Genomic DNA, 57057 nt, shown 5'->3' on the forward strand with positions numbered 1-57057 from the left:
GATTCAGCGAGGTCGACGGAAACGCTTCCTTCTTGGGGTGGGTTCCAATAAGTTGGCGTACCAATGTCGTTTTACCCGCCCCAGGTACGCCAAGCAGTAGCACCTTTGCATAACCATCGTTCGGGGCGGGCATTGGGAGCAGCTTGTCTCTGAGCGGTCGCGCGTCGAGTGCCCTTGGCTCAATCTCGCCGTAGAAGATTTCTATGACTTCCGGCTCATACCGTTTTTCTGCTTCACCGCGCGCTCCAAGTGACCACAGGGCACTATTGGCCAGCAAGTCATTTAGTTGGCTAACGAGCAGGTCAGCTCGATCGCTGTCTTTGGTCCCGAGGCCCTTTCGTGTCTTCTTCCCCGGCTTGTCACCGGCATCTAAGCGCAATGGATGTCTAAATTCGACTAGCCATGCTTGGCGGCCAGGGTTCTGCTTCGCGGTGGCGGTGTAGGAATGTGCCATGTCACCCTCAATGATGTTCCAGAATGTTCCAATTCTAGCGTGTGGCTTTCTTTTGTCAACAACTTTGGAACACCGCGGAACATCTTCAGTCGGCAAGCTTTTGGTGGAGGAAAATTCAACTCTTGATGTCGAATTTCGGGTGGTTTAGGTCGTCAGTTCACATTAGCCAAATCGAAAGGTCCCTTTTCGGATGAAGCCCAGCCATGCGGCAGCTAACTGAGGCATGGCTGGCCGAAGCGCTCTGCAGGTCGAAGTGCGACAAAGGTCGACCACTGCCAGTGGTCTGACGGCTCGGGAGGGTCGCCACATCCCATATCTGCTCTCTACCGGGCCCCGACGCCCCCTGAAAAACCCACTTTTCCCACTTCGCTGGCATCTCGCCATACGGACGGGCGACGGCCCCATAGATTTCGCAGCAAGTGGAAAAATCGGGAAATACGAGGGGAGCGTGCGCGTCGGTCAGACAGACGTTACCGTATGACGAGCACGTGGGAGCAGCCCGCCGCCGACCGCCCCCGACCGCCGCCGCGCCGGACCCCGCGGCCAAAAACTCGGGCCCAGGGGACGCGCCCGGGCCGCCGGATGGGGGTGGTCATCCCGGCCCCGCGATCGCCCCGCCTCGGACCCGCGCGGCCCCCAGTCGGGCCCGACACGCGCCCCGGGGCCCCGCCCTCGCCCGCCCCCGCCGCGCCCCGCCCGCCCACGTCAGTCGATCGCCGCCAGAATCCCCGCGGCCTCGGGATGCCCCAGGGCGAACTCCCTCAGCCGGTGATAGTGCTCGGCGCATGACTCGGCGAAGTCATCCTCCCGGAACGACAGGTGGCTGTAGGCGTAGAGGCAGGCCGTGACCCCCAGGGCATTACCCGAGAGTTCGCCCTCGTAGCCATTCTCGGCACTGACGGCGAAGAACTTCTCCCGGGAAGGGGCCATGTAGAAACCGCCGTTACTCAGGGTGTAGAAATGCCAGTAGCCGCCACGATAGTCGCCGGAAAGGAATTCGGCGAACTGATAGATGGTCGGCTCCAGCTGCAGCGGAAAGCGCACGTCGAACAGCGTCGCGGCGATGCGCAGGCGGCGCGCTTCAGGTACGAGGTCGGCGGTAATGATGGTCGTGGTCATGCTGTACTCCTGTGAAGGTTGTGAAAGGTCAGGTAGGAAAACGTCAGCCCCGCCCTCCCCGTTCCCGATGGCATTTCTCCGGACGAACGCCGCCCTCCGCGTGAAGCGGATACGTGGCACTGCCGGGGCTATCGGGAAGGGGTCGAGACGGGACGGGGACGGACTAACGGTGATGCGGCGAACAGAAACGATCGACGGTGAAGCGATGAAGCGATGAATCGTCAGATCGAAGAGAATGGCTCCTTTGGTGATGCAAGATGGATGACTACGACGGAATGATCAAGGCCGCGGCCCAGAGAATTCGCGCCGCAGTGGCCCCATAGCCGGTCAGGCTGGCAAGCAGGACAGTAATAACGAGTTCAAACATCGGGACTCCTTTGGTTTGGAAAGTGGAAAAATCAGAACGGTGAAACTCAGGGCTGCCAAGCACCGGTACCCAGTGCGGCCAAGCAGTGAAACTTCGTGCAGGGTCGGTATAGGGTCGGTATTGCGCGGTGCCTCGGTGACGCCTCGGAGAAAGCCTTACGTTTCTTCGAGTTACGGACGCACCTTCGAGGCACCGCCGGACTACAACTCGAACGAACGGAAAGCTGGGGCTGCGGTAGGTCAGGCGCTGGTATCGACGTCGGCGGGTGCTTCAGTCGTGGCTTCTACTTCGCCTGCCTGCTTCTTGGGCTTGGATTTCGCCGCCGCTTTGGCTTCGAGCTTGGCCTCCGTATCAGCATCAAGATCGACGCCGGACGCCATCAGCCGCTCGATCTCGGCCAGAAACCCGGCGTCCTTCGTCAGCTCATAGCAGCGCCCTTTCACCGTCGAAGCCTTCACGACGCCTTCCGCCTTCAGCACCGCCATCAGAAAGCCGGGACTGTTCAGGGACTTCCCGCTGAACAGCGCGTGCAGCACCTGCGAGGTGAAAGGGCTGTGCAGCTCAAGCTTCTCCTGAATCGCCGTCCAGGCTATCCAGTCCTGATTCAGGAAGCCGTTCCCGGTGTTGCCATACAGGCGAATCTTGATCACCGATTCCGGGGTGCAGCCAAGGTGATACGTCAGGGTGGATTTCCCCGAGACCGTCGGGCAGCGGGCGATCTTCAGGATGCGCAGGGGTAGCTCGGTGGTGGCCTTGGTGGTGATCGCTTCCCGGTGGCCTTGGTGGTCGCCGTGCTGCTGGCTCCGGTGCCGCTGCTTTCTGTACTGCTTTCTTCATTTCGTGACTCCTTCAAGTAATGGATCGGTGGTGGATTTCTTCATCCATATAAGATGGTCGGATTGGCGCGACTCAGCGGAGCGTGCCCAGGACTGCGACGCCGCCGTACTGCTCGTGGATGACATCAGCGGGATCAAGAACGGCGACTTCCCTGCCCCCGATGTCCGCCAGGTGTGCGCGGGCGAAGGCAAGGTCGGTGGTCAGCAGCCATTCGGTGCCGCCGTCGATTTCTATCTGCATGACGACTAAACGACGCACGGCCGACGCATCACGGCGAAGTACCTCCAGCAGCGCGAGGCATTCGGCGTGGGCACGCGGCAGCTGGCCGTCGTACTCGATGATGGCGGCGCGTTCCTCGAAGGCTTCGCGATCGTCGGCACCGAGGCGTTCCGCCATCTCGATAACGATGGCGTCCTTGGATGTGGGATGGTTCTGCATAACGGGCTCCAGAAATGAAAAAAGCCACCGAGACCGTGAAGGCCAGGGTGGCTGGGGGTGGATGAAAAGATGGCGGCTGCTTGGTACGCTTCAGGGCGCCGGGACTGCATACTCGGCACACACGGCGAGAAGGTCGGGATCGATACCGGCCAGCTTGGGGATGAAGATCACGATGCCGAAATCGCCGTCGCCGGGGACGAAGACCATTTCGTAGCAGGTGTCCAGTTCCTCCAGGACTTCGAAGTATGCGAAAGGGCAACCGCTCTCCTCTTCCAGGTCCTGAACGCTGTCGCCGGCTTCGACGACGATCATGTAGCCGTGCAGGTCGGGCTCGTAGGGCTCCCCGTCGCAGATATCGAGGAATCGCTGCTCGACCAGTCGGCGTATCTCCGGGGCGGCGATGCTGCGGGTGGCCTCGGGATCACGAAGGACGAGCATGGGTCGCCTCCTGGGTGGGCAGGGAATGCGGTTGGTGGGTATTGCGGTGGTGTGCGGTGCGATGATCAGTTGGGAAGCTGATCGGTGATGGTGAATGACATTTGGAACTCCTTTCGTGGACGAAAAAAATGCCCGACCACTGTGAAATGGCGAGCTGGCGGGGTGATAACTAACGGGTGAGTGCTGCGGAGGGCTTGGTGCTGCTCGGTGCTGCTCGGTGCTGCTCGGTGCTCGGTGCGGTGCTGCTCGGATGACTCAGCGATACGCGAACGTGATCATCGGGACGGCGCGGACATTCGGCTGCTTCGCCAGGAAGTCGCGCAGGAATTCCCCGAGCTTCCGCTCGCACAGGGCGATCACTGCTTCTTCCATACTGATGGCGTTGCCCTGCTTCTCGGCGGCGATGGTCAGCTGCTGCTGCAGGGCGATCACTTGCTCTTTCTCATCGATCAGCAGCCCCTTGCCGGGGATCTCATGGGAGATCGCCCCGATGGCCGGCGACGCTACGAGTTCCGGTTTCTTCAGCGTCACGGTGATGCCGGTGGCGTCGCCCGAAACGCTGAAACTCTCGGGGCTCAGGTCGTAGCCGACGGAATACTCCACCGCGTAGTTCAGGATGATGGTGGCGTCCGACTTGATGCCCAGGGCTGACCTGTTGATGTGCTCGACATGGACGTAGTTTCGGTCGATTCTGGCGGCCAGGAATTTCGTCCGGCCTGAGATGGCTTTCTTGGTGACCTCCAGGTATTGGGTGAAAGTGGTATAGCCGAGGAGGTCGTGCTGGGTCTCGGACAGGGTGCGCTCGACGACGTGTAGCTTGGATTGGAGGGCGGATTGGTGAGGGTCGGTGGAGGCGTGGAGGTATTGGTAGGTTGCGGCGGCGGCGAGTGCGGCGGTGATGGCTATGGCGGTGGCGAGTTTCTTCATGGGCGGCTCCTGGGTGGGGTGGGGGTTGGGGATTGGTACGCTGCTGGTTGGGATTTTTGGCGCTGTTCGACCTAGCGGGGTCAGACGGCGCACGGGATAGGCGGATGTCAGGTTTCCGCGCTGTAGACGTGAAAAACCCCGCGAGCCTTTCGGCGGGCGGGGTCGTGCTGATCTCTATTCTTAAACGCTGTGTCCGTGACATCCTCTCTTCCTCTTTCAAGGGCGCGGCCGAAACGAATTGATTGAGAGGCTGCCAAAAATACCACCTGCACTTCTCTGTCCGGCGAAAACAATCGCTTCAACTCTTGAATTTCCTGCGCGGATCTAAAACCGGAAACCACGACCTTTAGATATCGATCGCTCCTAACCTGATTCGCTATAGCCGTTGGCACGACAGCAGGATCTTGCGCCAGAGCCGACTCTGCAAAGTCCCCAATTCTTATTGACGTCAGCGGACCGTGCCGCCGCCAGAACGCTTGGTACATGAAATCACTGGCTTCCAGATGCATATATTCGTGGGCATCGCGCAACCACTGAGCCAGTCGAGTTTTTCCCGCACAGCTATAGCCGCAAAGAACAATAATCGGCGGCGGTTTCGGAATGCGTGACAACGGCAGTTGTACCGAATTCTTCTTACTCTCCAACTTAATAATACCAGCGCCGCGGAGGAAATCAACAGCCTTTCTAAAAGCTAGAAAGCGGAAGTCAACCGTATTAGCAGCAGAAATAGACAGGCAGCTTATTGGCACCTCAAAGCCATTAGGTACAAACCAGCGATTAAAAGTCCTATTATCTAACCAAGGATAAAGAAGGTTTGGCTTGATCGCCACTTCTCCATTTACGACATGCCCCTGCGTTTCGTCGTGAAACCAAAGGAATGGCTCTTCAATTCTCAACGCGGCGCGAAATCGCTCCGGAATATGTAAGACGATATCTGACCTTACTGAAGCAGACCGATTACCCCCGGAATCAATGATAAGCCTGTCGAGCTTCTCAAAATCCATGTCGCGCATCCAGTACTTGACGTGGACACCGGGCACATCTACTTCGGCGCTTAGCCCATCAATTCTTACAGAAGTGTCTTCTAAGAAGAACAAACCACTATCGTCTTCGCCGTACTTCCTCTTCCACTGACTCAGGGCGCTTTCATAGCTTTCTCGCAAAAGCGCCTCACGGTCGTCCAACTGCGGCTCATGGTAACTTGCATAGAAAACCTTTTCTCGAAATCCAGAAATCGGAACTCCTAACTGCGTCCCAATATACTTGAAGTGAGCGAGCTTTCCCCGGTTGGATGTAAAGAACACTAGATCAGACAATCACGGTCTCCCGCCCCTGATTTCTCGGCTGAGTTCTTATCAACCGTGAATTTGGAAATTTCATTCGTATTTTTCCGAAAACCTGCTCAAAATCGCTGGAGAAAAAATATACCGCGGGGCCGAGACTAGAAAGCCCAACCGCATCGCAGCCCAGCCGACGCAGTTGATTGATGAGGCTCACTATTTTCTGCCCGTACGCGTTTATCTCAGCACGTTTCCATACACAGCCTTGGATAGCATTTATCGACGCGCAAAACGACTCGAAGTCCTCTGTCAGAACCGACGCAACCAACCCGAACGTTGCGTGGTAAATAACCTCATAAACGTCTTGCCGTGACAAAGGACAGGTGATGTCGAACAAGCGTTGCTCAACTGCAGCAGAAGGTGATCCAACATCGCCAAGAATTAGAAGCCCAATATCCCAAGACGGCATGGGCGCTGCGGTCAAAACAATGGGCAAGGGGCACCGTTCGTAAGCAGCCCCAGATGGCAAAAAGCGCGTGCCGTCTTCTGCTCTGCCAGCATCAAATGAAAGACCGCCCTCAAAATATGTATTAATTCCCACACCCGACGCCCCGCCACGACCGGAGAGCCGCTGCAGTTCGACCTTCTCTATTGGATGTTCGTTTGCTGTCAACAACGCTTCAATACACGCAAGGGTAGTTGCGGTGCCAGAACCAAATCCAACATGCCGCAATAGTCCATTGCACTCCAAAATCTTGATGCCAAGATCGAAATGCAGTGTGGTCATGATTGTGTCGAGGCGAACGCTTAGTTTCGAAATCTCGGACTCAGAAAACCCAACGCTTGCAAGCACGGAGACATCGGTCTTCTCGCTGGTGATGAACTCCATCCGCGTTCTGGGTGCGCCTACCGAAAAACCAACTCCGCCATTACGCCGATATCCGTCACCACAAAGATCCAATAGAGTAACATGTAGGCGAGGATAGGCACAAATTCCAAATTGCACACGACTACTAGCCACAGGCCGCTTCCCACTCATTTTCCAGATACTGGATATACGGTTTCGCAAATGCTCCGTCGCAAACGGTATGAACGGCCGGGGTATCTTTACTGCGAATATTTGGGAACTGAGGGCCGACCAGGCAGTCGTCGTCGACACGCAATACAATGTGGGTGGGTGCGTGTTTATAGTATCGATATTCGAAATTGTTCGGGTGCTCGTTGCTTAACTCCGCAAGGCGCCTCGCTGCAATCGCAAACTTCTCTTTCTGCTCCGGTTTATCGAGATGCTTTTCGTGCGCAACAATAATGCGTACGACAACACCGCTTCTCAAGGCTGCGAGCAAAACGCGTTTTTCTTCACGTGGGCTACTGGAGGAAGCAAAATCTTCCAAGAAACGCGATGCGGTGCCGCCCATAAGGTCAATTGTTTTTCTGGCATTGCTTATCAGTGCGCCGTAGTACTCAGAATCATCTCTCGTTAGTAATATTTCTTTTACTTTGAGCGCGCGAAGTCGTGAAATCTCTCGGAACTCAAACCACTGTAGAAGGTATTGGAAAGTCGCCACAACGAGTCCCGGAACCAATCCAGCAGCCAATACGTAAAGATACCCTTCTGGGGATGCCCAACCTTTGCCCAGCGGAGAAAAGAACCAGAACATGACCAGGAATGTCGCCAAGAGGAGGACGAGCATCAAAAGAATAGCGACGTGCAATGGTATGGTAAGACGTTTTTCAAATATCGACATCATGGCTCCCCAATAAAAAGAAGCTCAGTTCTAATGCGCCGCGATAATGTCCTCCGGCAATCCATCCTGATTACACGGCATTTCTTGAACCGACTTTCAAAATGCTCTGCTATTTGGTTTTCGTTCGGATGCGCATCGGCAACATAAGAAAGAACAACCGTCGAGCTTCTAAACCGATCAATTAAAGAAAATAGCGCGGGCGTGAAGTCATGTTTTGAGCGCCACTCCGCGGGAACAGCATTATCGGACAACTTTTTTATTTTGCTGCCGTGTTCAATCAGGCTTTCCCATTCGTCGAATCGGGCCAAGCCTTCGAGAAAGTGGTAGCGAAGCAAATATGACTCAGTATAGCGGTGTGAGTTGAAATATGGTGGGTCCATGTAGACTATATCGAACCCGATATCGAGGTCTTCCACGGAACCGCATGGCATGACATTGATTGGATGCTTGAGCAGTTTTCTCCCGCGGATCAATTCGCGATACGCCGACATCATGTGCTCACCAAAGCTCTTTTCCCAGGTGGTGCGATTTCCGAAACTGACGTGCTCTTTTGACTGCCGAATATTCAAGTTCGCGCGGTGAAACAAGTTGTACGGACGCTTGCTGAGGCATGCCTGGAATAGACAGTAGAGAAGAACGCTTTTCTCTGGTATGCTCGCGACACAAGAAATACGTTCCATGACGCCGTCGAGCCAACCATTTTCGGCTTGCGTAAAATAGAGCCCCTGAAAGCATTGTGTTACTAAGCCATTTCGGGGTGTCACGGTAGCCAAGAAACTCGCTAATCGTTCCGGAGCTAAGACGAGACCACCGAGATCGCCGAGCAGTGCTTTCGCCGAGATTTCTTGGAATCGAAAGACGTCGTTATAGGTTACGAGTTTCCCTAGTTGGGAGAAGAGAAGTGAAACGGAACCGGTGCCACCAAACGCATCTAGAACCGTAGTACCGCTTAATCGGCGTAGGTGGGGGAAGAGCCAATTTAGCTGTCTTCTTTTGCTACCATAGAACCTCGTCTTCGGGTAGCTCGACAGCTTTAAGTCACAGCCTTCGTCGGCATGCACTCTTGTTGATATTTTTCTACATGCGTCATCATCGAGGAAATGAGAATTCTCATCAATGACTAGATTAAATGAGTCCACACCGACCCACCCCCAGCTCGGTATAGGCCCGGACGCGCACCCCAAACGCAAAAAGCCCAACCGCGAGGGCTGGGCTAAGCGCTTGTACTACTAGGAATTTTCTGTGGCTCCCCGACCTGGGCTCGAACCAGGGACCTACGGATTAACAGTCCGACGCTCTACCAACTGAGCTATCGAGGAACACGAGAGGGCGCATTCTAGCCATTGGAATGCGGCTCGTCAACTCTCGCGAGCGGCAAAGTGGTGATTGGCCGTGACGCTGCCGAATGCAGCGCGGATCTCGCCTGGGCGGCCTAGCTGCTGTATTTCGCGTGGCCGCCGGTCGGCCGCCGCCCGCTACGGCCAGCGTGGGCGATGAAGGCTCGATTGCGGCAGGGGAAGCAGCATAGAGGCATGTCCGGCTTTCCGCGCGCGGCAACTAAGTGCACAATGCCGATTGTGCGAAAAAACCGAAAAACCGTTGCTCATTGCCGGGCAAGATGACAGTGCGAAAATGGACCCCGACCAGACCGACTCCGAGCTGATTTACGCCAAGACAACCTCCGGCGAAGAGGCCATGTTGCAGCGGACGAGGGTCGTCCAGAGAAATCTTCGCATGGTGCTGATTCTGGTCGACGGCAATGCGACCGTCGCCGAACTGTGCGACAAGACCGGCAACCAACAACTCACCCTGAGCGCGCTCCTTGAGCTCGAGAACGATGGCTTCATCGAGCGGCGGGTCGAGGAGGACTCGGTATGGACGCGTGGCCGCCGGCTGGCACAACAGATCAAGGCCAGGGCTGCCCAGCCCTTGTCCGAATTTTCCACCTTCGGCAAGAGAACGGAACCGCCCCCCCCTCGTCACTCTTTACCGGATGCGGAAGTAACCCGGCTGATTCCTGCGCCGGAAGAAAGCCCCAAGCGGTTTTCACTCGCGGCAACGTCATCGCCGCCGCTCGCATCCAGCTTACCGCCGAGAAATTCCGTACCCGGTCCCGAGTCGCGCACTGTTTTCTTCAACAAGGAAGAGGAAGTCTCGGCGGCGCCAACAGCGCCGCCGGAGAACGCTGCGGAGCAGGCGGCGCCGTCTTTTGTCGCGCGCGTAAAGGCGCTGCTGGGCGGCGGGACGGACGATGCCAGGGAGGGTGAAGGACCCGATCTGAAGTCGCTCCAAGGCCGTCGCTTACCCATGACCTGGCCGATGGCAGCAATGCTCGGCAGCGCTTTGTTGAGCGCTTTGCTGGTCTTGACGGCCTTCTTTTTTCCCTATTCGCGATATCTCCCGACGGTGGAAAGCGCGCTCGCGGAGACGACCGGCCAGAAAATTAGTATCGAAGAAATGCGGGTCACGATCTATCCACGGCCTGGCTTGCTGCTCGCCAACGTGCGCGTCGGAAACGCCGCTGGCGAGGAGCTGATGCAAATCGCCGAACTGCGCCTCCGGCCAGAGCTCGGCACGCTATTTTCACCAAGAATCGTTTTCGCGGAAATGGAATTGCGCGACCTCGACCTGTCGGCGACAGCACTGACCGGCCTGTCGCGAATGTTCGCGGCCACTGCTCGCGAGTCTGCCAAATTTGGCGTGCAGCGCGTGACGATCAGCAATGCCAACATCAGCTTCGCCGGGCTTGGCTTTGACGACTTGAGCGGTGAGCTGGCCTTGTCTGCCGATGGGCTGCTGGAGTCAGTGTCGCTGAAGTCTGCTGACCGCAGCCTGCAGAGTCGAGGCCAAGCCAGCCGCCGGCCAGCTGACGCTTTCCGCGGAGGGGCACGCCTGGCGGCCATCGCCGAATTCGCCGTATCGCTTCGACTCCTTCAGCTTCAAGGGAGATGTTGACGGTCCACGGTTCGTCATCAAGGACATGGATTTACGCATATTCTCCGGCCGCATCAGCGGTACAGTCACCCTGCACGGGGACGGGCCGCCTGCAATTACTGGCGAAATTGCCTTCGAACGGATCAGCGCCAAGCGTTTTGGCGCGGCTTTGGGAGTCGGCGAACAGTTCGACGGTGACCTTGCCGGCGTTCTGCGCTTCTCGGCAATGTCCGAAACCTGGTCCACCATCGCGCGCTCGATTTACGGCCAGGGGAGCTTCACGGTAAACAGGGGAAGCCTGGGAGGTATCGACCTTCCCGAGGCGGTGCGCCGCTTTTCCGACAACCCGGCGACGCTTGGCGGCGCCACCCGCTTCGAACAACTCACCGGCGCGATCAGCCTGACCCCCGAGCGCTATCGATTCTCGCGTCTGCTCCTGCACGCCGGAACGATGCAGTCTACCGGTCAGATCGAAGTGAACGACGATCTGCAATTGCGCGGCCGCATGGCCGTGCAGATGCGGGGACGTGCCGATCCAACCATTCCGATCTTGATCAGCGGTTCGCTGAAGACGCCGCTGGAAAGCAACTAGCGTGGTGTTGCCTTGATGAGCATGCATTGCGAGGAGGGAAGCCGACGCGGCAGGTTTGGCTTTTCGCGTTGTCAGGATGTCAATGCGGCGGGAAAAATAGTGAGAGGATGGAAGATTGCCGCGTCGGCTGCGCCTTCCCCGTCGTGTGCTGCCGCATTTCTTGAGCACGGAGTGATGCGCGCGCCGCTGAAAAAAAACGCCGGCATCGCCGGCGTTTCACGTGCAGCAAAGCAAGCGTCAGAGAACCGCGGCGATGGCGTCGGCGACGTAGTCGATGTTGCGGGTGTTCAGCGCGGCCAGACAGATGCGACCGGTGCCTACCGCGTAGATACCGAACTCGTCGCGCATGCGGTCGACCTGCGCGACGTCAAGCCCGGTGTAGGAGAACATGCCGCGCTGGCGGGTGACGAAGGAAAAGTCGGTGCTCACTCCCCTGCCCTGCAGCTTGTCGACCAGGCTGACGCGCATGGCCAGGATGCGCTGACGCATCTCGGCCAGTTCGGCCTCCCACATCTGGCGCAGCTCGGCGCTGGCCAGCACCGCCGCGACAATGGCGCCGCCGTGCGTCGGCGGATTCGAGTAGTTGGCCCGCACCACCCGCTTGACCTGCGACATGACGCGTGCCGTTTCATCGCGGTTGGCGGTGACCACCGACAAGGCGCCGACCCGTTCGCCGTAGAGCGAGAAGGACTTGGAAAACGAGCTGGCGACGAGGAATTGCAGTCCCGATGCGGCAAACAATTGCAGCACCTGCGCGTCTTCCCGGATGCCGTCGGCGAAGCCCTGGTAGGCCATGTCGAGGAAGGCGACCAGGCCGCGAGCGCTGAGCGTGTCGATCACTTCGCGCCACTGCGCCTGATTGAGGTCGGCGCCGGTCGGGTTATGGCAGCAGGCGTGCAGGACGACAATCGAACCCGCCGGCAAGCTGTTCAGTCCGCTCGTCATGGCGGCGAAATCGACGCCACGGCTCACCGCGTCGTAGTAGGGATACGAATCGACTTCGAAACCGGCGTACTCGAAAATCGCGCGGTGGTTCTCCCAACTCGGATCGCTGATGTAAACTTTGGCCGCCGGCAGCAGTCGGCGCAGGTAATCGGCACCGACCTTCAGGGCGCCGGTGCCGCCGAGCGCTTCGATGGTCGCTACCTGGCCCGCTTCGAGCAGGGCCGAATCGGCGCCGAAGAGCAGTTTCTGGACAATCTGGTTATAAGCTGGAAGACCGTCGATCGGCTGGTAGCCGCGCGGCGGCATGGCTTCCAGGCGTGCTTTCTCGGCCGCTTTGACGGCCGCCAGCAGCGGGATTTTGCCGTTGTCGTCGAAATACACACCAACGCCAAGGTTGACCTTGGTCGACCGGGGGTCGGCGTTGAATGATTCGGTGAGGCCGAGAATCGGGTCGCGGGGAGCCATTTCAACGGCGGCGAAAAGCGAGGCGGTCATGGATGTTTCCTAAGTTGGCCGGTTGCTGAGCTGCACCTCTCTCGGTCGGGCCCGCGCAGCAGGCTTCAAGAGACGTCAGAGCTCGGGGAGAAACGAAACGTCGTAAAAGAAACTTGTTTCCGGACAACTCGGCCAGGCAGCGCGCACGACGCCGACCGGTCCCGAAACAACGTAAAATTCTAGCATGTCAGCTGCCCTCCATTCGCCCGAAAAGAAGCACCCCGTGGTCAGCTTCGCGGGCAGTCCCTTCCTCCTCCATCAGCCTTTCCTGCCGGCCGGCGACCAGCCGGCGGCGATCGAGCAATTGCTCGCCGGACTGGCAGACGGACTCTCTTTCCAGACCCTGCTCGGCGTCACCGGTTCGGGCAAGACCTACACCATGGCCAACGTCATTGCCCGCAGCGGCCGCCCGGCGCTGGTTCTGGCGCCGAACAAGACGCTCGCCGCGCAGCTCTATGCCGAGTTTCGCGAGTTTTTTCCCGAAAACGCCGTCGAATATTTCGTTTCCTACTACGACTACTACCAGCCGGAGGCCTACGTTCCGGCGCGCGATCTGTTCATCGAGAAGGACTCGTCGATCAACGAGCACATCGAGCAGATGCGCCTCTCGGCGACCAAGAGCCTGCTCGAACGCCGCGACTGCGTGATCGTCGCCACCGTCTCGTGCATCTACGGCATCGGCGACCGCGACGAGTATCACAAGATGATTCTCACCATGCGCGTCGGCGACCGCATCGATCAGCGCGAAGTGATCAAGCGCCTGGTCGAGATGCAGTACGAGCGCAACGAGACCGACTTCCACCGTGGCATTTTTCGTGTTCGCGGCGACGTCATCGACGTTTTTCCCGCCGAACACGCCGAGCAGGCGATCCGCATTTCGCTCTTCGACGACGAAATCGACGGCCTGCAGCTCTTCGACCCGCTGACCGGCCATCTGCAGGGCAAGCTGAAGCGCTTCACCGTCTTCCCTTCGTCGCACTACGTGACGCCGCGCGCCACGGTGCTGCGTGCCATCGAGGCAATCAAGCGCGAGCTCACCGAGCGCACCGCTTCCTTCAATGCCGAAGGCCGCCTGGTAGAAGCGCAGCGCATCGAGCAGCGCACGCGATTCGACCTCGAGATGCTCGACCAGCTCGGTTTCTGCAAAGGCATCGAGAACTACTCGCGGCATCTCTCCGGGCGCCAGCCGGGCGAGCCGCCGCCGACGCTGATCGACTACCTGGCGGCCGACGCGCTGATGTTCATCGACGAATCGCACGTCGCCATCCCCCAGGTCGGCGGCATGTTCAAGGGCGACCGCTCGCGCAAGGAAAACCTGGTCAACTACGGTTTCCGCCTGCCCTCCGCGCTCGACAACAGGCCGCTCAAGTTCGCCGAGTACGAAGCCCTGCTGCGACAGACGATTTTCGTTTCGGCAACCCCGGCCGACTACGAACAGACGCATCAGGGTCAGGTCGTCGAGCAGGTCGTGCGCCCGACCGGGCTTATCGACCCGGTGCTCATCGTTCGCCCGGCGTCCAGCCAGATCGACGACCTGCTCTCCGAAATCCGCCTGCGCGTCGGGCGCGGCGAGCGGGTGCTGGTGACCACGCTGACCAAGCGCATGTCCGAGGATCTCACCGAGTATCTGAGCGAACACGAAGTGCGCGTCCGCTATCTGCATTCGGACATCGACACCGTCGAACGCGTCGAGATCATTCGCGACCTGCGTCTCGGCAAGTTCGATGTGCTGGTCGGCATCAACCTGCTGCGCGAAGGTCTCGACATTCCGGAAGTTTCGCTGGTGGCCATTCTCGACGCCGACAAGGAAGGCTTCCTGCGCTCCGAACGCTCACTGATCCAGACCATCGGTCGCGCTGCCCGCCACCTCAACGGCACCGCCATTCTCTACGCCGACCGGGTCACCGGCTCGATGAGCCGCGCCATCGCCGAAACCGAACGACGGCGGCTCAAGCAGATCGCCTTCAACGCAGCGCACGGCATCGTCCCGAAAGGCATCAGCAAGCGCATCACCGACATCATCGACGGCGTCTACGACCTCGACGACGCACGCCGCGAACTCAAGGCGGCGCAGCAACAGGCCAACTACGAAGCAATGAGCGAGAAGCAACTGGCGCGCGAACTCAAGCGACTCGAGAAAGATATGCTCGAATACGCCAGGAACCTCGAATTCGAGAAAGCCGCCGCTGCCCGCGACGAGCTGTTCCGCATTCGTCAACAGGTCTTCGGCATCAGCGGCGAGCAGGCCAATATTGAAGGGTGACAATCACACAAGACCGCTGCGGAAAAGCTCGGCGCTGGCAAGGCCGTGGCGATGTTCGAGAAGGCCTGCCGGCAAGTGATCGACCTCCCGAGCCCCTCACGATATTGCATATCACTTACTATTCGCTGTCAGCTACTGGAGGCATCTTGATGAACATCTACCGCATACGCTCTATTTTTCTCGCGACAGCGCTGGTTTTTGGCGCAGTGTCCACGCAAGCCGGCGCCGAAAGCAGCGCTGCTTTCGGCGTTGCCAGTCGGGTGGACCCGCAGGGCGCGAAGCGAGAATCCGTCGGCAAGGGATGGCAGGAGGTCACGATCATGGATAACCAGGGATTCAATCAACCGATGGAGGTTGGTACCGTGCGCATCCCGGACGACTGGGTAACGCGTGGCGGCGTTACGTGGGACCGCAACAGCCAGTGTGTGGGCAACATGATGCGCATGAGTTGGCAGGCAACCTCGCGCGATGGTCTGCAGGGATTCGAAATCCGGCCTGGATATAACTGGCAGGTGCAGGGCACAGAAATCCAGTTCAACCCCTGTGCACCCATGCCTATCAACTCGGTGCGCGCCTATCTCGCTATGGTGGTCAATCAGCGCTATGCTGGCCGCGCCAGGATTCTCCAGTACCGCGATCGTCCCGACCTTGTGGAGGCGATGCCGAAGAACGCGCCAGGCCGGGGCGGTGCCCGGGTGCACTATGAGGCCGGGCAAATGCTGATTGGCTATTCTCAGGATGGGCGGGAATTTCGCGAATCCTTGATCACCACCATCAGTTTCTCCGAAATGCAGGGCAACATCGTCGCCGGTACCACCAATATCTACGCCCAGCACGCACCTGACGGGCAGTTGGATTTCGCTCTCGGCGAACGTCTGCGCAACTCGATGCGAGCGAAAAAACAATGGGTTGATAGGTGGGGGCAAACGACTCGGGAGGCTTCAGATCGCATCGCCAGGGAGCAATCCATGGGCATCACCAAATGGCATAACGATCGAATGGCACAAATCAATCTCAAGGGTGCGAATGATCGCTCGCAGATTCGACAACAGACACTGAGTGAGGTCTCGCAGATCTACTCCAACACCTGGAAAAGCACGCAGGAAACAGATGATCGTATTCAGCGGCGCACCTTGGAAGGTATTGGCGAATACAACACGTACAAGGACCCGGCCAGCAACACGCCGGTGCGTGCCACCATCCATAACGATTACGTTTGGCGTGTCGGTGACGGCCGCTATATTTCCACCGACAACCCGAATTACGCCCCCACGAACGGTGTTCAACTGGAGCGCCTGCCATGAAACCGAGCACAACGTACTCTGCCTTGCGGATCTTGCTGTTCACTCTTACGACGCTGCATGCGGCTGTCTCGTCTGCCCAGAACACTTTCGATAGTCCACCCATACCACCGCGCGAGCAAGCGCCGGCGCCAGTCGCGCCCACTCGTTCAGAAACCGGCCGTGGACCTGGCGACGCCACGGCCTCCTCCGGCAATTTGCCGCGCTCGGGGATCGATGAGACTCAGGACTTCGGAATCCCTCCAACAAAAGAGCTCAAGCCCAGTCATCAGTTGCACGGTCCGACGCCCAGGGAAATCCCCGGCGGGTCGGTCATTAGCACGCAGGCGTTGCGGAAACTGCTGCAAGACAAACAGTCCGGTGTACTGCTGCTCGATGTCTATGGTGCTCCGTCCGCGCTGCCGGATGCGATTTCCGTGGTGCCCGCAGCACAAGGCGGCACGTTCAATGACAATACGCAGCGCGAGTTTGGTGAGTATCTGCAGACGATTGCCAATGGCGACAAGTCGCGTCCACTGGTGCTCTACTGCGAAGGCGTGAACTGCTGGATGTCTTACAACGCGGCTTTGCGCGCGATCAACCTGGGCTACCGGAATGTGTTGTGGTACCGCGGCGGTATGGAAGCCTGGACACAAGCTGGCCTGCCGACACGGTCCAATTCAGGCCAGGCTCGGTAACGGCACACGCCTTTCAAGCTGGCGGCGGCGAGCCGGAAAATTCTCGAAGGAGCCCTGTGAATGAACAAGCCAGTTGCCCGGGACGGCGCCCGCAATCGGCGCATCGTCCTCGCGTCGCGCCCCGTCGGCGCGCCGCGCAGCGACAATTTCCGCCTCGACGAAGCGCCAGTCCCACAGCCTGCCGACGGCCAGTTGCTGCTGCGCACGCTCTACCTGTCACTCGATCCCTACATGCGCGGCCGCATGAGCGACGCACCCTCCTACGCCGCGCCGGTCGGTATCGGTGAAGCCATGCCGGGGGGCACCGTGGCACAGGTCGAAGCGTCGCAGCATCCCGACTATCGCGCGGGCGACCTGGTTCTCGCCTACTCCGGCTGGCAGGACTACGCGCTTTCCGATGGCCGCGGCCTGGTCAAGCTCGATCCAGCCATGCCACGACCGTCGCTGGCCCTCGGCGTACTTGGCATGCCCGGCTTCACCGCCTACATGGGCCTGCTCGACATCGGCCGTCCGCAACCGGGCGAGACCGTCGTCGTCGCTGCGGCGAGCGGTGCCGTCGGCGCCGTGGTCGGTCAGATTGCCAAACTCAAGGGCTGCCGCGTCGTCGGCATCGCTGGCGGCAGCGAAAAATGTCGTTACGTGATCGACGAACTCGGCTTCGACGCCTGTATCGATCACCACGGCGAGAACTTGCCACAAGCGCTTGCCGAAGCCTGCCCGCAAGGCATCGACATCTATTTCGAAAATGTCGGCGGCGCCGTTTTCGATGCCGTGCTGCCGCTGCTCAAGGTCCGCGCGCGCATTCCCCTGTGCGGCTTGATCGCCCACTATAACGACCAGGCACTGCCAGCCGGCCCGAACCGCCTCGGCCTGCTCACCCGCACACTCCTGGTCAAACGTATCAAAATGCAGGGCTTCATCATTTTTGACGACTACGGCGATCGCTACGGCGAGTTCTTCACCGCGATGAGCGCCTGGATCAAGTCCGGACAAATCAAGTTCCGCGAAGACCTCGTCGATGGCCTGGAAAATGCTCCGCAAGCCTTCATCGGCCTCCTCGAAGGCCGCAACTTCGGCAAACTCCTGGTCCAAGTCGCGCCCGCCTGACCAAGCCGCGTCAGGACCACCCGCCCGCCCGCCAAACAAAAAGCCCCTCGCCCCTTGTCAATCCACCCACGCTGGACCCCATGTCAGCTGATGGTCGCCCCCACGCAGGCGAGGACGGCGCGGCGAACTCAGCCGCAATCCGTCAGTCGATAGGTGTTATCAGGGTCGCTCACGCCGAGGCGCGCGCACAAGTGCGCTGAGCAAGGGGTCTGCGGTATCGTAAAAAGCTGAAACGTGAACTGCCAGCGACAACGGCACCGTGGTCGATTAGTGAAAGATCTGATCCAGAGCTGATTCAGATCAACAGGAAACCCGGAGGCTGCGATGGAAACAGTACATTCGATCAAGGTGTTTGACGGTCAAACCGAGCGGGTAATATCACTCGTTCACGGCGACCTCACCGAGCTAGGATTAAACGATGCGGTCGATCTTCTCGTCGCATCCGCCTTTCCCGACGATTATGTCCCGACTCCCACATCGCTAATCGGCGCGCTACAGAGAAGTGGTGTGTCGGTGGCGGAACTGGCGCGACACAAAGCCGTCGATCTGCGGCACACATCCGGCTTCTGGCTTTCTCACGAACTCGCCGATCACTCGGCATGGCGCGGCGCGCGGCGTCTCGCCGTCTTCGAGCCCCGCGAGCTTGGCAGCCCTCCCGAGGCGGTGGGAGCGCTGTTTCGCGGCCTCTTCCCCTTCCTGTCCGATAGAAGAGGATAGACGCGTAGCGATGCCCATTCTCAGCTCGGGCGATCAACGCTGGTCACCGCTGGTGATGATGGGCTCACTCCTGGACGCATCGATTCAATGGATGCGCCGTGGCCTGCCCATCTCCGAGCTGATGATCTTCGAGCGCGATCGAAGTCGCATGCCAGCGTTGGTGGCCTTAATGGAAAAGGTCGATCAGGGCGACGATGCCTCGCGGACACGAGGCGCGTCCCTCAGCGCCCCGCCGCCAGTTGCCCAATACTACGATGTGTTTCTGAGCTTCAGCAGCCACAATGCAAACGCCGCCGACGCGTTCAAGCGCGAACTCGCGGTAATCGACCCAACGGCGACCGTGTTCGATTTTCGCCTCTCGATTCAGAAAGGCAAGTCGTACCAGGACGACATCGATCGAGCCATCGAGAGCTGCCGAAAAGTCGTGTCCATCCTCAGCCCGGCATATTTTGCATCGCCTGAGTGCCAGGAAGAGCTGAACATCGCCCGGCTCCGCAACAAGCGCGCAGGCTTCGGTCTGCTGATCCCGCTCTACTGGAAAAGCGTAAGCCCCAGCCTTCCCTTGTGGCTGCAGACATTGAATCAATGCGTTTGCGTCGAAGAACGCCTCGATCAACTGTCCCTTGCTGCCCGGGACGTTCACACAACGCTCTAGAATTACCAAGCGCAGCGACGATGCGCGGGGTGGGTAGCTAGTGCGCACCCGTTCAGCGATTGTTCGCCGTCATCGACCGCCAGGACCAGCACCCGCGCGCTAGCCGCCCCGGCCGTACGCAGCAGGTGGAGTCGAGAAGCATCGCCGTAGAAGACCCGAAAACCGAAGCTGCACGCGGCCTCGACCATTTCTGCGTCGTGGTCGAGGATCGTGCAGCTGATCCCCTCGACGAGCATCATTGGACGCTTGGCCTGGCGTAGCCTACGATCCGTTCACGCCAAGGGCCTTCAGGAAGGCGCAGAAGGCGGCAAGCGACGGCGGCTTGCTGAATGACGCAGCCGCGGCGGCATCTACCCGAAATCGCCAAAATGGTTTATATTGCACCGCAACATGGCCGCCTGACGGACAATGTCCAGCGCCACGCGCCCGGGCAGACTTCCCGCCCGGCGTTGCGTACCCCTGCGAGCATGGCTACCATGCGCAAGCCAGAAGAAAAGCCCTGCCATTCTTTGCCCTCTTTACGCACACTTTCTCAACTCCCGACGCGAAACAGCAGCCAGCTCTGGCGCTGCCGCAGCCGGGTCTTGAAGCCTGTCACCGAGCCGCTGCGGCGGCACATACCAGGACCCACCCATGAAGCCAGACAATCCACACTTTTTCAGCAGAATCGGCATTGCCATCGCCAGCTTCTTCAAGATCATTGGCAATAGCGAGTTCGCTGGCGGCGTCCAGGCGCTACGCTTGGCCGAGCGCCGACGCAAGAAGGCCAAAGACACGGCAGCGGCGAGCGCCGCGACGAAGCCTGCGGCGCCGGCACTCAAGGAAGCTGCCCCCGATGGCGCCCTGCAGCTTCTCGGCCTTTTGCAGCGCGAGGCCCGTTTCATCGATTTTATCCAGGAGGACGTCGCCGCCTATGGCGATGCCGATGTCGGCGCGGCCGCCCGCCTGGTCCATGAAGGCTGTCGCAAAGTGCTGGTCGACAATTTCAGCATCGACCCGGTACGCGAGGAAGACGAAGGCAGCGCGATTACCCTGCCGGAAGGTTTCGACGCTGCGGCGATTCGCATCACCGGCAATGTCGTCGGCGAGCCGCCCTTCAACGGCCACATCACACACCGCGGCTGGCGAGTTATCGAAACCCGCCTGCCCAAACTTTCCGGCAGCCACGATCTACATATCGTCGCTCCGGCGGAGGTTGAACTATGAGCGAAGCAAAATTTTCCATTGGTATCGATCTCGGTACCACCCATTGCGCCCTGTCCTACGTGGACATCGCCAACAGCGACGGCGAGAACGTCGCGCAGGAAGTACTGCCGATCCCACAATTGACGGCCCCCGGTTCGGTCGAGTCGCCGGGCCTGCTGCCGTCCTTCATCTACCTGCCGCATGCCAGCGAACTCGCGCCCGGTGACCTCGGCCTGCCGTGGACCGCCGAGCAGGACTATGCGGTCGGTGAAATGGCGCGCAGCCGCGGTGCGGCGACGCCGATACGGCTGGTGTCGAGTGCCAAGAGCTGGCTCTGCCACGCCGGCGTCGACCGGCGCGCGGACATCCTGCCGCACGACGCACCGCCCGAAGTGGCGCGCCTGTCGCCACTCGAAGCCTCGCTGCGCTACCTCAGCCATTTGCGCGCCGCCTGGGACGATGCCCATCCCGAGGCGCCTTTCGCCGAGCAGGAAATCGTCGTCACCATCCCGGCTTCCTTTGATCCGGCGGCACGCGAATTGAGTGCCGAAGCGGCCAAGGCGGCGGGCTGCAAGCACATGATCCTGCTCGAAGAGCCGCAGGCTGCGTTGTACAGCTGGATTCAGAAAAGCGCCGGCAGCTGGCGCAAGCAGGTGCAGCCGGGCGAGATCATCCTCGTCGCCGACGTCGGCGGCGGCACCAGCGACTTCTCGCTGATTGCCGTTCTCGAACGCGATGGCGTCCTCGAACTGCACCGGGTCGCGGTCGGCGAGCACATCCTGCTCGGTGGTGACAACATGGATCTGGCCCTGGCTTTTGCCGTCGCCAGCAAGCTCGGCGCCCAGGGCATCAAGACCGACGCCTGGCAACTGCGGGCGCTGACCCATTCCTGCCGCTCGGCCAAGGAAGCGCTGCTCAACGATGCCTCACTCAGCGAAGTGCCGCTGATCATCGCCAGCCGCGGCGCCAAGTTGATCGGCGGCTCGCTGCGCAGCGAACTGACGCGCGCCGAACTGACTGCCACCCTGCTGGAAGGCTTCTTCCCCGACGCCGCCATCGGCGACCGTCCGCAGGTCCGCGGTCGCGCCGGTCTGACCCAGCTCGGCCTGCCCTATGCCCACGACGCGGCGATCACCCGTCACCTGGCCGCTTTCCTGGCTCGCCAGGTCGCCGCGACGGCCGATCTCGAAGGCTTCACCGGTGCCTTGCCGGATGGCGCGACTTTCCTGCATCCGACGGCGGTGCTGTTCAATGGCGGCGTCTTCAAGTCGGAACTGCTCGCCGAGCGCACGCTGGGGACGATCAACTCCTGGCTGGCTGCCGAAGGCGCGCCACCGGCTCGCCCGCTCGAAGGCGCCGACCTCGATCTGGCCGTCGCCCGTGGCGGTGCCTACTACGGCTACGTGCGCCGCGGCCAGGGGGTGCGCATCCGTGGCGGCACGGCGCGTTCCTACTATGTGGCCATCGAGTCGGTGATGCCGGCAGTCCCCGGCATGCAACCACCGGTGCAGGCGCTGTGCCTGGCGCCGTTCGGCATGGAGGAAGGCAGCGACGCCGCGCTTCCGGAGCAGGAGTTCGGGCTGGTCGTCGGCGAAGCGGTGCGCTTCCGCTTCTTCGGCTCGTCGGTTCGCCGCCAGGATCAGGTCGGCACCCTGCTCGCCGACTGGGAGCCCGATGAACTGCAGGAGCTCGCCGAGATCCAGACGACGCTGCCCGCCGAAGGTCGCGCCGATGGCGAAGTGGTCCGCGTCAAGCTGCACGCGCGCGTCACCGAGGCCGGTACGCTCGAACTCGAAGCGCTGCCGCACGATGGCCCGGAGCGCTGGAAAGTCGAGTTTGACGCGCGCGACGCTGGCGGTAGTGCCGACGCTGTCGCCAAGGTGGCGGACTGAGGGCCGTGAAGCAGCAGTACATCGTCGGTATCGACCTCGGAACCAGCAATACCGTTGTCGCTTATGCCGCGCCCGGAGGGCAGCAGGTCGAGCTCTTCGAGATCGAGCAACTGGTCGGCGCCGGCGAAGTCGCCGCCCGGCCGCTACTGCCTTCGGTGCGCTTTCATCCGGCGGCCGGCGAGCTCAGCCCTGGCGATCTGCAATTGCCATGGCCGGCCGAGGCAGGTGGCGGGAAAGTCGGCGACACGGCTGGAGATGGCGAAAGTGCCGATGATGGCGACGATGGCGACCCTGGCGAGGGCGCTCAACTCGCCCTCACCGGCCGCTTCGCGCTCGAACTCGGCGCGCAGGTTCCCGGTCGCCTGGTCGCCAGCGCCAAAAGCTGGTTGTCGCACGCCTCGGTCGACCGCATGGCGCCCATCCTGCCCTGGGGTGCCGAAGCGGCTGTCGTCAGGGTCTCGCCGGTCGCCGCCAGCGCCAGTTATCTGGCGCACGTTCGCGCCGCCTGGGGGCACCGCTTCCCGCAGGCACCGCTCGAACAGCAGCAGGTGATCCTGACCGTTCCCGCTTCCTTCGACGAAGGCGCGCGGGCGCTGACCGTCGAAGCCGCGCGGCAAGCCGGCCTGCCCAAGCTGCGCCTGCTCGAGGAACCGCAGGCAGCGTTTTACGACTGGCTGTTCCGCCATCAGCAAAGCCTGGACACGGAGCTCGCCGAAACGCGGCTGCTGATGGTCTGTGACATCGGTGGCGGCACCACTGACCTGACCCTGATTCAGGTAGCGTTCAAGGACGGCGAGCCGGAGCTGACGCGCGTCGGTGTCGGCAACCACCTGATGCTCGGTGGCGACAATATGGATCTGGCGCTGGCCCACCTGGTCGAATCGCGCCTGCCGGAGAGTGGCGGCAAGAAACTGTCGGCGGCGCGTTTTTCGCAGCTGACGGCGCGCTGCCGCGCCGCCAAGGAACAATTGCTGGCGCCTGGCGCACCCGAATCGGTCTTGCTGACCCTGCTCGGCGGCGGCGCCAAGCTGATCGGTGGCGCGCGCAGCATCGAGTTGCAGCGCCAGGAAGTGCTGAACATGGTCGTCGATGGCTTCATGCCGCGCGTCGCCGTCGATCAGCCGGTACTGCAGCGGCGCGCCGGGCTGGTCGAATTCGGACTGCCCTACCCCGCCGATCCGGCGATCACCCGCCATGTCGCCGCTTTTCTCAGGCGCCACAAAGACGCGGCGCAGCGCGCCCTCGCCGAGCAGGAAACACCGCTTGCAGCACAAGAAGCGCAAGCACAGGAACAAGCAGAGCAGCAAGCGGGCGACGAACAGCCGCCGGTCGAACAGCGCCTGCCGGTACCCGATAGCGTGCTCTTCAACGGCGGCGTCTTTCGTGCCGAGGCGCTGAGCGAGCGCCTGCAAGCCACTCTCGCCGACTGGCGCGGCGCGCCGCTGCGCCTGCTGCACAACGACAACCCGGACATTGCTGTCGCCCGCGGCGCAGTCGCCTACGCGCTGGTCCGCCAAGGGCACGGGCGACGCATCGGCGGCGGCTCGGCGCGCAGCTACTTCCTGGTCCTCGAAGAAGGCAGCAAGCAGCGACGCGGCATCTGCATCCTGCCGCGCGGCAGCGAGGAAGGGCACGAAATCCGCCTGCCGGAACGTACTTTCAGCCTGCGCCTGGGTCAGCCGGTGCGCTTCTATCTCGCCTCGTCGGTGGCCGACACGCGCTATCAGCCGGGTCAAATCGCCTCCCTCGACGATGAAGATTTCGTCCGCCTGCCGCCGATTGCCACCGTCGTCCAGCCGCAGGCCGGCAACACACAGCGCGAAGTGCGCGTCGAACTGATCACCGGCATCACCGAGGTCGGCAGCCTGGAACTGCACTGTGTCAGCATCGACAACCCGGCTCGTCGCTGGCTGCTCGAATTTCAGTTGCGCAGCGACGGCGAAGCGACGACGGCCTCGTCCGAAGTCCTGCCGCCGCGCTTCGCCGATGCGGTGAAGTCCATCGAGCATATTTTCGGCGGCCGTTCGCAGGCCGTCGACAACAAGGAAGTGCGCCGCCTGCGCGGCCAGCTCGAACATCTGCTCGGCAAGCGCGACGACTGGGAGATGCCGCTGCTGCGTGCCCTTTTCGACGCCCTGCTGCAACGCGCCCGACGCCGGCGGCGCTCGCCGGAACACGAGCGTCTGTGGCTCAACCTCGCTGGCTACTGCCTGCGCCCGGGCTTTGGCGACGCTATCGACGACTGGCGGATCGAGCAACTGACTGCGCTGCTGTCACAAGGTATCCAGTACGTGAATGAAAGCCAGAACTGGTCCGAGTGGTGGACGCTGTGGCGGCGTGCCTCCGGGGGCCTGGCGGCGGAGACGCAGGAGCTTCTGCTCGCCGAACTCCTGCCTCCGCTGCAGAGCGAGACCGTCAAAACCCGCAAGCGCCAGCCCGCACCGATCAGCGGTAGCCACGACGACATGCTGCGCCTGGTCGCTTCACTCGAAAGATTGCCCGTCGAACGCAAGATCGAAGTCGGTGACTGGCTGCTCGACAGCCTGGTCAGTGGGTCAGAGAAACCACTCGGCTGGTGGGCTCTCGGCCGCCTCGGCGCACGCCAACCGCTCTACGGCAGCGCCCACCAGGTAGTGCCGGCCGAAGACGCCTGCCGCTGGCTCGCAGGCTTGCTGGCCGTGGACTGGAAAAAAGTCGAGCCGGCCGCTTTCGCGGCCACCCAACTCGCCCGCCTGACCGGCGATCGCTCACGCGACCTGCCCGACAGCATCCGCGCGGGCGTCGTCGCGCGGCTGAGCGCGATCAATGCCAATAGCCACTGGGTCGAGCAGATCAGTAGCGTCGTCGAACTCGACAAAGCCGACGAACGCCGCGCTTTTGGCGAGTCCTTGCCGGCCGGCTTGCGCTTGGTTCACGACGATGGGCGAGCACAGACAGCGCCGCCGGCCGAGTCTGCGCCAGCGGGTAGGAGCTGAGCCATGCCAATAGTGCGATGGTGCGATGGTGCAATGGTGCGTGTGGTCCGTCGCCCGCAGGACGAGCCAGGCAGGAGGCGCTGGAGAGGGAGGTCATAAGCCACACATCCTTGCCATAAGCTTGCTGCATTGGTATTCAAGCGGTGTTTTCTGGATAATGCCGACGGGTAAGGGGTATAACACTATGGGTGATCGCCCGCACAGCGCTGCAATCGTGGTTGCGCAAAGGGGGCACGGGCCCTTGGGGTTTGGCGGAGGGCCTTTGGAGTACCACTTCACTAGGGCGATGATGTCGCGATTTTCAAGGAGTGAGTAAAATGCGCACGCAACGAGGACCAGACCGACGCCAGGAGCAACTGCAGCGCCCGCCAGGTGCGCCTGAACGCCGCTGCGGTACCGACCGTCGCAAACTCAAGTTTACCGACCAGTCGATCGCCGCAATGGAAGCGCGCCTGGCAACGCTTGCCCGCAGCAAGAAAGCCCACAGCGGCGAAGAAGGCTCAGGCTGGGACAAGCTGATCATCCCTGTCGACTAGTGTCGCCAGCCAGGCCAGCCAGGCAACGGCCAGACCGTCTCATCCGGCAGCGCGCCGGCTTGCTTCCAGAACACGCAGCAGCGAGGCGGTGTCGGAGCGGCCCCAACCCATGGCCATCAGTGCATTGAGTTGCTGCCCGACCTGTGCGGCCAGCGGCAGTGGCACGCCGAGGCGATACGCTTCGTCCATCAGGATACCGTAGTCCTTGTGATGCAGCCGCGCTTCGACACCGGCGGCGAAATCGCGATCGACCATTCGCCCGCCCATGGCTTCCAGCGCACGGCTGCCGGCCGAACCACCCGCCAGCGCCTGGCGCACTTTGGCCGGATCGGCACCGGCCGCGGCACTGAAGTGCAAGGCCTCGGCAATCGCCTGAATCGCGCCGACCATGATCATCTGATTGCACGCCTTGGCCACCTGTCCGGCGCCGTTGTCGCCGACATGGACAATCGTCTTGCCGAGCAGCGCCAGCAGCGGGCGCGCCCGCTCGAGTACCGCGGCCTTGCCGCCAACCATGATTGCCAGGCTGGCAGCGATGGCTGCCTGGCCACCCCCGGATACCGGTGCATCGAGCATGTCGATGGCACGCTCGCCCAGGCGCTGGGCCAGCGAGCGCGCCATGCCCGGCGCAATGGTACTCATGTCGACCAGCAGCGAAGCCGCAGCGAGCCCGTCGGCCAGGCCATCGAGCCCCAGCGCCACGCACTCGACATCGGCACCGGCGGTGAGCATGGTGAATACCACTTCACTGCGCTGGCCGACGGCGGCCGGCGTCGCACCAGCGACGGCACCGGCGGCGAGCAGCGGCTGCAGCGACTCCGGTCGGCGCGCCCAGATCGCCAGCTGATGGCCGCCACGCAAGAGGTTCAGCGCCATGGCTCGACCCATCACGCCGAGACCGATGAAACCGATGTGCATCAGTCTTCGCCGCCCGACAGGCGCTCCAGAAGCTTGAGAATGGCGACCGAATCCTCCTCGCCGAGCCCCGAACCGACCATTGCGTTGTACATCTGCGCGGTCGCCGCCGCCACCGGCAGGCACATGCCCAGTTCGTGCGCGCTCTGCATGACGATGTTCATGTCCTTCTGATGCATCCAGGACTTGAAGCCCGGTTTGAAGTTGCGGTCGAGCATGCGCTGGCCATGGTTCTCAAGGATCTTCGAATAGGCAAAGCCGCCGAGCAGCGCTTCGCGCACTTTGGCCGGATCGACCCCGCTCCTGGCCGCGAAATTGAGCGCTTCGGCGACGGTCAGCACACCGGCGCCGGTAATGATCTGATTGGCCGCCTTGGCCACTTGCCCGGCCCCCGCATCGCCGACATGCACGATGTTCTTGCCCATGCACTCGAAAGCCGGTCGTGCCGTTTCGAAAGCGGCGACACTACCGCCGACCATGATCGACAGGCTGCCGGCAATCGCCCCGACTTCGCCGCCGGAAACCGGCGCGTCGAGGAAGTCGACAGCCTGCTCGCGCAGGCGAGCGCCGATGTCGCGCGCCGCCGCCGGGCGGATGGTGCTCATGTCCACCGCCACCAGCCCTGCCCGAGCGGCGCTGGCCACGCCTTGTTCGCCAAGCATCACCTGCTCGACGTCGGGGGCATCGGCGACGATCGAGATCACCAAATCGACCGTGCCGGCCACGCCGGCGGGACTGTCAGCCGCGCTGGCGCCGGCGTCGAGCAAGGGCTGCATCGACTCGGCACGACGCGCCCAGACGGTCAGTTGATGCCCCGCGCCCAGCACGTTGAGCGCCATCGGGCGCCCCATGATACCCAGGCCGATGAATCCGATTTTCATTGCCATTCCTTTTCCAGTCGCCAGACGATAAAACGCTCGAGTTTAACAAAAACGGCCATCAGCCGACGACCGTGACCACCACCCGGCGGCGGTGCGAGAGCGTGCGATGCTCCCAGAGGTAAATCCCCTGCCAGGTCCCGAGGAGCATCGAGCCCCCGGCAACGGGGACGCTCACCGAGCAGCCGGCCAGGATGTTGCGCCCGTGCGCCGCCATGTCGTCGTCGCCCTCGCTGTCATGATGGTAGGCGGCGTCGCCATCGGGCGCCCAGCGCGCGGCGAGGGTTTCCAGATCGCGGCGCACCGAGGGATCCGCATTCTCGGTCAACACCACCGAACAACTGGTGTGCTGGACAAAGATGTTCGCCAGGCCGATCGGCATCCCTGCAGCGCGGACGATCCGCGCCACTTCGGCAGTAATCTCGATGCTGCCGCGACCACGGCTATGAACGTCAAAACTCTGCTGATAAGCCATGTCTGTTTCCCTCCTCGCTTGCCGGCGCGCGCTCCTTGCGGGGCCCTCGCAAAGTATAAGGGCATCGCAGCGGTCAGGCTTGCTGCGGAAAGCCTCGCCGGGAATGCGGCGGGCGCCACAGCAGCCCGCACGCCATTCCAGCGGCGACGCGCGCTATCGATCACTGGCCATTTGAACATCCAGGGATTTTATCTGAGCGATGATAGTGATCAGTTTGTGGCCGTTCGATGTCAGTGAATAGACGGTCCTCGGCGGTACTTCCGGAAAAACCTGCTTGTCCAGCAAGCCGTATGAAGTCAGCTTGCGCAGGCGCTCGGAAAGAATTTTTTTCGAAATCCCTGCAACGCGGCGTTCCAGACCACCGGGCCGTGAAACACCCTCGGCAATGGCCATCAGGACGGACACCGACCATTTGCAACCCACCACTTCTTCGAGGTGGCGGTAGAGTGATGGCGCCGATCGAGATGAATTATTTATTTCGTTCATGGCCAATGATTTACACCAGAAAGTTACCGGGGCACCGAAAAGTGCCTGCTTTTGGAGTAGCAGATCCCTACCTACAATGATCGTGTGCTTCTGGCACGAAACCCGATCCACTCAGGAGTAAACGATCATGAAAACCAATGCCACCTTTTATCACGCCGGCTGCCCGGTCTGTGTCGCTGCCGAACAAAACCTGGCCAAGGCGCTTGATCCCGCACGCTACGACGTCGAGGTCGTCCACCTCGGCGAGAGCAAGTCACGTGTTCAGGAAGCCGAAGCCGCTGGCGTCCAGTCGGTACCGGCACTGGTACTCGATGGCACCGTGTTCCATATCAATTTTGGTGCCGGCATCGAGGCGCTGAAATAGATTTGTGATTTCTCGGGCCAGCAGAGCGGCATGCGAAAACCGATACGCGAAGTGCTACCTTCTTTGGCCAGCGCTAACGCGCCCACTTAAAACCCCGACCCCGGCGTTTTCAGGAACTCGATCTCTTCCAGGGTCGACTGTCGCCCGAGGATGGCATTGCGATGCGGATAGCGGCCGAAGCGGTCGATGATCGCCTGGTGACGTAATTCGAAGGCGAGGTTGCTCTCCATTCCCGGCGCGGCGAAAAGTTCGACCGCCTGGGCGTGAATCAGCGGCGACTCGCTGTGCATGTAGGGCATGTAGAGGAAGGCGCGGCGCGCCGGGTCGATGGCGCTGTCGGCGCCGGCGGCGACAGCTTCCTGGGCGAGAGCCAGCGCCAGCGCGTCGGTGGCGAAGGATTCCGGGCGATCGCGGAAAATGTTGCGGGGGAACTGGTCGAGGACGAGGATCTCGGCCAGTCGGCCGTCGGCGGTGCTGCGCCAGGCGTACAGCTCGCAACGGCTGGCAGCGGCATGCAGCGCTTCGAAACGCGCCTCGATCAGGCGATCGAAGTCGGGGGATTTGGCCCACCATTGCGCTGGCCTTGTCTCTTCGAACCAGAAAGCGAGGACATCGGCGGGCGTCATGCGCTGGCACCCGCTGCTGAATGGCAAATGAACATTGCGGCTCCCTTGGTGGCCATGCTGATGATCGATTAGTGCTCGTCGACCCGCCCACGCAGCAGCTTCACCGCGCCGCGCTTGACTTTGCTGTCGACGCGCCTGATTTGCGAGTTGCGCGTCGGCCGGGTCGGGCGCCGCGGTGTCGGCGTGAACGCTGCGCGGGCAATCAGTTCGCGCAGGCGGGTGAGCGCGTCGAGGCGATTGCGGTCCAGGCTGCGATGCGCCTGCGCCTTGATGATCACCACCCCGTCAGCACTAATCCGCTGATCGCGCAGCTGCCGCAGGCGTTCCTTGATTTCGTCGGGCAGCGACGAGGCAGCGATATCGAAGCGCAGATGAATGGCGGTCGAGACCTTGTTGACGTTCTGGCCGCCGGCGCCCTGGGCGCGGATGGCAATGAACTCGACTTCACTCTCGCGCAGTTCGATGCGTGGCGCTGACATCGGCGACCTACTTCCCGTCGTCCGGCGGCGCACCGACGCCAAGCGCCTGCCAGCCGTCGCTGCCGAGATCGCGCAGCGTTTCCCTATTGCGCTCGTAGATCGAGGCGGCGTCGGGAAAAGCGGCGACCGCGCGGTCAAGGCTGGCTTCGCGCAGCAGATGCAGGGTCGGGAATGGTGCGCGATTGGTGCAGTTGGTTATGTCGTGGGCGTCGGTATCGGCGAAAGCGTAGTCGGGGTGGAAACTGGCGACCTGCAGGATGCCTTCGAGTTGCTGCGTTCGGAGCACGACATTGACCAGGTCGAGGAAAGCGACGAAGTCCTCAAAGTCGTTGAGCACCCGGGGGTGGATGAGCAGCGTGGTGTCGATCTCATCCGGCGCCACCGCCGCCAAGGCGTGCAGTTCACGTTCCAGATCGGCGAGCAGGCTTTCGTCGTCCGTCGCATCGCTGACCACGTAGCGCACTTGCCCCTTGCTGTGCACGCCCTTGGCGAAGGGGCAGAGGTTAAGGCCGATTACCGCCCGTTGCAGCCAGTGCCGTGTTGCGGCGATGGCTTGTTGGTGGCTGGCGTTGGCTGGGGGGGACATGGTCAGGCGTTCTCTCGTTATTGCGTCGTGGCGGTCGCGTTCTCTCGTCGGTCGGCTTGGCAAGGCGTTGGCCGACATTGGTACCACTTTCGTCGCCAGGCTGCAGCACCCCGCCAGTGTAGCGATTCAGCGCACAGCGGGCAAAACGTAGCTCAGCGACAAATGCGCGACAGAACCCTGCAACACAGCTCACACGAAAAAAACGGCCCGCGAAAGACGGGCCGTCTTGCCGTTCAACGGGCGCCTGAGAACTGCTTAGTGGCCAGAAGCACCTGCGGCACCGACGCCGGTTTCCGAGCGGACCTTCTGCGCGGGGTAAAGCGAGCGTTCGAGCTGTGCTTGCTTGCTGGTATCCATCTTGGAAACCAGGTAGATGGTCAGGAAAGCAGCCGACATCGAGAAGAGGCCCGGCGAGGAGTATGGGAACAACGCCGAGCCCTTCGGATTGCCCAGAACAGCCTCCCACACCGACGCCGAAACGATGGTTAGGCCAACAGACGAAATCAGACCGACGAATCCACCAGCCACAGCCCCTTTGGTCGTGCAGTCCTTCCACAGTACCGACATGAACAGCACGGGGAAGTTGGCCGAGCAGGCGATGGCAAAAGCGAGCATCACCATGTAAGCGACGTTCTGCTTCTCGAAGGCGATACCCAGAATCACGGCGATGATGCCCAGGCAGATAGTGGTGATCTTCGAGACGCGCAGTTCGGCAGCCGAATCCGCCTTGCCCTTGCAGAACACCGTCGCGTACAGATCGTGCGACACCGCCGACGCACCGGACAGCGTGAGACCGGCAACCACGGCCAGGATGGTGGCGAAAGCGACCGCGGAGATGAAGCCGAGGAAGACATTGCCACCGACGGCGTTGGCCAGGTGGATGGCCGCCATGTTGCCGCCGCCCTTCAAACCCTTGGCCAGATCGCCATCGACGTAGTACGCACCGGGATCCTGGGTGAGAAGGACGACCGCGCCAAAGCCGATAATGAAGGTGAGGATGTAGAAGTAACCGATCCAGGTGGTTGCCCAGCCCACCGACTTGCGTGCCTCTCTGGCGCTTGGAACGGTGAAGAAGCGCATCAGGATGTGCGGCAGACCGGCGGTGCCGAACATCAACGTCATGCCGACCGAGATCGCCGAGATCGGATCCTTGATCAGCGCACCAGGCCCCATGATGGCATCGTGTTTGGTGTGGATTTCAACCGCCTTGGCGAAAAGTGCCTCGGGATTGAAGTTGAACTGCCAGAGCACGGCCAGGGCCATGAAGCTTGCGCCGCAAAGCAGCATGATCGCCTTGATGATCTGCACCCAGGTGGTTGCCGTCATGCCGCCAAACAACACATAGCACATCATCAGCACGCCGACGATGATCACTGCGTACTGGTACTCGAGACCAAAGAGCACCTTGATCAGTTGGCCCGCACCAACCATCTGCGCGATCATGTAGAAGCAGACGACGACCAGAGAACCGGACGCCGCGAAGATGCGGATCGGCGTCTGCGCGAAACGGTAGGCAGCGACGTCAGCGAAGGTGAACTTGCCGAGGTTGCGCAGTCGCTCAGCCATCAGGAAGGTAATCACCGGCCAGCCGACCAGCCAGCCGATCGAGAAGATCAGGCCGTCAAAACCGTTAGCAAATACCAGGCCGGAAATTCCCAGGAAGGACGCGGCAGACATATAGTCGCCGGCAATCGCCAGACCGTTCTGGAAGCCGGTAATGCCACCACCGGCGGTGTAGAAGTCAGCCGCCGTCTTGGTCTTGCTTGCCGCCCACTTGGTGATGAACAGGGTCATGACCACGAAGGCGCCAAACATGGCGATCGCCACCCAATTGGTTTCTTGCTTTACCGTGGTACCGAGATCGCCGCCAGCAGCCACGGCGACACCGGCGATCAGCAAGCCAAGCAGGATCACCGGGCTGTTGCGTATGGTTTTGGCAATCATCATTGATGGGCCTCATGGATGATTTCGGCGGTCAGGTCGTCGAACTCGGAGTTGGCACGGCGGACGTAGATATTGGTGATGACGATGGTCAGAACGATGACCCCAACGCCCATCGGAATACCGATCGAAGTGACCATGCCATCGGCCAGCTTCCTTGCCAGAAACTCCTTGTCGAAGGCAATCAGCAGAATGTATCCATAGTAGATCGCCATGATCAGGACGGTCATGACGATGCTGTAGGTCGAGCGCATGCTCACCAGTTTCTTGTACTTCGGGTTGGCGGCGATACGCACAACCAGGTCGTCGTCTTTCATGTTGCCTCCTCGGAGGGGAACGGTTTGTCGAATCATTCACGCTGACTGCCGCGGCGAAGGTAGGCCTCCGAACTTACGCCGGGCTTACATACTTTATTTTTTCTCGTTTATTAACAGTTACTTACACGATTCTGAGCAAACTCTTAACAGGTCCTTAAAATGACCGCTGGTGTTCTGATCGATTTCGCCTGGCCGACTTGCGCGGGACGCTGCTGGTGCGCATCACAGCACATGGTCCGCGCCGCGTTCGCCGCGTACAATCGCTGACGCGCCGCTTGCACACGCGATGCTATATGCATTTTTCCGGGGAGGGCCGCGCTCTCTTACCCTTGTCTTTGCCCGCCTGCCCATCGAGGTCCTTGATGCTTGTCCTGTTGATAGAAGATGATCCGGAGCTCTCTGATGGCATTGCCACCTTCCTCGCCGGACAAGGAGACAGCGTTGTCGTTGAAGCCAATGGCATGGCAGCAGATCGCTTGTTGCAGGAAAAGAACTTCGACATCGTTCTCGTCGATGTCGGCCTGCCAGGACTGAGCGGCTACGAAATCGTGCGCCGCATCCGGGAGCGCCGCCAAGCGCTGCCGGTGATCATGATTACCGCACGTGATGCCCTCGACGATCGAATCTACGGGCTGGACCTCGGTGCGGACGACTACCTGTCGAAACCCTTCGAGCTCGCCGAACTGACCGCGCGCATGCGAGCAACCACGCGTCGCGGTGCCAATAACGTTGCCCGGCGAATCGAGTTTGGCCCGCTGTCGATGGACATGCAGGGGCGATTCGCCTCGCTGGCAGAACAGCCCTTGATCGTTTCCAGCCGCGAATGGGATCTGCTGAGCACTCTTGCCGCGGCTGACGGGCATACGGTGCCAAAGGAACGGCTGCAAGGTGATGGCAGTGTCAACGCCCTGGAAGTCTACGTCTACCGCCTGCGCCGCCGGCTGGAAGCAGCTGGCCTGAGTATTCGCACCGTGCGCGGCTTCGGCTACCGTCTGGAAGTCACCGGCGGTGTGGCCAACAAGACGCGGCACGATGCAAACCGCTAGCACGAGCAAGGCAGGCGCCGCAATCAATTCCGGAGAAGCAGGCAGCGAGATCGGCGCGACCCCAAGGCGGGCTGGTACCAGCCTCCGGCGCAGTCTGCTGCGAGCGCTGGTACTGCCGATCGCCGCCGCCCTGCTGACGGGTGGAGTATTCGGCTATCGAGCGGCCGAGAAAGTGGTCAGCAGTGCCTACGACCAGAGTCTGTCGAACCTGGCGAACGGCATCGCCAACCGGGCCCGGGTGGAAAATGGCGAGGTCACCATCGCCCTGTCGTCTGAGGCAGAAGCGCTCCTGCGTACCGACACGGTAGACGACATCTACTTCCGGGTTCGCGACGACTTCGGCCGAATCATCGCCGGAGACGTCGATCTGCCACCGCCGGAGACTTCCGAAAGCGGCGCTGCGGCCGGCTCGCCGACACCGTTTCTGGAGACCCCCACGAGCGCTGGTGCCACCGCCACGGGGTCGAGAATCTCGTTCTTTGACGCCCAGTTCCGTGATCAAACGATACGCGGGGTGCGTTTCCACCCCGTTGTCGACGGCCAAGGCATCTACGTCACCGTCGCCGAAACACTGGGCAAGCGCCGTGCGGCCATTCGCGATCTGTTGCTCGGCTTCGGTTTGGCGGTGTTTCTGGTGCTCGCCGCCATCGCCGCCGTCGTGCGCTACGGAATCACCTCCGGCCTGGCGTCGCTGCATCACCTGCAGTCCGAGCTTGCCGAGCGTTCCGGCGAGGATCTCGCCCCGGTCGATCTGAACCAGGTGCCACTGGAAATCCACGCGCTGGTGCGGGCGCTGAATGCACTCCTGACGCGCCTGCAGGACGCGCACACCGCGCAACGGGAATTCCTGCAGGATGCCGCGCATCAGTTGCGCACCCCCCTCGCCGGTCTGCAAGTCCAGATCGAGCTGCTGCGCAGCCAGCAGAGCGACCAGACGGTCGCCGCGAATCTGCGCCAGTCGGTGAAACGCGTCACTCGCCTGGCCAATCAGTTACTGGCGCTGGCCCGCGCCGAGGGAGCGCACTATCTGATGGCGAACGCATCGTCGGTTGATCTGGCAAAGCTGATCGACGAGATGCTGGACGACTGGCTGCGTATCGCCGACGAGAAGAAAATCGACTTCGGCATGCAGCGCGATATTTCGACGCTGGCCGGCGATCCGACGCTGCTCCGCGAGCTGATCGCCAATCTGGTCGACAACGCGCTCAAATACACGCCCGCCGGCGGACAGGTCACCCTGCGCTGCGAACGCGTCGGTGACGTCGTCGAAATTGACGTCACCGACAACGGCCCCGGTATTCCCGAGCACGAGCGCGAACGCGTATTCGAGCGTTTTCATCGCTTGCCCGACGCCCCGGCTACCGGTAGTGGGTTGGGTTTGGCGATCGCGCGGGAGACGGTTGATGGTCACCGCGGTTCGATCACCGTCGCCAGCGGTGCGGACGGTGAAGGCACCTGCATCCAGGTGCGCTTGCCAGCCAAGCCAGCGACAGTTTCGATGGCCAGCCGATCTGCCTGAACAACAGCGACAGCCAGCGCTACAATGCCCGCTCGACAGCGGGAGAGCGAATTATGGAAAGCATCGAAGCGGTGGTGATCGGTGCCGGCGTCGTCGGCCTGGCCTGCGCGCGCGAACTCGCGCGACGCGGATTCGAGACGGTGATTCTCGAACGCCACGGAGCTTTCGGCACCGAGACCAGCGCCCGCAACAGCGAGGTGATCCATGCCGGGCTCTACTACCCGAGCGGTTCGCTGAAGGCGGGGCTGTGCGTGGCTGGCCGCAAGCTACTCTACGAGTTCTGCGCGACGCACGCGATCAGCCACCAACGTTGCGGCAAGCTGATCGTTGCTACCTCGGCAGCCCAGGAGAGCAGGCTGGCAGCGCTGCAGCAGCAGGGCGAGGCCAACGGCGTGGAGGACCTGCGGCGTCTCGGTGCCGCCGAGGCGCGCGCGCTCGAACCTGATCTGGCATGTACGGCGGCCCTGCTCTCACCTTCCACCGGCATCGTCGACAGCCACGGCCTGATGCTGGCCCTGCTCGGCGACGCCGAGGGCGCCGGTGCTTCGCTGGCGCTGCACAGTCCCCTGCAGCGCGGCTCGCTTGACGCGAACGCGCCGGGCATGGTGCTCGAAAGCGGCGGCGCCGACAGCCTGCGCTTCAAGGCCAGACTGGTGATCAACGCCGCCGGCCTGTGGGCGCCGCAGGTGGCCGCTGCGCTGGCCGGCTTCCCAAAAGCGCTGATCCCGGCGAACTTCCACGCCAAGGGCAGTTACTACGCGCTGAGCGGGCGCGCGCCGTTCTCGCGGCTGGTTTATCCGCTGCCCGAGGCCGGCGGCCTGGGAGTGCACCTGACGCTCGATCTCGGCGGCCAGGCACGCTTCGGCCCGGACGTCGAGTGGCTGCCGGAGCCGACGCCAGGCCAGGCCATCGGCGAACTCGACTACCGCGTCGACCCCGGGCGCGCCGACGTTTTCTATGCCGAGATTCGCCGCTACTGGCCAGGCTTGCCGGACAATGCCTTGACGCCGGCCTATGCCGGAATTCGTCCCAAAATCGTCGGACCCGGTGCGCCGGCAGGCGATTTTCTGATCCAGGGACCGGCCCAACACGGCATCCCCGGGCTGGTCAACCTGTTTGGCATCGAATCGCCCGGCTTGACTGCGTGCCTCGCGATCGCCGCACACGCGGTTGGCGTGGCAGCGGCGGCCAGCAAGCAGCACGCAGGGCGATTCGGCTGACGGCATGCGCGCGGTCCTCGACACCAACATAATCATCGACCTGCTGCATTTCGCCGATCCCGCAGCGCTGCTGCTGCGCGCTGCCATCGATGACGGCTCGCTGCAGTGCTTCAGTGATCGGCAGTGTTTGGACGAACTCGAACGCGTCACCACCTACCCGCAGTTTTCTCTCGATGGCGCGGCACAGCAGGCCTTGCTCGCGCGTTACCGTCGCTTCGTGACGCTCTGCGAACCCGAAGGCGTCGAGGCTGTCGAGGCCTATCGGCTGCCACGCTGCCGCGACGCCGACGATCAGAAATTCCTGATCCTCGCCGCGCGCTGCCGCGCCGATCTGCTGATTACCCGCGACCGCGAGCTGCTCAGGCTGGCCGGCCGCCGTCGTCCAGCGCCATCGTGCGCGATTGTCAGCGCTACGGCGGCAGCGCTATTGACGGTCACGGCGAGCACCGGCTTGGCCTACTGACCACGCCGAAAAACCCAGACGCTCTCGCTGGAGGCATCTTCGGCGAAAGCGTAGCCGCCGACCGTGAAATCCTTCAAGCCGGCGGGCTTGGTGAGGCGATTGATGATCGCAAAGCGTGCCATCAGCCCGCGTGCGCGTTTGGCGTAAAAGCTGACGACGCGGAACTTGCCGCTTCCCCAATCTTGGAAGACGGGCTGCAGCACGGGCATCGACAGCGTTTTCGGCTTGACCGCCTTGAAGTACTCCTCCGACGCCAGATTGACCAGCACCGACGCGCCCGCTTCAGCCAGGGCTGCGTTGAGAGCGTCGCTGATGCGCTCATCCCAGAAGGCATACAAGTCCTTGCCGGCCGGATTGGACAGCCGCGTGCCCATCTCCAGCCGATAGGGTTGGATCAGGTCGAGCGGACGAAGAACGCCGTAGAGCCCGGAAAGCGTACGCACATGCTGCTGCGCGAACTGCAGGTCGGCCACCGACAGCGTCTCGGCGTCAAAGCCCGCGTAGACATCGCCGGCGAAGGCCCGGATTGCCGGCCTGGCGTTGTCCGGCGTGAACGGCTGCGTCCACTCCGCGTAGCGGGCTGCATTCAGGGCCGCGAGCTTGTCACTGATCTTCATCAGACTGGCGAGCGCCGCCGGCGACAGCTCACGCAGGCGATCGATCAGGACTTCTGACTGCTCCAGAAATTGCGCTTGGGAATGCTCGGCAAGGGTCAATGGCGTCTGGTAGTCGAAGGTTTTGGCGGGTGAGAGAACGATGAGCATCGGCTGGCTCCAGCGGCGAGAAGTCTCGCTATGAGTGTTGGCAATTTTTCGGCCATTGTAATCGACGTCGTCAGAGGGCACGAATCCACGCCGCGCCTCAGCCTGCCCCGAAAGGCAAGGCAAAAGATCCTCAGCCACCAGGGCGGTCCCGAGGCAAACTCGAAGCAACGGCTGCCGCAGTTGATCGGCGAGATTCGGCCCGCTTGGAAGGGAAGGCGCGGGTGCTGGGCTTTTCCGGCTGGAAAGCGGCGCCATAAAATGACACAAGCGTAACCCGGTTTTCGGTTCTTACTGCGCCGCCAAGCTCTACAATGCTACATTAGTGCCTGACCGAAAACCCCTTCATCCGAGCAGTAGCAAGGGCTTGGGCGGATTTCCGAGCGATGAAGAATTGATAGCCACAGGATGATTTGTGGTGAAATCATCGAAATTCGGGCTTCTGAGGACAAATAGGTAGAGATCTTCGTGCCAGAACTGGTCATCAATCCGGCAGCGGAAATAATCTTCGTTCTTTTTTGAAAGGCCCGTCACGGGTAGACCAAAGGCATTATAATTGCGGTTACCGAAGAGTACAAACAGGCGAGTTTTTGGAGGCAAGCGATGCGAGTTGTCGAGAATACCCAGATGCACATTGGCGAAGTCGATGTTTCCCATATTATTCTTGACGCCAAGTCGCGCGACGACATCCCGCAGATTCTGCGAGGTTTGCAGTATCTCTACCAAGATCCAGACAAGCGGGCAAAGCTCTTCCAGTTGCTTGAGTCAGACATGGCCCCGAAGGTCGACAAACGGACGGGGCGTCCCGGGATGACGCTCTGGTCGATCTTCGTCTGCGGAGTGATCCGGCTTGACCTGAACATCGACTACGACCGTCTGCATGAGTTGGTCAATCAGCACAACACCATTCGGCAGATGCTCGGGCATGGGTTGTTCGACCCGACGTCGTACCACTACCAAACACTGAAGGACAACGTCACCTTATTCACGCCGGAACTGCTGAACAAGATCAACCAAATCGTCGTGGATGCGGGTCATGAACTGGTCAAAAAAAAAACGGAAGGCGAAGTCCTGCATGGGCGTTGCGACTCCTTCGTGGTTGAGACGGATGTGCATTATCCGACTGATATCAACCTGCTCTTTGACGCCACGCGCAAGGTGATCGAACTGACTGCGCGCCTGAGCGCCGATCAAGGGATGAGCGACTGGCGGCAGCACGCCTACAACGTCAAGCACCTGAAGCGGCACCTGCGCAGCGCGCAGAGCACAAAGCATCGCAAGGCCCGCAGCGAAGCGCAGAAAGAAGCCAATGACCATCGCCTTATCGAGGCCTACCAAAGCTACTTGGGGGTCGCCCAAGCCTACCTGGACAAGGCCCAGGAGACGCTGAGCAAGACCCCTGCGTGTAGCGGAGCTGGCGGCGTTGAGCATCTGGCAGCCAAACTCGAGATCGAACAGTTCATTGCACATGCCGTACGGCAGATTGACCAGACCCGGCGGCGCGTCATTCTGGGAGAAACCATTCCGCATGCCGAGAAGGTCTTTTCGATATTCGAGACACACACGGAATGGATCAGCAAAGGCAAAGCCGGCGTGCCGGTCGAACTGGGTTTACGGGTCTGCGTCATGGAAGACCAGCACCGCTTCATCCTGCATCATCAAGTCATGGAAAGGCAGACGGACGAGCAGGTCGCAGTGGCCATGGTCAAAGCGACCAAGCAGCATTTTGCCAACTTGGAGGCCTGTAGTTTTGACAAAGGATTTCACTCACCGGCAAACCAGCAGGAACTACAGGCGCATTTGAAACTGGTGGTGTTACCGCGGAAGGGCAAACTGTCGCAACAGGCACAAGCGGCGGAAAGTGCGGAGGATTTCGTCAAGGCGCGACGTCAGCACTCGGCGGTCGAGTCGGCGATCAACGCACTGGAGGTCCATGGTCTTGATTACTGTCCGGATCATGGGATTTACGGATTCAAACGCTACGTGGCGCTCGCTGTAGTGGCCAGGAACATCCATCGCATCGGCGCCATCCTGCGGGACGGGGAAAATCGGCGGGCGAAGCGCAAAACCCGCTACGCAGATCGCGACATGCCCCACAAAATGGCGGCATAGCCCGCCAAGCGTTTTTCCATGCAGTAACTCCGGCCGCTGTCCGAACGGCTTGTTTGAACACCATGACATTCGGGCATTATGGCCCGCGATCGACAGAAGTCGGCCAGCGCAACTCGGGACGAACGAGAAATTCACGGCCAACCGAGATTTTCAAGTCGGCGCGCGCGCCAAAAACCGGGGTTTTCGGTCAGGCACTACATTAAGCTTTCGGCGATTGGCGCAGGGTGGCTCGGTGCAGCCGATGGATTATATGCTCACGTCACTAAAACTCACAATTTGCGAATCGCGGTGGCCACTCAGCCGCCTGGCTCTCGTCGCCGTGACAGCGGCCGTCATGCTCGGTGCGCTTGCTTGTTCTCCACCTGAGCCGGTGCGTATCGGTTTTCTGGGTGGGCTCTCGGGGCGCGTCGCCGACCTCGGTATTGGTGGCCGCAATGGGGCCATTCTCGCCGTCGAGATGCGCAATCGGCAAGGCGGGATCAACGGCCGGGCAATCGAACTGATCACCGAGGACGACCAGCAGGACGTCGAAATTGCCAGGCAGGCCGCTAGCCGCTTGCTGGCCGGCAAAGTCGACGTGGTCATCGGCCCAATGACCAGCGCCATGGCTCTGGCGATCCTGCCGCAGTTCGACGCGGCCGGCGTCCCTCTGCTCTCACCGACGGTGACGACGAATGCGCTGACCGGTCTCGACGATCAGTTCTTCCGAGTCGTCGCCCCGACAGCGGCACACGTTTTCAAGTCGGCTGAGTACCACTTTCGCGAAAACGGTCTGCGACGGGTGGTACTCGTCTGGGACCTGCTCAACAGAGCCTACAGCGAGAGCTGGGCAGGCGATTTTCACACCGCCTTTGTGGCCTTGGGTGGGGAAATCATCGCTGAAGTGGGCTTCGCTTCTTCTGGCCAATCGCTGTCCGCGCTGGCAGCCAGCATTCTCGCCGAGAAGCCTGACGGGGTGGTCATCATTGCCAATTCGGTGGACACCGCCCTGCTCGTTCAGCAACTGCGCATGCGTGCTGCGGACTTGCGTATCGGCACGTCCGAATGGGCCGCCACGGAGCGCCTGATCGAGCTTGGCGGTCGAGCCGTTGAAGGGCTCGTCGTCGCCCAATACATCGACCGTGACAGCACCGCCCCAGCGTATCTGGCTTTTCGCAAAGCGTATCGCGAACGCTTCAGGCATGAGCCTGGCTTTCCGGGACTCACGGCCTTCGACGCCACCAATGTCGCTCTCGATGCGCTTGCCACCAGGTCCGACAGCCAGACCCTCAAACAGGCGCTACTCGCTCAGGGCACCTTCGCTGGCGCCCAGTCACCAATCAAGTTCAATGCCAGCGGCGACACGCAGCGGGACACCTTCATAGCGGTCATACGCCATGGCGAGTTCGAGTCCCAGCACTAGCTTCCTGCAGCGATTGCCGACGCAGCTTGCGCCTGGCAACGGACTGACGCCTCATCAGGCCGTCCTGGCCTAGGATTCGCGACGCGATGCGCTCCCTTCGCTTCTGGCTTGCACTCGGACTTTCGGCCGTCGTCGCCATGGCGACCCTGGTGCTTGTCGCGGTCCTCCTCGGCGTGCTGCTACCGCTGCTGAACGATCAGGTGGAGAGCAGTAACAGAGGGCTTGCAGTGACCTTGTCGCGACAGGTTGACGACTTCCTGCGCGGCTCGGCAGCGGAACTCCAACGTGTCGGTGCCGAGATCGAAGCAGTACCCGCCAGCTTCCCAGCGGGAACTCGCGTCATCATCGACACCGAGGCCAACGCAGACGCAGCTCTCGAAGCGCTTTACATTCTCGACGCCAGCGCACGCGTCGTCGATGTTGGCCTGCCGCTCGCGCGGCGAAGTCGTCGCGATGACTTGCTGGGGCTCGACTTCTCGGCACGAAGTTTTCTTCGCGCCAGGCATTCGAGCGACAGCATGGTGTGGTCTGACAGCTACCTGTCGCAGCGTGGCGAGATCGTCGTTGCCATCACCGTGCCGCTAGGTGGCCAGGCGCTATCTACCGTCAGTGCCGGCTCGATGCTGGTGGGTGAAATCGATCTCCACCAATTGTCGGCGCATATCATGGAACTCGGGCACACCGCCGCCGTCCTGCCGATCATCATCGACCGCCTCGGGCAAGTCGTCGCGCATCCGGATGCTGACCGCGCTGCACGTCAGGAAAACCTCGCCTACCTGCCGCTGGTGCAGGCGGGTCTTGCCGGGCACTTCGGGACCGATCGTTTTTGGCTCGATGGCCACGAGCACATCGGCACCGTGGCGCCGATCGGGAACTCCGGCTGGCTGACGCTGGTGGCGCAGCCGACGGACATCGCTTTCGCGACCATGCGTTCGACCTTGCTGGCCATCGCCGGAGGCCTTGCCGCGGCGCTTGCGCTGGCGGTGCTCAGTGCCTACCTCTATGGCCAGCGGTTGGTGCGGCGGATCGCTGACTTCGGGCGCCATGTGCAGGCCATCGCCGACGGCGACTACGCGGCGCCGCTACCCTCCTCGCGCGCCGCAGAGCTGGAAAATCTGGCCTTGAGCATGCGCCGCATGGCCAACGCCATCCTCGAACGCGAAGCGGCACTGGCCGCCTCCGAGGCGCACTATCACGCACTGTTCAGCGGCGCGCCGCTGGCCTATCAATCGCTTGACGTCGCTGACAGCCGGCTCATCGAGGTCAATGATGCCTGGCTGGCTCTGCTCGGTTACCGCCGTGAAGAGGTCGTCGGGCGCGAGATCGGCGAGTTCCTGGACAGCCGTTCATTGCCGGTGCTGCGCGAGGCTTTTCCAAGCTTTGTGAGCAACGGGCAGATCGACGATCTGCTGCTCGATTTCCAACACCAGGACGGCAGGGCAATCCGGGTTCAGCTCAATGGCCGCATTCATCAGACGCCGCAAGGCGGGGCGCGCACGAATTGCATCCTCACCGACATCAGCGAACGCCAACGCCGTGACGAAGCACGACGGCGGTCGGCGGCCCTGCTCCACCATCAGGCCGAACGGGCTTTGGCCATGCTTGAGCTGCCCAAGGCGGCCGAGCAAATGGAGGAAAGCACATTTATCCAGCACGGGCTGGCCGTCGTCGAGCAACTGACTGGCAGCCCGGTTTCCTTCCTCTGTTTCGTAGACGCCGATCAGCAAAGCGGCGCAAGCATTGCCTCGCTCTGCTGGTCGCGAGGAACGCAGCGCAGCGCTGCGCGGGCGCTCAGCGAGCAGCTTTCTGCCAGCAGGCTGGCCGCTCTCTGGGACGAAGCCTTGGGGCAGCGCTCACCGCTGCTCTTCGACGCCGAGCAAACAGGCATCACCAGCGCTCACCGGCTGGCGCTTGCCGGCCTTGAACGGTTAATCGGCGTACCGGTTGTCGAGGGCGGCCAGGGGCGCATGCTGCTTGGCGTGGCCAACAAGGCGGAGTCGTACAGCGAAAGCGACATCGAGACCACCCGCCTGATCGGCCAGGATATCTGGCGGATCGTCAATCAGCGTCGCGCCGAGCAGGCGCAGCGTTTGGCGGCGACGGTCTTCTCGGCTAGCACTTCGGCAATCTGCATCACCGACGCCGACGAACGCATCGTTGCAGCCAACCCGGCGTTGACGACGATCACGGGTTACGCACAGGGCGAAGTCATCGGCGAAACACCGCGGCTGTTTTCCGCCGCACGGCAGAGCGACGACCCCGCCCTCGATAGCTGGGCCCGGATCGCAGCCTATGGCGTGTGGCAAGGGGAAGTCAGGCAGCGCCGCAAGAACGGCGAGATTTTTCCGGCGTGGCTGACGATTACCGCGGTCAAGAACGCTGACGCCAGAGTGACACACTACACGGGTAGTTTCGACGACATCAGCGAACGCAAGCAGTCCGAGGCGCACATCCACTTCCTCGCCCATCACGATGCGCTGACCAGGCTGCCCAATCGCCTGCTGCTCGAGGATCGCATTCGCCGGGCGCTCGCCAAATCCAGGCGCGATGGCACATATACCGCAGTGCTTTTCCTCGACCTCGACCGCTTCAAGCTGATCAATGATACCCTCGGTCACGGCACCGGCGACCAGCTCCTGACACGTGTCGCCGCGCGTCTCAGTAGAGTGCTGCGCGAAACCGAGACTGTTGCCCGGCTCGGCGGCGACGAGTTCATCATCGTCATTCCCGACGTGGCCGACGTCGAAAGCGTGGCGCTGGTTGCGGAAAAAGTGCTCGCCGTCGTCGCCGAGCCAGAGTTGATCGACAAGCGTCCGCTACACGTAACGCCAAGCATCGGCATCAGCATCTATCCGCAAGACGGCGCCGACGTGCATAGCTTGTTGCGCAGTGCCGACACCGCGATGTATCACGCCAAGGAGCGTGGCCGTAACAACTTCCAGTTCTTCACCGAGGACATGAACCAGGCGGTACTGGAGCGAGTGTCGATCGAGAACGACTTGCGTATCGCCATTGTGCGCGGCGAGTTCGAGCTCTTCTACCAACCACAGGTTGACAGCCGCAGCGGCGAAATCACCGGCATGGAAGCCCTGATTCGCTGGCACCACCCGCAGCGGGGCCTCGTCGCGCCGAATCGCTTCATTCCGATTGCCGAGGAAACCGGCCTCATCGTTCCGATCGGCGAGTGGGTCCTGCGCGAGGCTTGCCGACAGGCGAAACGCTGGCACGACGCCGGGCAGAGCGGCCTGCGCATCAGCGTCAACCTGTCGGCACGCCAGTTGCAGCAGGGCGACCTCGGCGAGCAGATTGCCGCCATTCTCGCCGCATCGAACTTGCAGCCGCAGACTCTCGAACTCGAGCTGACCGAGAGTTTGCTGATGGACGACCCACTGACCGCCGTCAAACTGCTGCATGCACTCACCGCCCTGGGCGTGCGCATCGCCATCGACGACTTTGGTACCGGCTACTCGAGTCTCGCCTACCTCAAGAGCTTTCCCGTTTCGCGCCTGAAGATCGACCGCTCCTTCGTGCGCGACCTGTCGACCGACGCCAACGATGCGGCCATCGTGCAGGCCGTCGTGGCCATGGCCGAGAGCCTGAAAATGGAAGTCATCGCCGAGGGCGTCGAAACCGTCGAGCAGTTGCGCTTTCTTGCCGCGCACGGCTGCTTCGCGGTACAGGGCTTCCTGTTCAGCCGGCCGCTGCCCGCTACAGAATTCACCAGTTTCCGCTTTTCCCTTCCGCCGGGCGGCTGACAGACCGACGCTCACCGCCCGCTTGATGGCCGTCGGCAGCAACTTTGGCTCGCCAGTGCGCACGAAGAGGTGGGTGGCGGCCACCAGGAGTGCGCCCTCTCCGACGCCGCGGCGTGGAAGCCGACCCAGGTGCCTATTCGTTGCCTGCGAACGACTCCATCTATTCGAGCGGCGCCGCCAGAACTACCCGGAAACCGATGTCTCCATCACGGTCGTCGGGCGAGAACTCTTCACGCTTTCCCGTCCGCAGGTCACCCGGAAAATCGAGCCACGATCCGCCACGCAGGGTGCGCGAGATCTCGCCGCCGATCTGCGTGTTGGCAGGATGGTCGTACTCGTTCAGACACCACTCCCAGACATTGCCGGCGAGGTCGGCAAGCAGCTCTCCTTCGGGCGCGCCCAGCGGATACATGCCGACCGCCATGGTCCTGCCGGTGCCGCTCTCATGGCTGTTGGCACGGAGCGGGTTCCAGTCGCTCCCCCAGGGGTATTTTCGCTTCATGACGCCGCCCTGCGCGACCCACTGCCACTCCCATTCGGTGGGCAGGCGGAGGGTCTCCGGCCCGCTCAGTTGCCAGCGTTCGCTCAGCCAGCGGCAGAAGGCGACGGCATCGCTCCAGGCGATGTTGATTGCCGGGTGGTTCTGGAAACCCCACCGCGTTTCGCCCGGTTGTTTGCGCTGTACCAGCTTTCGCCACCAGCGGCGGTCGTGATAGCCGTCCTCAGCGCTCAGGAAAGCGCCGTACTGCTGCCAGGTGATCGGGTACCTGGAAATACGCAGCGGCTTCACCGTAAAGGCCTCGGTGGCGCGGCCTTCGAGCGTCACTTCCCCTCCGCCGGCAATGTCGATCCATACGATATCCGGCAGGCCTGCGCTGGTCAGCCCGACGCCGCGGCGTGGATCGCCCATCTGATTGAGACGCAGGCCGATCTCTTCGCGGCGATGATGCGGCGTCCCGTCACTGGCCAACTCATCGAGCAAAAGCAGTGGTTCGGGTCGCAGAAAGCGGTGCAGAGTCTTGTCCAGGCTGGCTGCGAGTGTGCGCCATGCGGCAATGCCGGAATCGCAAAAGTCAGGATCGGCCAGCGGTACGCGGTGACTGAGGTCAAGCAGCGCCAGCAGCACCGGCTTTTGCCGCTCCCAACCCCAGAGTAGCGAATCGCTTCCAGGCCGGTCAGCAGGCGGCAATCCGGCCTCTTGCGCGACGAGCTGCCACCATTCCCTGGCCGCCATTTTCGCCTGCCGGCGCAGCGCCAGGCTGTCGCGATAGTGGTCGCACCACTGCCGCAAGCGCGGCCAATGGATGAGCAGTGTCTCGTGGGCGAACTCGACGTGCTGATCGTCGGGGTCGGACAGAAAGCCCTGCCCGCGCAAGGCGTCGACCAGCCGGCTGATCTGCCTGTCGACGCGCAGGGGGGCAATCTCGGCCGTGCGCCGCGTCGGCACCTCGTCGACCACCGTTGCCAGCTCGGCAAACAGGCGGGCGCAAGCGAGTTCGAGTGCGGGCTCGCTGTCGATCAAACGTTCGATATCGGCGGCCGCGCTATCGACGATGCTCGCCAGCCCACCCATGCGTTCATAGGCCTGCAGGGTCAGTCCCTGTTCGGCGTCACGCTGCTCGAACAGTCGCTCAAGAGTCAAGGCGATCAGCGGTAGCGCGCCCCGGGTTGCTCCGGCTGCGACGATTAGTGTTGCCACCAGTTCGTCCTGCACTGGCACGCCACAAGCCTGTGCCGGGCCGTTGATGATCGCCTGCAACTGCTCTTCGCCAGTGACCGCTTCGAGGCTTACCAAAGACGCCCGAAACAGATCTTCACCCAGCCATTCCATCAGGCGAACGGTGAATTCGCTGCGCAGGGTCAGCGCCAGATACAAGCCCTCCATGTCGAGCAGAGAGCCAAAGAGCTCACGAAAGCGATGCGCGCAGGTCGTCGGCGTGTGCGTAAACAACTCTTCGAACTGGTCGAAGAGCAGAAGCATGGGATGCTTCCGCTGGCGCAGCAGATCGACGCTGGCGGCGGTGAGGCGCTCTTCGGACGCTCTCGACTCTCCGGCTTCCGCCAGCGCGCGGCGCAGGCGATCGATGGCCTGCTGATCGGCCGCCGTGTCGGCCGTGGTGTCGGATGCCGGGAACTCGCGACAAAGCGCGTCGGCAAGCTGGTGGAAAGGACTGGCTTGCGGCTCGCAACGCAGATAGCCGAGCTGGCCGTGAAGCGCGGCCAGGCGCGGCACGACGCCAGCGGCTACGAGGGAGGACTTGCCGGTACCCGAGCGGCCGACGACGCTGATCAAGCGCGTTTCGGCGAGGCGCCCCACGACCCGTTCGCTATCTTCGTCGCGCCCGAAGAAAAATCGATGCGCGTCGGGTTTGAAGGCGGCGAGGCCAGGGTAGGGATTAATGGCGGGGGGAGGTGCGGCAGCGCTATGAGTCATTTCAGATCAAGCCTCAGGCAACATCCTGCGAATATCATAGGCCTAACGGTCATGACCTGTCGAGACACCCTGATGATGAAAGCCATGACCGTCCCCCTCTCACTTGCAGCGCACATTCCGGCTGGCACGCCGGAAGCGTTCGGCGGGCGGGGCACGCGTGCGGCACGGCCTTGCCAGCACGCCAACGCAGTAAGGTCCTGGTCGTGGCAAGGCGACTTGGCCTATAGTGGCGGCTTGCTTCCGGAGACCGCTCATGACCCCGCTTCGTAGCCCCAGGCAGCCCATTCTGCAGACCATTCATCGCCCACCGCCTAGCCCTTCGCCCGCGAACCGGCCGCCACTCCTCTTCCTGCACGGTGGCTATGTCGATGCGCGCTCCTGGGATGCTCACTTCCTGCCATTTTTCGCCAGCCATGGCTACGATTGCCACGCCCTCAATTTCTCCGGCCACGGCGGCAGCGGCGGGCGCGAATATCTGGACGCCCTGAGCCTCGACGACTATCTCGCCGACGCCGAGCAGGTCATCGCCCGCTTCGACCAACAACCGATCGTGATCGGGCATTCGATGGGTTCCTTCGTCGCCGAGCGCCTCCTTGAACAATCGCTCGCAGTGGCAGCTGTCCTGCTGGCGCCCGTGCCGACCAACGGCACCCTGGAGTCGGCGACGAAACTATTGCTGAAATACCCGAAGTTTCTTGGCGAAGTGGTCAATGTGACCAGGGGGCGGGTCAGTGCCACCGCCCTGCACATGATCAAGGAAGTCTATTTTTCGCCAACGACACGGCCGGAAACGCTGCTGCGCTTCGCACAACTGGTGCAGCCGGAATCGGCACGGGCGATCTGCGACCTGGCATTCCTCGGCTGCTGGCGATGGTCCCCGAAGCCTCCATCCGCGCAGCCGGTGCTGGTCGTCGCTGGCGAACTCGACACGGTTTTTCCGCCGCAGCTGATCCGCCCGCTCGCCCGGCGCTGGAACGCCGAACTACAGATCGTCGCCGCTACCGGACACGCCTTGATTCTCGACGAGCACTGGAGCGATTGTGCCACGGCCGTGCTCGGCTGGCTCGCACGCCTCGAACAACGCCAGGCCGCCAATTCTGAGCAGACCAAGGAGCTGGCCGGTGTCGTCTGACGGCGGGCGCACTCCCGCCTGGACGGTGCCGCGGCCAGCGTCCTGCCACGGTGGGGCAGTAAGCGCTACGCCAATGTCTTCGGGAAACACCAGCCGCAACTTTGGCGCGTATAATGGCCCCTCCCACAACCAGCAGAGAGAACCTACATGGGCCTAGATCGCGTGCCCTCGGGCAAAGCACTCCCGAATGATTTCAACGTCGTCATCGAAATCCCGATGCATGCCGATCCGGTGAAGTATGAGGTGGACAAGGAAAGCGGACAGGTCTTCGTCGATCGCTTCATGTCGACCGCCATGCACTACCCCTGCAACTACGGTTACATCCCGCACACCATTGCCGGTGACGACGACCCGTTGATGTCCTGGTCATCACCCAGTTCGCGCTGCCGCCTGGTGTGGTCGTTCGCTGCCGGCCGATCGGCATGCTGGCCATGGAAGACGAGGCCGGACAGGATGGCAAGCTGCTGGCGGTTCCGGTGGACAGCCTGACGCAAATGTATCGCGACATCGAGTCGCCGCGCGACTTCCACAGGTCATTCTTGATCAGATCGCGCATTTCTTTGCGCACTACAAGGACCTCGAACGCGGCAAGTGGGTCAAGGTCGCCGGCTGGTTGGGCGTCGACGAGGCGAAGAAGGAAATCATGGAAGGCGTGCAGCGCTTCAATGATGCCAAAGACAAACCGAACTACTGAGCGGTTTTATCCTTTCTTTGATCAAGGGGCGCGCAAGCGCCCCTTTCGCTGATGCCTGCGCCCATGCCGCTCAAGATTGCCATTGCCCAGATCAACGCCACCGTCGGCGACTTTGCCGGCAACGCGGCGCGTATCCTCGATTTTGCCGAACGCGCCAGAGAGCAAGGAGCCGATCTGCTGTTGACGCCGGAACTGGCGCTCTGCGGCTACCCGCCCGAAGATCTGCTGCTACGCGAGGATTTCTGCGCCGCCTGCGCGAGCGAGCTCGACGCCCTGACCGCCAGGCTCACGGGAATCGCCGTTCTCGTCGGCCATCCGGAACGGCACGGCGACCGTTGCTACAACGCGGCGACGCTGATCAGCGACGGGCGGCGCGTCGCCACCTACCACAAGCAGCGGCTGCCGAGCTACGAGGTGTTCGACGAAGAACGCTATTTCGATTCCGGCGCAGGTGCGTGCGTGCTGACGCTCAAGGGCGTGCGCTGCGGCGTGAATATCTGCGCCGACGTCTGGGAAGCCGGCGCCGCCGATCTGGCCCGCCAGGCGGGCGCCGAGATCCTGCTGGTCCTCAACGCCTCTCCCTATCACATCGGCAAACGCGAGCGGCGTACCGAAGTCCTCCGCCAGCGTATCGCCAGTACCCGCCTGCCGGTGATCTACGCCAACCTCGCCGGCGGCCAGGACGAACTTGGTCTTCGACGGCGGTTCCTTCGTTCTCGACTCGCAGGGAAGGCTCTGCTGCCAACTACCGCAGTTCGAGGAAGCACTGGCCATCGTCGACATCGTCGACGGCGAGCCACAGCCAGGGACCATCGTTGCCGCGCCGTGCATCGAAGCCGAGGTCTATCAGGCGCTGGTCCTCGGCGTGCGTGATTACCTCGGCAAGAACGGCTTCCCGGGCGCGATCATCGGCCTTTCGGGAGGCATTGATTCGGCCCTGACGCTGGCCATCGCCGTCGACGCACTCGGTGCCGACCGCGTGCGCGCGGTGATGATGGCCTCCCCGTACACGGCGGCGATCAGCCTTTCGGAATCCCGCGAAATGGTCCGCCTGCTCGGCGTACGCTACGACGAAATTGGCATCGCGCCGGCGATGGAGACCATGGCCAGCCTGCTGCAGGATCAGTTTGCCGGCCTGCCCGCGGATACCACCGAAGAAAATCTCCAGGCCAGAATCCGCGGCATGATTCTGATGGCCCTCTCCAACAAGACCGGTTCGCTGGTCCTGACCACCGGCAACAAGTCGGAGATGGCAGTCGGCTACTGCACTCTGTACGGCGACATGGCCGGCGGCTTTGCCGTCATCAAGGACATCGCCAAGACCTGGGTCTACCGCTTGTCGCGCTGGCGCAACACGCGCTCCGCGGTGATTCCCGAGCTGATCATCAGCCGTCCGCCGTCGGCCGAGTTGAAGCCCGGCCAGACCGATCAGGACAGCCTGCCAGCGTACGAAGTGCTCGATGCGATCGTTGCCGCGTACATGGAAAAAGACATCAGTCCGCGCGAAATCATCGCCAGCGGCTACGCCGAAGCCGACGTGCGGCGCGTCGTGCATCTGTTGAAGATCAGCGAGTACAAGCGACGCCAGGCACCGATCGGGATTCGCGTCACGCAACGTGGTTTCGGCAAGGACTGGCGCTATCCGATCACCAATCGCTACCGCGACCCTTACTGATCGTCGGCGCGATGATCGCAGTGATCACTTATCGATGCCCTATTTCTGATAGCATTTCTTTACGACTTTCCCGGGAGCAAAGGCCATGAAAAAAATTGAAGCCATCATCAAACCATTCAAACTCGATGAAGTACGCGAAGCCCTGTCGGAAATTGGCGTCACCGGCCTGACCGTGACCGAGGTCAAAGGCTTCGGTCGCCAGAAAGGACACACCGAACTCTACCGCGGCGCCGAATACGTGGTCGATTTTCTGCCCAAGGTGAAAATCGAGATCGTTGTTTCGGACGCCGTCGTCGAAAGCGCCATCGACGCCATCGTCAAGGCGGCGCGCACCGGCAAGATCGGTGACGGCAAGATTTTCGTGACGGCGGTCGAGCAGGTGGTGCGCATTCGCACCGGCGAACTCGACGAATCGGCGATCTGAGGAACATGCTGAGCGGAGAAACATCAGCGCCGCTTGCTAGCCGCTTTCAGGAGCACCCACAGGGCGCCATCGCCGCCGTCGCAGGGCGGCGCGTGACAGAATGCCAGCACATCCTTGCTGCGACCCAACCAGACCTTGACCAGCTGGCGCAGGATCGCTTCGCGACCCGGAGAACCGTGGCCACGGCCGTGTACGATGCGCAGGCAGCGCCTGCCGGAAGCGAGTGATTCGGCGAGAAAAAGGCTCACCTGCTCGTGCGCTTCATGGCGGTTCATGCCGTGCAGATCGACATGCTCCTGGATGCTCCAGCGGCCTCTGCGCAGGTCACGCAACAATGTCCGCGGCAGCCCGCTACGCAGGAAGGAGTCGGCGCTCGCCGAGATCGAGCCAGTCGTCGATGGCCAAGGGCGCGTGCAGCAGCTCGCCGAGCACCGCCGCTTCGTCGCGCTCGCGCTGACGCGGGCGTGGGCTGGGTTTCGGTGCTTCAAAGCTTACCCGATCGGGCTTGGACAGCGGTGTCGCGCCGTCAACCGCGGCCAGAAAAGCGGCCAAATCCTCGCTGCTCGGTTGCTGTTGCTGAGTCATTGCAAAAAGCCCTGTTGGCGCCGGCCGCTACCCCCTCGCGCAGGGAGAGTCGTAGACGACGCCGCGAGGCCTCAGCCAGCCAGGCCGAGACTGTCGAGATAGCGCTCGGCATCGAGCGCGGCCATGCAACCGCTGCCCGAGGAGGTGCACGCCTGCCGATAGATATGATCCTGCACGTCGCCAGCAGCAAAGACGCCGGGGATCGACGTCGCCGTGGCATTTCCCTTCAGTCCCGACTGGGTAATCAGGTAACCGCCTGCCATTTCCAGTTGGCCGGCGAACAGCTCGGTGTTCGGCTGGTGACCGATGGCGATGAACACGCCCATCAGCGGAATGTCCTCTGCGCTGCCGGTCAGCTTGTCCCTGATGCGCATGCCGGTGACCCCGGATTGATCGCCGAGCACTTCCTCAAGCGTGCAGTTCCAGCGGATGCTGATCTTGCCGGCTTTTTCCTTGGCGAACAGCTTGTCCTGGAGAATTTTCTCGCTGCGCAGCTTGTCGCGGCGGTGCACCAGGGTGACGTGGCTGGCAATGTTGGCCAGGTACAGCGCCTCTTCGACAGCGGTATTGCCACCGCCGATGACCGCCACCGCCTGCTCGCGGTAGAAGAAGCCGTCACAGGTCGCGCAAGCGGAAACGCCGCGACCGGCGTATTCTTCTTCGGACGGCAGGCCGAGATACTGCGCCGAAGCGCCAGTGGCGATGATCAGTGCGTCGCAGGTATAGGTAGCCGAGTCACCGATCAGCGTCAGCGGCTTTTCGGTCAGCCTGGCGGTATGAATATGATCGAAAATGATCTCGGTGTCGAAGCGACGCGCGTGCGCCTCGAAGCGCAGCATCAGCTCGGGGCCCTGCACGCCGTGCGCGTCGGCCGGCCAGTTGTCGACGTCGGTCGTCGTCGTCAACTGCCCACCCTGCGCCAAGCCGGTAATCAGCACCGGTTTGAGGTTGGCGCGGGCAGCGTAGACGGCTGCCGTATAGCCGGCAGGGCCGGAGCCGAGGATCAGCAGGCGGCAGTGGCGGGTTGCGTCGGTCATTGTTATGGGCTCTGGTAGTGGGTGACGCAAAAATTATAACCGGCAACGCCGCACGTTCTGCCGCCAAGTTTGTCGCGCGTTTGCTTGGGAATCCTGCAAAGTGCCTTATAATCGCCGCGCAAGCCATTGATAGAAATCACTTCACTTGACGAGAGAATGCCTCATGAACACTCAGGTCGAGCAGCCCAGGCGAGGACCAAGCCTGACTTTGCTGCACAGCATTCCGATTTTTGCCGGTGTACCCGATGCGCAACTCGAACAGATCGCCAAAGTCGCCTTCCAGCGCCGCGTTCCTCGCTTGACGACGATCGTTCGCGCGGGCGACAGCACCGACTCGCTCTACGTGCTGATCAGCGGTGGCGCCAAGGTGCTCAACAGCGACGAAGAAGGACGCGAAGTGATTCTTACCTTGCTTGGTCCAGGTGAATTCTTTGGCGAAATGGGGCTGATCGATGGCAGCCCGCGTTCGGCTGACGTGATGTCCACCGAGACCTGCGAATTGCTGGTGATCACCAAGAACGACTTCAAGCGTTGCCTGGCCGAGAACTTCGATCTCTGCCTGAATATCATGAAGAGCCTCGTCCAGCGCCTGCGCGAGGCCGACCGCAATATCGAGAGCCTGGCCCTGATGGACGTCTACGGCCGCGTCGCCAAGCTGCTTCTCGACTTCTCGGAAGAAGAGCGTGGCGAACGCATCATCCGCCGTCGCCTGACCAAACAGGACATCGCCAAGATGATTGGCGCCTCGCGTGAAATGGTCAGCCGGGTAATGAAGGATCTCGAGAATCAGGGATACTTCCGCGTTGAAGATGGCCGCATCGTGATCCTTGAAAAGCGCGTGCCGGCCCCGAACGCGGCCGCTGCCCGTCCGTAAGACCCAGACAAAGCAAGCACACTTACCACTCACCAAGCATTCAATCGCCCCGATGGCTTTACTGAACAAACTTGCCGGCCGAATCTCCTATACCGCGCGAACGCCGAGTCCCTTGCCCGAGAAAATCGCGCTCCTCCTCGAGGAATCGCGTTGGTTGATCCTGATCGTTATCGCCAGCTTTCTGGCGCTTTCGTTCTGGGGTTACAACCCCGACGACCCGGGCTGGTCGCACGCCGTCTACACGACGACGGTGCACAACCCGGCCGGCCGCAGTGGCGCCTGGCTGGCCGACCTGATGCTCTACATTTTCGGCCTTTCCGCCTGGTGGTGGATTGTGCTGCTGCTGGTCTTCGTGTGGTGGGGTTACCGACGTCTGAACCGGCAGCGACCCGTCGATCGGCGGCCGCTGTACATCGCCCTGGCCGGCTTTCTGGTACTGATCGTTGCCAGCAGCGGCCTGGAAACCCTGCGCTTCTACACGCTCAAGGCACCGCTTCCCATCGGACCGGGTGGCATGATCGGCATCGAACTGGCGGCCTTCACGGTCCGCAATCTCGGTTACACGGGCGCGACGCTGGCGCTGTCCGCCTTGCTCGCTCTGGGCTGGAGCATCTTCACCGGCGTCTCCTGGCTCGCCGCCGCCGAGGGCATCGGTGCCCTGTTCGAACGTGCGGTACTGGCCGTCCACCGCGTCTTCGAGCGCTGGCAGGACCGCCGCATCGGCCGTGAAGTCGCTCGCGAACGCGAAGCCGTCGTCGAGGTCGAGAAGAAGCGCGTCGAGACGCAGGAGCCGATCCTGATCGAAAGGCGCGAACCGGTCATCGCTGGCGCGCCCTTGCCGCCGAAAGTCGAGAAGCGGATCGACCGCGAACGGCAAGCACCGCTGTTCCCCGAGGCGGTCAGCGGCGGCCTGCTGCCGCCCCTGCACCTGCTCGAACCGGCGCCGCTGCAAAGTGAGCGCGTCAGTCCCGAGACGCTCGAGTACAACTCGCGCCTGATCGAGCGCAAGCTGGCCGATTTCGGCGTTCAAGTCACGGTCACTGCGGCCTACCCCGGGCCGGTCGTGACGCGCTACGAATTCGAGCCGGCAGTCGGCGTCAAGGGCGCGCAGATTCTCAATCTGGCCAAGGACCTGGCGCGCTCCTTGTCGCTGGTCTCGGTGCGCGTCGTCGAAACACTCCCCGGCAAGTCGTCAATGGCGCTTGAACTGCCGAACCCGAAACGACAGATGGTGCGCCTGCTGGAAATCATCGCCAGCAAGGAATACAACGACATGCACTCGCCACTGACGATGACGCTCGGCAAGGATATCGCTGGCCAGCCAGTGGTCGTCGATCTCGCCAAGATGCCACATCTCCTGGTCGCCGGCACCACCGGCTCGGGCAAGTCGGTGGGTATCAACGCGATGATCCTGTCGCTGCTCTACAAGGCCGAGCCGGACCAGGTGCGGCTGATCCTGGTCGACCCCAAGATGCTCGAACTGTCGATCTACGAAGGCATCCCGCACCTGCTGGCACCGGTGGTGGTGGACATGAAGCAGGCCGCCAACGCCCTCAACTGGTGTGTCGCGGAAATGGACAAGCGCTACAAGCTGATGTCGGCGATCGGGGTGCGCAATCTGGCGGGACTCAACCAGCGCGTCAAGGACGCCGAGAAGAATGGCGAAAAGCTCAGCAACCCGGTCTCGCTGACCCCGGATACCCCGGAGCCCCTGTCGATTTTGCCGCACATCGTTGTCGTCATTGACGAACTCGCCGATCTGATGATGGTTGCCGGCAAGACGGTCGAACAACTGATTGCCCGCCTGGCGCAGAAAGCGCGCGCCTCGGGAATCCACCTCATCCTGGCAACGCAACGACCGTCGGTCGACGTGATCACCGGCCTCATCAAGGCCAACATCCCGACCCGCATTTCGTTCCAGGTGTCGTCGAAAATAGACTCACGCACGATTCTCGACCAGATGGGTGCCGAAGCCCTGCTCGGCCAGGGCGACATGCTCTACCTGGCCCCGGGAACCGGCTATCCGACGCGCGTCCATGGCGCTTTCGTCGCCGACGAGGAAGTGCATCGCGTGGTCGACCATCTCAAGAAGGCAGGCGCACCCGACTATCTGGAAGACGTGCTGACCGGCGCCGCTGGTGACGCTAACGGCGATGGCGGTGGCGAAGGCGGCGGCCTCGATACCGATGGCGAAGCCGACCCGGTCTACGATCAGGCGGTCGAAGTGGTGCTCAAGAACCGGCGAGCGTCCATTTCACTCGTCCAGCGTCACCTGCGCATCGGTTACAACCGCTCGGCGCGACTGATCGAAGCCATGGAAAAAGCCGGGCTGGTTTCCGCCATGGACGCCCGCGGCGGCCGCGAAGTCCTGGCCCGCAAGGAAGGCGAATGATGGCGCGACCCCCGCTGCGGCCGACCCGGCTACTGCGCAGCCTGTGCGCACCTGAGCCGCCTTTGGGCGGCTTTTTTGTGCCTGGGTGCCCTCAAGGAATGAACGACCACTCGATCTGATCGCTGCGCTCGACGCCGGCGGTCATCGCTCGGCACAGGCTGATGAACTCGCGCATGCCTGCGGTCTGGAACTTGCGGCGGTGCCAGAGGAAATGGAAATGCCGCTGCAGATCGAGTTCGGGCGTCTGGATGGCCACCAGGCTGCCGCGCCGGAAAGCCTCGCGCAGCGCCAGGCGCGAAATGCAGCCAATGCCGAGGCCGAACTCGACCGCGCGCTTGATGGCTTCGGTGTGCTCGAGCTCCAGCCGAACCTTGAGCGGCGAATGCTGATGGCGCAGCGCCTGATCGAGGGTCTCGCGTGTCCCGGAGCCGGGCTCGCGGACGATCCAGGCCTCGTCGGCCAGTTCCGCCAGCGTCGCCGACGCCTGTTTGGCCAGCGGGTGCGCGGGCGCGCAGAAGACGACCAGCTCGTCGGCCACCCACGGTTCGACGATCAGTTCGGGGTGCCGGCAACTGCCTTCGAC

At 62.0% G+C, this 57057-nt stretch carries 51 protein-coding genes, 1 tRNA gene and 3 pseudogenes (1 of these 55 only partly in view); 26 read left to right on the plus strand and 29 right to left on the minus strand.

Going from position 1 to position 57057, the window contains the following annotated elements; translation table 11 throughout:
- From V5B40_RS03470 to V5B40_RS03520, 11 genes and pseudogenes are all read right to left on the minus strand, one after another.
- Positions 1–454, minus strand: a pseudogene (locus tag V5B40_RS03470) (hypothetical protein); the annotation flags it as partial.
- Between the two features lie 705 nt (positions 455–1159).
- Complete coding sequence (locus tag V5B40_RS03475) at positions 1160–1573, minus strand: antirestriction protein (protein WP_332353255.1); 414 nt, start codon at positions 1571–1573, stop codon at positions 1160–1162.
- 606 nt (positions 1574–2179) lie between these two features.
- The gene (locus V5B40_RS03480) at positions 2180–2590 is read right to left on the minus strand and encodes a hypothetical protein (RefSeq protein WP_332353256.1); all 411 of its coding nucleotides are present in this window, start codon (positions 2588–2590) and stop codon (positions 2180–2182) included.
- Between the two features lie 259 nt (positions 2591–2849).
- The gene (locus V5B40_RS03485; RefSeq protein ID WP_332353257.1) at positions 2850–3215 is read right to left on the minus strand and encodes a hypothetical protein; all 366 of its coding nucleotides are present in this window, start codon (positions 3213–3215) and stop codon (positions 2850–2852) included.
- A gap of 90 nt (positions 3216–3305) precedes the next feature.
- On the minus strand, positions 3306–3653 hold the full coding sequence (locus V5B40_RS03490) for a hypothetical protein (RefSeq protein WP_332353258.1): 348 nt from the start codon (positions 3651–3653) through the stop codon (positions 3306–3308).
- A gap of 255 nt (positions 3654–3908) precedes the next feature.
- Positions 3909–4580: a hypothetical protein gene (locus V5B40_RS03495; RefSeq protein WP_332353259.1), complete on the minus strand. Its 672-nt coding sequence runs from the start codon at positions 4578–4580 to the stop codon at positions 3909–3911.
- 107 nt (positions 4581–4687) lie between these two features.
- A complete protein-coding gene (locus V5B40_RS03500) occupies positions 4688–5896 on the minus strand; it encodes a non-canonical purine NTP pyrophosphatase (RefSeq protein WP_332353260.1) in 1209 nt (402 codons plus the stop codon).
- A complete protein-coding gene (locus V5B40_RS03505) occupies positions 5889–6899 on the minus strand; it encodes a beta-ribofuranosylaminobenzene 5'-phosphate synthase family protein (RefSeq protein ID WP_332353261.1) in 1011 nt (336 codons plus the stop codon). Before V5B40_RS03505 ends, V5B40_RS03500 begins: the two co-directional genes overlap by 8 nt.
- Positions 6874–7608 (minus strand): hypothetical protein, encoded by a 735-nt coding sequence (locus V5B40_RS03510; RefSeq protein WP_332353262.1) that lies wholly within the window; start codon positions 7606–7608, stop codon positions 6874–6876. The genes V5B40_RS03505 and V5B40_RS03510 overlap by 26 nt, the downstream gene beginning before the upstream one ends.
- Complete coding sequence (locus V5B40_RS03515) at positions 7608–8669, minus strand: DNA adenine methylase (protein WP_332353263.1); 1062 nt, start codon at positions 8667–8669, stop codon at positions 7608–7610. The genes V5B40_RS03510 and V5B40_RS03515 overlap by 1 nt, the downstream gene beginning before the upstream one ends.
- 182 nt (positions 8670–8851) lie before the next feature.
- Positions 8852–8927: transfer RNA gene (locus V5B40_RS03520), tRNA-Asn, on the minus strand.
- A 313-nt stretch (positions 8928–9240) separates the two neighbouring features.
- Between V5B40_RS03520 and V5B40_RS03525 the strand changes: the two genes are divergently transcribed.
- On the plus strand, positions 9241–10563 hold the full coding sequence (locus V5B40_RS03525; protein WP_332353264.1) for a hypothetical protein: 1323 nt from the start codon (positions 9241–9243) through the stop codon (positions 10561–10563).
- A 25-nt stretch (positions 10564–10588) separates the two neighbouring features.
- The gene (locus V5B40_RS03530) at positions 10589–11134 is read left to right on the plus strand and encodes a hypothetical protein (protein WP_332353265.1); all 546 of its coding nucleotides are present in this window, start codon (positions 10589–10591) and stop codon (positions 11132–11134) included.
- A gap of 237 nt (positions 11135–11371) precedes the next feature.
- On the opposite strand, the gene V5B40_RS03535 is transcribed toward V5B40_RS03530, so the two are convergent.
- On the minus strand, positions 11372–12574 hold the full coding sequence (locus tag V5B40_RS03535; RefSeq protein ID WP_332353266.1) for an amino acid aminotransferase: 1203 nt from the start codon (positions 12572–12574) through the stop codon (positions 11372–11374).
- Between the two features lie 184 nt (positions 12575–12758).
- On the opposite strand from V5B40_RS03535, the gene uvrB reads away from it, so the two are divergent.
- The 6 genes from uvrB to V5B40_RS03565 all read left to right on the plus strand — a co-directional run bounded on the left by uvrB (position 12759) and on the right by V5B40_RS03565 (position 19294).
- Positions 12759–14837: an excinuclease ABC subunit UvrB gene (gene uvrB / locus V5B40_RS03540; RefSeq protein ID WP_332353267.1), complete on the plus strand. Its 2079-nt coding sequence runs from the start codon at positions 12759–12761 to the stop codon at positions 14835–14837.
- A gap of 149 nt (positions 14838–14986) precedes the next feature.
- The gene (locus V5B40_RS03545) at positions 14987–16141 is read left to right on the plus strand and encodes a hypothetical protein (protein ID WP_332353268.1); all 1155 of its coding nucleotides are present in this window, start codon (positions 14987–14989) and stop codon (positions 16139–16141) included.
- Positions 16138–16815 (plus strand): rhodanese-like domain-containing protein, encoded by a 678-nt coding sequence (locus tag V5B40_RS03550; protein ID WP_332353269.1) that lies wholly within the window; start codon positions 16138–16140, stop codon positions 16813–16815. The genes V5B40_RS03545 and V5B40_RS03550 overlap by 4 nt, the downstream gene beginning before the upstream one ends.
- A gap of 60 nt (positions 16816–16875) precedes the next feature.
- Positions 16876–17922, plus strand: a complete 1047-nt coding sequence (locus tag V5B40_RS03555; protein WP_332353270.1) for an NADP-dependent oxidoreductase — start codon at positions 16876–16878, stop codon at positions 17920–17922.
- Between the two features lie 324 nt (positions 17923–18246).
- Positions 18247–18639, plus strand: a complete 393-nt coding sequence (locus V5B40_RS03560; protein WP_332353271.1) for a hypothetical protein — start codon at positions 18247–18249, stop codon at positions 18637–18639.
- A 91-nt stretch (positions 18640–18730) separates the two neighbouring features.
- The gene (locus V5B40_RS03565) at positions 18731–19294 is read left to right on the plus strand and encodes a toll/interleukin-1 receptor domain-containing protein (RefSeq protein WP_332353272.1); all 564 of its coding nucleotides are present in this window, start codon (positions 18731–18733) and stop codon (positions 19292–19294) included.
- Positions 19295–19296: 2 nt separating this feature from the next.
- Here the strand turns inward: V5B40_RS03565 and V5B40_RS03570 are convergent, their stop codons facing one another.
- Positions 19297–19533: an NAD-binding protein gene (locus V5B40_RS03570; protein WP_434735825.1), complete on the minus strand. Its 237-nt coding sequence runs from the start codon at positions 19531–19533 to the stop codon at positions 19297–19299.
- Between the two features lie 394 nt (positions 19534–19927).
- On the opposite strand from V5B40_RS03570, the gene V5B40_RS03575 reads away from it, so the two are divergent.
- The 4 genes from V5B40_RS03575 to V5B40_RS03590 all read left to right on the plus strand — a co-directional run bounded on the left by V5B40_RS03575 (position 19928) and on the right by V5B40_RS03590 (position 25882).
- On the plus strand, positions 19928–20500 hold the full coding sequence (locus V5B40_RS03575) for a DUF2760 domain-containing protein (RefSeq protein WP_332353273.1): 573 nt from the start codon (positions 19928–19930) through the stop codon (positions 20498–20500).
- Entirely contained in the window at positions 20497–22371 is a 1875-nt protein-coding gene (locus V5B40_RS03580) for an Hsp70 family protein (protein WP_332353274.1), read from the plus strand. The genes V5B40_RS03575 and V5B40_RS03580 overlap by 4 nt, the downstream gene beginning before the upstream one ends.
- Positions 22372–22376: 5 nt before the next feature.
- Complete coding sequence (locus V5B40_RS03585; RefSeq protein ID WP_332353275.1) at positions 22377–25346, plus strand: Hsp70 family protein; 2970 nt, start codon at positions 22377–22379, stop codon at positions 25344–25346.
- 317 nt (positions 25347–25663) lie between these two features.
- The gene (locus V5B40_RS03590) at positions 25664–25882 is read left to right on the plus strand and encodes a hypothetical protein (RefSeq protein WP_332353276.1); all 219 of its coding nucleotides are present in this window, start codon (positions 25664–25666) and stop codon (positions 25880–25882) included.
- Positions 25883–25921: 39 nt separating this feature from the next.
- On the opposite strand, the gene V5B40_RS03595 is transcribed toward V5B40_RS03590, so the two are convergent.
- From V5B40_RS03595 to V5B40_RS03610, 4 genes are all read right to left on the minus strand, one after another.
- On the minus strand, positions 25922–26800 hold the full coding sequence (locus V5B40_RS03595; protein ID WP_332353277.1) for an NAD(P)-dependent oxidoreductase: 879 nt from the start codon (positions 26798–26800) through the stop codon (positions 25922–25924).
- Entirely contained in the window at positions 26800–27678 is an 879-nt protein-coding gene (locus V5B40_RS03600) for an NAD(P)-dependent oxidoreductase (protein ID WP_332353701.1), read from the minus strand. The genes V5B40_RS03595 and V5B40_RS03600 overlap by 1 nt, the downstream gene beginning before the upstream one ends.
- A 58-nt stretch (positions 27679–27736) precedes the next feature.
- The gene (locus tag V5B40_RS03605) at positions 27737–28150 is read right to left on the minus strand and encodes a secondary thiamine-phosphate synthase enzyme YjbQ (protein ID WP_332353278.1); all 414 of its coding nucleotides are present in this window, start codon (positions 28148–28150) and stop codon (positions 27737–27739) included.
- 153 nt (positions 28151–28303) lie between these two features.
- Complete coding sequence (locus tag V5B40_RS03610; protein WP_291996132.1) at positions 28304–28636, minus strand: winged helix-turn-helix transcriptional regulator; 333 nt, start codon at positions 28634–28636, stop codon at positions 28304–28306.
- A 127-nt stretch (positions 28637–28763) separates the two neighbouring features.
- Here V5B40_RS03610 and V5B40_RS03615 point away from each other — a divergent pair, with 127 nt between their 5' ends.
- Entirely contained in the window at positions 28764–29000 is a 237-nt protein-coding gene (locus V5B40_RS03615; RefSeq protein ID WP_169066186.1) for a thioredoxin family protein, read from the plus strand.
- An 86-nt stretch (positions 29001–29086) separates the two neighbouring features.
- On the opposite strand, the gene V5B40_RS03620 is transcribed toward V5B40_RS03615, so the two are convergent.
- The 5 genes from V5B40_RS03620 to V5B40_RS03640 form a co-directional block, all read right to left on the minus strand.
- On the minus strand, positions 29087–29626 hold the full coding sequence (locus tag V5B40_RS03620; RefSeq protein ID WP_332353279.1) for a DUF924 family protein: 540 nt from the start codon (positions 29624–29626) through the stop codon (positions 29087–29089).
- Positions 29627–29694: 68 nt separating this feature from the next.
- The gene (arfB, locus tag V5B40_RS03625) at positions 29695–30105 is read right to left on the minus strand and encodes an alternative ribosome rescue aminoacyl-tRNA hydrolase ArfB (protein ID WP_332353280.1); all 411 of its coding nucleotides are present in this window, start codon (positions 30103–30105) and stop codon (positions 29695–29697) included.
- 7 nt (positions 30106–30112) lie between these two features.
- Positions 30113–30691 carry a DUF1415 domain-containing protein gene (locus V5B40_RS03630; RefSeq protein ID WP_332353281.1) on the minus strand — a complete coding sequence of 193 codons (579 nt, stop codon included), beginning with the start codon at positions 30689–30691 and terminating at the stop codon, positions 30113–30115.
- Positions 30692–30946: 255 nt separating this feature from the next.
- The gene (locus V5B40_RS03635) at positions 30947–32635 is read right to left on the minus strand and encodes a cation acetate symporter (protein ID WP_332353702.1); all 1689 of its coding nucleotides are present in this window, start codon (positions 32633–32635) and stop codon (positions 30947–30949) included.
- Positions 32635–32949, minus strand: a complete 315-nt coding sequence (locus V5B40_RS03640) for a DUF485 domain-containing protein (protein WP_169066182.1) — start codon at positions 32947–32949, stop codon at positions 32635–32637. The genes V5B40_RS03635 and V5B40_RS03640 overlap by 1 nt, the downstream gene beginning before the upstream one ends.
- Positions 32950–33311: 362 nt before the next feature.
- Here V5B40_RS03640 and V5B40_RS03645 point away from each other — a divergent pair, with 362 nt between their 5' ends.
- From V5B40_RS03645 to V5B40_RS03660, 4 genes are read left to right on the plus strand one after another with little or no spacing between them, the layout of a single operon-like run.
- On the plus strand, positions 33312–33995 hold the full coding sequence (locus V5B40_RS03645; RefSeq protein ID WP_332353282.1) for a response regulator: 684 nt from the start codon (positions 33312–33314) through the stop codon (positions 33993–33995).
- Positions 33982–35514 carry a sensor histidine kinase gene (locus V5B40_RS03650; RefSeq protein ID WP_332353283.1) on the plus strand — a complete coding sequence of 511 codons (1533 nt, stop codon included), beginning with the start codon at positions 33982–33984 and terminating at the stop codon, positions 35512–35514. Before V5B40_RS03645 ends, V5B40_RS03650 begins: the two co-directional genes overlap by 14 nt.
- A 53-nt stretch (positions 35515–35567) precedes the next feature.
- The gene (locus V5B40_RS03655) at positions 35568–36734 is read left to right on the plus strand and encodes an NAD(P)/FAD-dependent oxidoreductase (RefSeq protein WP_332353284.1); all 1167 of its coding nucleotides are present in this window, start codon (positions 35568–35570) and stop codon (positions 36732–36734) included.
- 4 nt (positions 36735–36738) lie between these two features.
- On the plus strand, positions 36739–37197 hold the full coding sequence (locus tag V5B40_RS03660; RefSeq protein WP_332353285.1) for a putative toxin-antitoxin system toxin component, PIN family: 459 nt from the start codon (positions 36739–36741) through the stop codon (positions 37195–37197).
- Here V5B40_RS03660 and yaaA read toward each other — a convergent pair.
- On the minus strand, positions 37191–37961 hold the full coding sequence (gene yaaA, locus V5B40_RS03665) for a peroxide stress protein YaaA (RefSeq protein WP_332353286.1): 771 nt from the start codon (positions 37959–37961) through the stop codon (positions 37191–37193). The two genes, V5B40_RS03660 and yaaA, sit on opposite strands and share 7 nt — an antisense overlap.
- A 342-nt stretch (positions 37962–38303) precedes the next feature.
- Positions 38304–38615: a hypothetical protein gene (locus tag V5B40_RS03670; RefSeq protein WP_332353253.1), complete on the minus strand. Its 312-nt coding sequence runs from the start codon at positions 38613–38615 to the stop codon at positions 38304–38306.
- Between V5B40_RS03670 and V5B40_RS03675 the strand changes: the two genes are divergently transcribed.
- The 3 genes from V5B40_RS03675 to V5B40_RS03685 all read left to right on the plus strand — a co-directional run bounded on the left by V5B40_RS03675 (position 38562) and on the right by V5B40_RS03685 (position 45227).
- A complete protein-coding gene (locus V5B40_RS03675; RefSeq protein WP_332353287.1) occupies positions 38562–40070 on the plus strand; it encodes an ISNCY family transposase in 1509 nt (502 codons plus the stop codon). The two genes, V5B40_RS03670 and V5B40_RS03675, sit on opposite strands and share 54 nt — an antisense overlap.
- A 370-nt stretch (positions 40071–40440) precedes the next feature.
- Positions 40441–41472, plus strand: coding sequence for an ABC transporter substrate-binding protein (locus V5B40_RS03680; protein WP_332353288.1), 1032 nt, complete (start codon positions 40441–40443; stop codon positions 41470–41472).
- Between the two features lie 86 nt (positions 41473–41558).
- Positions 41559–45227, plus strand: coding sequence for an EAL domain-containing protein (locus V5B40_RS03685; protein WP_332353289.1), 3669 nt, complete (start codon positions 41559–41561; stop codon positions 45225–45227).
- 160 nt (positions 45228–45387) lie between these two features.
- Here V5B40_RS03685 and V5B40_RS03690 read toward each other — a convergent pair whose 3' ends face one another.
- Positions 45388–47661 (minus strand): SUMF1/EgtB/PvdO family nonheme iron enzyme, encoded by a 2274-nt coding sequence (locus V5B40_RS03690; RefSeq protein WP_332353290.1) that lies wholly within the window; start codon positions 47659–47661, stop codon positions 45388–45390.
- A gap of 253 nt (positions 47662–47914) precedes the next feature.
- On the opposite strand from V5B40_RS03690, the gene V5B40_RS03695 reads away from it, so the two are divergent.
- From V5B40_RS03695 to V5B40_RS03710, 4 genes and pseudogenes are all read left to right on the plus strand, one after another.
- Positions 47915–48793, plus strand: a complete 879-nt coding sequence (locus tag V5B40_RS03695) for an alpha/beta hydrolase (protein ID WP_332353291.1) — start codon at positions 47915–47917, stop codon at positions 48791–48793.
- Between the two features lie 147 nt (positions 48794–48940).
- Positions 48941–49487, plus strand: a pseudogene (ppa, locus tag V5B40_RS03700) (inorganic diphosphatase).
- 63 nt (positions 49488–49550) lie between these two features.
- Positions 49551–51162 (plus strand): annotated as a pseudogene (locus tag V5B40_RS03705) (NAD+ synthase).
- 85 nt (positions 51163–51247) lie between these two features.
- The gene (locus tag V5B40_RS03710) at positions 51248–51586 is read left to right on the plus strand and encodes a P-II family nitrogen regulator (RefSeq protein WP_332353292.1); all 339 of its coding nucleotides are present in this window, start codon (positions 51248–51250) and stop codon (positions 51584–51586) included.
- A gap of 23 nt (positions 51587–51609) precedes the next feature.
- On the opposite strand, the gene V5B40_RS03715 is transcribed toward V5B40_RS03710, so the two are convergent.
- The 3 genes from V5B40_RS03715 to trxB all read right to left on the minus strand — a co-directional run bounded on the left by V5B40_RS03715 (position 51610) and on the right by trxB (position 53208).
- Positions 51610–51918, minus strand: coding sequence for a Smr/MutS family protein (locus tag V5B40_RS03715; protein WP_332353293.1), 309 nt, complete (start codon positions 51916–51918; stop codon positions 51610–51612).
- Positions 51919–51937: 19 nt separating this feature from the next.
- Positions 51938–52171 carry a hypothetical protein gene (locus V5B40_RS03720; protein ID WP_332353294.1) on the minus strand — a complete coding sequence of 78 codons (234 nt, stop codon included), beginning with the start codon at positions 52169–52171 and terminating at the stop codon, positions 51938–51940.
- A 71-nt stretch (positions 52172–52242) separates the two neighbouring features.
- Positions 52243–53208 carry a thioredoxin-disulfide reductase gene (gene trxB, locus V5B40_RS03725; RefSeq protein ID WP_332353295.1) on the minus strand — a complete coding sequence of 322 codons (966 nt, stop codon included), beginning with the start codon at positions 53206–53208 and terminating at the stop codon, positions 52243–52245.
- A gap of 163 nt (positions 53209–53371) precedes the next feature.
- On the opposite strand from trxB, the gene V5B40_RS03730 reads away from it, so the two are divergent.
- Positions 53372–54082, plus strand: coding sequence for a Crp/Fnr family transcriptional regulator (locus tag V5B40_RS03730; RefSeq protein WP_332353296.1), 711 nt, complete (start codon positions 53372–53374; stop codon positions 54080–54082).
- Positions 54083–54134: 52 nt separating this feature from the next.
- The gene (locus V5B40_RS03735; protein ID WP_332353297.1) at positions 54135–56474 is read left to right on the plus strand and encodes a DNA translocase FtsK; all 2340 of its coding nucleotides are present in this window, start codon (positions 54135–54137) and stop codon (positions 56472–56474) included.
- 91 nt (positions 56475–56565) lie between these two features.
- On the opposite strand, the gene V5B40_RS03740 is transcribed toward V5B40_RS03735, so the two are convergent.
- A protein-coding gene (locus V5B40_RS03740; RefSeq protein WP_332353298.1) for a LysR family transcriptional regulator crosses the window boundary here: on the minus strand, positions 56566–57057 show its 3' portion. The gene runs 435 nt beyond the window's last position; the window shows 492 of its 927 coding nt (coding positions 436–927); the start codon falls outside the window, past its right edge — the gene reads right to left on this strand; the stop codon is at positions 56566–56568.

The organism is Candidatus Accumulibacter meliphilus (assembly GCF_036625345.1).
Classification (GTDB): Bacteria; Pseudomonadota; Gammaproteobacteria; order Burkholderiales; family Rhodocyclaceae; genus Accumulibacter; species Accumulibacter meliphilus.

Bases quoted from the DNA above. Each gene is read 5' to 3' on its own strand.
- V5B40_RS03475 (WP_332353255.1), bottom strand. From the start codon at position 1,573: ATGACCACGACCATCATTACCGCCGACCTCGTACCTGAAGCGCGCCGC.
- V5B40_RS03485 (WP_332353257.1), bottom strand. From the start codon at position 3,215: ATGCAGAACCATCCCACATCCAAGGACGCCATCGTTATCGAGATGGCG.
- V5B40_RS03490 (WP_332353258.1), bottom strand. From the start codon at position 3,653: ATGCTCGTCCTTCGTGATCCCGAGGCCACCCGCAGCATCGCCGCCCCG.
- V5B40_RS03495 (WP_332353259.1), bottom strand. From the start codon at position 4,580: ATGAAGAAACTCGCCACCGCCATAGCCATCACCGCCGCACTCGCCGCC.
- V5B40_RS03505 (WP_332353261.1), bottom strand. From the start codon at position 6,899: ATGAGTGGGAAGCGGCCTGTGGCTAGTAGTCGTGTGCAATTTGGAATT.
- V5B40_RS03510 (WP_332353262.1), bottom strand. From the start codon at position 7,608: ATGTCGATATTTGAAAAACGTCTTACCATACCATTGCACGTCGCTATT.
- V5B40_RS03525 (WP_332353264.1), top strand. From the start codon at position 9,241: ATGGACCCCGACCAGACCGACTCCGAGCTGATTTACGCCAAGACAACC.
- V5B40_RS03530 (WP_332353265.1), top strand. From the start codon at position 10,589: ATGGATTTACGCATATTCTCCGGCCGCATCAGCGGTACAGTCACCCTG.
- V5B40_RS03535 (WP_332353266.1), bottom strand. From the start codon at position 12,574: ATGACCGCCTCGCTTTTCGCCGCCGTTGAAATGGCTCCCCGCGACCCG.
- uvrB (WP_332353267.1), top strand. From the start codon at position 12,759: ATGTCAGCTGCCCTCCATTCGCCCGAAAAGAAGCACCCCGTGGTCAGC.
- V5B40_RS03545 (WP_332353268.1), top strand. From the start codon at position 14,987: ATGAACATCTACCGCATACGCTCTATTTTTCTCGCGACAGCGCTGGTT.
- V5B40_RS03550 (WP_332353269.1), top strand. From the start codon at position 16,138: ATGAAACCGAGCACAACGTACTCTGCCTTGCGGATCTTGCTGTTCACT.
- V5B40_RS03555 (WP_332353270.1), top strand. From the start codon at position 16,876: ATGAACAAGCCAGTTGCCCGGGACGGCGCCCGCAATCGGCGCATCGTC.
- V5B40_RS03560 (WP_332353271.1), top strand. From the start codon at position 18,247: ATGGAAACAGTACATTCGATCAAGGTGTTTGACGGTCAAACCGAGCGG.
- V5B40_RS03565 (WP_332353272.1), top strand. From the start codon at position 18,731: ATGCGCCGTGGCCTGCCCATCTCCGAGCTGATGATCTTCGAGCGCGAT.
- V5B40_RS03570 (WP_434735825.1), bottom strand. From the start codon at position 19,533: ATGATGCTCGTCGAGGGGATCAGCTGCACGATCCTCGACCACGACGCA.
- V5B40_RS03575 (WP_332353273.1), top strand. From the start codon at position 19,928: ATGAAGCCAGACAATCCACACTTTTTCAGCAGAATCGGCATTGCCATC.
- V5B40_RS03580 (WP_332353274.1), top strand. From the start codon at position 20,497: ATGAGCGAAGCAAAATTTTCCATTGGTATCGATCTCGGTACCACCCAT.
- V5B40_RS03590 (WP_332353276.1), top strand. From the start codon at position 25,664: ATGCGCACGCAACGAGGACCAGACCGACGCCAGGAGCAACTGCAGCGC.
- V5B40_RS03595 (WP_332353277.1), bottom strand. From the start codon at position 26,800: ATGCACATCGGTTTCATCGGTCTCGGCGTGATGGGTCGAGCCATGGCG.
- V5B40_RS03600 (WP_332353701.1), bottom strand. From the start codon at position 27,678: ATGAAAATCGGATTCATCGGCCTGGGTATCATGGGGCGCCCGATGGCG.
- V5B40_RS03605 (WP_332353278.1), bottom strand. From the start codon at position 28,150: ATGGCTTATCAGCAGAGTTTTGACGTTCATAGCCGTGGTCGCGGCAGC.
- V5B40_RS03610 (WP_291996132.1), bottom strand. From the start codon at position 28,636: ATGAACGAAATAAATAATTCATCTCGATCGGCGCCATCACTCTACCGC.
- V5B40_RS03615 (WP_169066186.1), top strand. From the start codon at position 28,764: ATGAAAACCAATGCCACCTTTTATCACGCCGGCTGCCCGGTCTGTGTC.
- V5B40_RS03620 (WP_332353279.1), bottom strand. From the start codon at position 29,626: ATGACGCCCGCCGATGTCCTCGCTTTCTGGTTCGAAGAGACAAGGCCA.
- arfB (WP_332353280.1), bottom strand. From the start codon at position 30,105: ATGTCAGCGCCACGCATCGAACTGCGCGAGAGTGAAGTCGAGTTCATT.
- V5B40_RS03630 (WP_332353281.1), bottom strand. From the start codon at position 30,691: ATGTCCCCCCCAGCCAACGCCAGCCACCAACAAGCCATCGCCGCAACA.
- V5B40_RS03635 (WP_332353702.1), bottom strand. From the start codon at position 32,635: ATGATTGCCAAAACCATACGCAACAGCCCGGTGATCCTGCTTGGCTTG.
- V5B40_RS03640 (WP_169066182.1), bottom strand. From the start codon at position 32,949: ATGAAAGACGACGACCTGGTTGTGCGTATCGCCGCCAACCCGAAGTAC.
- V5B40_RS03645 (WP_332353282.1), top strand. From the start codon at position 33,312: ATGCTTGTCCTGTTGATAGAAGATGATCCGGAGCTCTCTGATGGCATT.
- V5B40_RS03650 (WP_332353283.1), top strand. From the start codon at position 33,982: ATGCAAACCGCTAGCACGAGCAAGGCAGGCGCCGCAATCAATTCCGGA.
- V5B40_RS03655 (WP_332353284.1), top strand. From the start codon at position 35,568: ATGGAAAGCATCGAAGCGGTGGTGATCGGTGCCGGCGTCGTCGGCCTG.
- V5B40_RS03660 (WP_332353285.1), top strand. From the start codon at position 36,739: ATGCGCGCGGTCCTCGACACCAACATAATCATCGACCTGCTGCATTTC.
- yaaA (WP_332353286.1), bottom strand. From the start codon at position 37,961: ATGCTCATCGTTCTCTCACCCGCCAAAACCTTCGACTACCAGACGCCA.
- V5B40_RS03675 (WP_332353287.1), top strand. From the start codon at position 38,562: ATGCGAGTTGTCGAGAATACCCAGATGCACATTGGCGAAGTCGATGTT.
- V5B40_RS03670 (WP_332353253.1), bottom strand. From the start codon at position 38,615: ATGGGAAACATCGACTTCGCCAATGTGCATCTGGGTATTCTCGACAAC.
- V5B40_RS03685 (WP_332353289.1), top strand. From the start codon at position 41,559: ATGCGCTCCCTTCGCTTCTGGCTTGCACTCGGACTTTCGGCCGTCGTC.
- V5B40_RS03690 (WP_332353290.1), bottom strand. From the start codon at position 47,661: ATGACTCATAGCGCTGCCGCACCTCCCCCCGCCATTAATCCCTACCCT.
- V5B40_RS03695 (WP_332353291.1), top strand. From the start codon at position 47,915: ATGACCCCGCTTCGTAGCCCCAGGCAGCCCATTCTGCAGACCATTCAT.
- V5B40_RS03710 (WP_332353292.1), top strand. From the start codon at position 51,248: ATGAAAAAAATTGAAGCCATCATCAAACCATTCAAACTCGATGAAGTA.
- V5B40_RS03720 (WP_332353294.1), bottom strand. From the start codon at position 52,171: ATGACTCAGCAACAGCAACCGAGCAGCGAGGATTTGGCCGCTTTTCTG.
- trxB (WP_332353295.1), bottom strand. From the start codon at position 53,208: ATGACCGACGCAACCCGCCACTGCCGCCTGCTGATCCTCGGCTCCGGC.
- V5B40_RS03730 (WP_332353296.1), top strand. From the start codon at position 53,372: ATGAACACTCAGGTCGAGCAGCCCAGGCGAGGACCAAGCCTGACTTTG.
- V5B40_RS03735 (WP_332353297.1), top strand. From the start codon at position 54,135: ATGGCTTTACTGAACAAACTTGCCGGCCGAATCTCCTATACCGCGCGA.